Source organism: Limnobacter sp. 130, assembly GCF_902506325.1.
Taxonomy (GTDB): Bacteria; Pseudomonadota; Gammaproteobacteria; order Burkholderiales; family Burkholderiaceae_B; genus Limnobacter.
The window spans coordinates 628,822-685,658 of record NZ_LR732328.1 but is presented as its reverse complement, the minus strand read 5'-3'; the positions used below and the strand labels follow the sequence as shown (position 1 = coordinate 685,658).

57 protein-coding genes (2 of these 57 only partly in view) are annotated in these 56,837 nt (G+C 52.5%); 30 read left to right on the top strand and 27 right to left on the bottom strand.

From position 1 onward, the window contains the following. On the bottom strand, positions 1-95 hold the start of the coding sequence (gene acs, locus FRIGORI9N_RS03330) for an acetate--CoA ligase (protein ID WP_159568467.1). It extends 1,888 nt beyond the left edge of the window; 95 of the gene's 1,983 nt are visible here — the first part of the coding sequence; the start codon lies at positions 93-95; the stop codon falls past the left edge of the window. A 203-nt stretch (positions 96-298) separates the two neighbouring features. Between acs and FRIGORI9N_RS03325 the strand changes: the two genes are divergently transcribed. Together FRIGORI9N_RS03325 and FRIGORI9N_RS03320 are read left to right on the top strand one after the other, a co-directional pair. Further along, positions 299-838: a TIGR00645 family protein gene (locus FRIGORI9N_RS03325; protein WP_159568466.1), complete on the top strand. Its 540-nt coding sequence runs from the start codon at positions 299-301 to the stop codon at positions 836-838. A 34-nt stretch (positions 839-872) separates the two neighbouring features. Continuing rightward, positions 873-2,393 (top strand): fumarate hydratase, encoded by a 1,521-nt coding sequence (locus FRIGORI9N_RS03320; protein ID WP_159568465.1) that lies wholly within the window; start codon positions 873-875, stop codon positions 2,391-2,393. A gap of 98 nt (positions 2,394-2,491) precedes the next feature. Here the strand turns inward: FRIGORI9N_RS03320 and FRIGORI9N_RS03315 are convergent, their stop codons facing one another. Continuing rightward, the gene (locus FRIGORI9N_RS03315) at positions 2,492-4,405 is read right to left on the bottom strand and encodes a propionate--CoA ligase (RefSeq protein WP_159568464.1); all 1,914 of its coding nucleotides are present in this window, start codon (positions 4,403-4,405) and stop codon (positions 2,492-2,494) included. A gap of 176 nt (positions 4,406-4,581) precedes the next feature. Here FRIGORI9N_RS03315 and FRIGORI9N_RS03310 point away from each other — a divergent pair, with 176 nt between their 5' ends. Together FRIGORI9N_RS03310 and FRIGORI9N_RS03305 are read left to right on the top strand one after the other, a co-directional pair. Continuing rightward, complete coding sequence (locus FRIGORI9N_RS03310) at positions 4,582-5,616, top strand: extracellular solute-binding protein (protein WP_159568463.1); 1,035 nt, start codon at positions 4,582-4,584, stop codon at positions 5,614-5,616. A gap of 172 nt (positions 5,617-5,788) precedes the next feature. After that, a complete protein-coding gene (locus FRIGORI9N_RS03305) occupies positions 5,789-6,406 on the top strand; it encodes a TetR/AcrR family transcriptional regulator (protein ID WP_159568462.1) in 618 nt (205 codons plus the stop codon). 247 nt (positions 6,407-6,653) lie between these two features. On the opposite strand, the gene FRIGORI9N_RS03300 is transcribed toward FRIGORI9N_RS03305, so the two are convergent. The 5 genes from FRIGORI9N_RS03300 to FRIGORI9N_RS03280 form a co-directional block, all read right to left on the bottom strand. After that, a complete protein-coding gene (locus FRIGORI9N_RS03300; protein WP_159568461.1) occupies positions 6,654-7,544 on the bottom strand; it encodes a MaoC/PaaZ C-terminal domain-containing protein in 891 nt (296 codons plus the stop codon). Between the two features lie 4 nt (positions 7,545-7,548). Continuing rightward, positions 7,549-8,829, bottom strand: coding sequence for an acetyl-CoA C-acetyltransferase (locus FRIGORI9N_RS03295; RefSeq protein ID WP_159568460.1), 1,281 nt, complete (start codon positions 8,827-8,829; stop codon positions 7,549-7,551). Between the two features lie 43 nt (positions 8,830-8,872). Continuing rightward, the gene (locus FRIGORI9N_RS03290; RefSeq protein WP_159568459.1) at positions 8,873-10,300 is read right to left on the bottom strand and encodes a 3-oxoacyl-ACP reductase; all 1,428 of its coding nucleotides are present in this window, start codon (positions 10,298-10,300) and stop codon (positions 8,873-8,875) included. A 127-nt stretch (positions 10,301-10,427) separates the two neighbouring features. Then, positions 10,428-11,105: a glutathione S-transferase gene (locus FRIGORI9N_RS03285; RefSeq protein WP_159568458.1), complete on the bottom strand. Its 678-nt coding sequence runs from the start codon at positions 11,103-11,105 to the stop codon at positions 10,428-10,430. A 5-nt stretch (positions 11,106-11,110) separates the two neighbouring features. Then, the gene (locus FRIGORI9N_RS03280; protein ID WP_159568457.1) at positions 11,111-12,091 is read right to left on the bottom strand and encodes a rhodanese-related sulfurtransferase; all 981 of its coding nucleotides are present in this window, start codon (positions 12,089-12,091) and stop codon (positions 11,111-11,113) included. Between the two features lie 167 nt (positions 12,092-12,258). On the opposite strand from FRIGORI9N_RS03280, the gene FRIGORI9N_RS03275 reads away from it, so the two are divergent. Continuing rightward, positions 12,259-13,554, top strand: a complete 1,296-nt coding sequence (locus FRIGORI9N_RS03275; protein WP_159568456.1) for a hemolysin family protein — start codon at positions 12,259-12,261, stop codon at positions 13,552-13,554. Between the two features lie 18 nt (positions 13,555-13,572). Here the strand turns inward: FRIGORI9N_RS03275 and ispH are convergent, their stop codons facing one another. Continuing rightward, on the bottom strand, positions 13,573-14,502 hold the full coding sequence (gene ispH, locus FRIGORI9N_RS03270) for a 4-hydroxy-3-methylbut-2-enyl diphosphate reductase (protein ID WP_159568455.1): 930 nt from the start codon (positions 14,500-14,502) through the stop codon (positions 13,573-13,575). Between the two features lie 7 nt (positions 14,503-14,509). Further along, positions 14,510-14,974: a peptidylprolyl isomerase gene (locus tag FRIGORI9N_RS03265; RefSeq protein ID WP_159568454.1), complete on the bottom strand. Its 465-nt coding sequence runs from the start codon at positions 14,972-14,974 to the stop codon at positions 14,510-14,512. A gap of 182 nt (positions 14,975-15,156) precedes the next feature. Between FRIGORI9N_RS03265 and gloA the strand changes: the two genes are divergently transcribed. From gloA to rpmG, 4 genes are all read left to right on the top strand, one after another. Then, positions 15,157-15,696 carry a lactoylglutathione lyase gene (gene gloA, locus FRIGORI9N_RS03260; RefSeq protein WP_159568453.1) on the top strand — a complete coding sequence of 180 codons (540 nt, stop codon included), beginning with the start codon at positions 15,157-15,159 and terminating at the stop codon, positions 15,694-15,696. A 73-nt stretch (positions 15,697-15,769) separates the two neighbouring features. Beyond that, on the top strand, positions 15,770-16,453 hold the full coding sequence (radC, locus tag FRIGORI9N_RS03255) for a DNA repair protein RadC (RefSeq protein ID WP_159568452.1): 684 nt from the start codon (positions 15,770-15,772) through the stop codon (positions 16,451-16,453). Positions 16,454-16,589: 136 nt separating this feature from the next. Next, positions 16,590-16,823, top strand: a complete 234-nt coding sequence (gene rpmB / locus FRIGORI9N_RS03250; protein ID WP_008253404.1) for a 50S ribosomal protein L28 — start codon at positions 16,590-16,592, stop codon at positions 16,821-16,823. A gap of 13 nt (positions 16,824-16,836) precedes the next feature. Continuing rightward, complete coding sequence (rpmG, locus tag FRIGORI9N_RS03245; protein WP_008253405.1) at positions 16,837-17,004, top strand: 50S ribosomal protein L33; 168 nt, start codon at positions 16,837-16,839, stop codon at positions 17,002-17,004. Positions 17,005-17,607: 603 nt separating this feature from the next. Here the strand turns inward: rpmG and FRIGORI9N_RS03240 are convergent. The 3 genes from FRIGORI9N_RS03240 to purN all read right to left on the bottom strand — a co-directional run bounded on the left by FRIGORI9N_RS03240 (position 17,608) and on the right by purN (position 20,939). Further along, positions 17,608-18,801, bottom strand: coding sequence for a fatty acid desaturase (locus tag FRIGORI9N_RS03240; RefSeq protein WP_159568451.1), 1,194 nt, complete (start codon positions 18,799-18,801; stop codon positions 17,608-17,610). A 132-nt stretch (positions 18,802-18,933) separates the two neighbouring features. Continuing rightward, entirely contained in the window at positions 18,934-20,280 is a 1,347-nt protein-coding gene (locus FRIGORI9N_RS03235) for an RsmB/NOP family class I SAM-dependent RNA methyltransferase (protein ID WP_159568450.1), read from the bottom strand. A 17-nt stretch (positions 20,281-20,297) separates the two neighbouring features. Beyond that, the gene (purN, locus tag FRIGORI9N_RS03230; protein WP_159568449.1) at positions 20,298-20,939 is read right to left on the bottom strand and encodes a phosphoribosylglycinamide formyltransferase; all 642 of its coding nucleotides are present in this window, start codon (positions 20,937-20,939) and stop codon (positions 20,298-20,300) included. A gap of 104 nt (positions 20,940-21,043) precedes the next feature. On the opposite strand from purN, the gene FRIGORI9N_RS03225 reads away from it, so the two are divergent. From FRIGORI9N_RS03225 to FRIGORI9N_RS03200, 6 genes are read left to right on the top strand one after another with little or no spacing between them, the layout of a single operon-like run. Beyond that, positions 21,044-22,000, top strand: coding sequence for a bifunctional riboflavin kinase/FAD synthetase (locus tag FRIGORI9N_RS03225; protein WP_159568448.1), 957 nt, complete (start codon positions 21,044-21,046; stop codon positions 21,998-22,000). Between the two features lie 6 nt (positions 22,001-22,006). Beyond that, on the top strand, positions 22,007-24,802 hold the full coding sequence (ileS, locus tag FRIGORI9N_RS03220; RefSeq protein ID WP_159568447.1) for an isoleucine--tRNA ligase: 2,796 nt from the start codon (positions 22,007-22,009) through the stop codon (positions 24,800-24,802). Positions 24,803-24,806: 4 nt separating this feature from the next. After that, positions 24,807-25,349: a signal peptidase II gene (gene lspA, locus FRIGORI9N_RS03215; RefSeq protein ID WP_159569595.1), complete on the top strand. Its 543-nt coding sequence runs from the start codon at positions 24,807-24,809 to the stop codon at positions 25,347-25,349. Between the two features lie 12 nt (positions 25,350-25,361). Then, positions 25,362-26,609, top strand: coding sequence for a bifunctional phosphopantothenoylcysteine decarboxylase/phosphopantothenate--cysteine ligase CoaBC (gene coaBC / locus FRIGORI9N_RS03210; RefSeq protein WP_159568446.1), 1,248 nt, complete (start codon positions 25,362-25,364; stop codon positions 26,607-26,609). A gap of 13 nt (positions 26,610-26,622) precedes the next feature. Continuing rightward, positions 26,623-27,075 carry a dUTP diphosphatase gene (gene dut / locus FRIGORI9N_RS03205; protein WP_371717146.1) on the top strand — a complete coding sequence of 151 codons (453 nt, stop codon included), beginning with the start codon at positions 26,623-26,625 and terminating at the stop codon, positions 27,073-27,075. A 56-nt stretch (positions 27,076-27,131) separates the two neighbouring features. Beyond that, a complete protein-coding gene (locus FRIGORI9N_RS03200) occupies positions 27,132-28,283 on the top strand; it encodes a diguanylate cyclase (protein WP_159568445.1) in 1,152 nt (383 codons plus the stop codon). A 93-nt stretch (positions 28,284-28,376) separates the two neighbouring features. On the opposite strand, the gene clpA is transcribed toward FRIGORI9N_RS03200, so the two are convergent. Together clpA and clpS are read right to left on the bottom strand one after the other, a co-directional pair. Beyond that, positions 28,377-30,701 carry an ATP-dependent Clp protease ATP-binding subunit ClpA gene (clpA, locus tag FRIGORI9N_RS03195; protein ID WP_159568444.1) on the bottom strand — a complete coding sequence of 775 codons (2,325 nt, stop codon included), beginning with the start codon at positions 30,699-30,701 and terminating at the stop codon, positions 28,377-28,379. Continuing rightward, positions 30,698-31,006: an ATP-dependent Clp protease adapter ClpS gene (gene clpS, locus FRIGORI9N_RS03190; RefSeq protein ID WP_159568443.1), complete on the bottom strand. Its 309-nt coding sequence runs from the start codon at positions 31,004-31,006 to the stop codon at positions 30,698-30,700. The genes clpA and clpS overlap by 4 nt, the downstream gene beginning before the upstream one ends. A gap of 363 nt (positions 31,007-31,369) precedes the next feature. On the opposite strand from clpS, the gene FRIGORI9N_RS03185 reads away from it, so the two are divergent. Further along, positions 31,370-31,591 carry a cold-shock protein gene (locus tag FRIGORI9N_RS03185; protein WP_008252332.1) on the top strand — a complete coding sequence of 74 codons (222 nt, stop codon included), beginning with the start codon at positions 31,370-31,372 and terminating at the stop codon, positions 31,589-31,591. An 81-nt stretch (positions 31,592-31,672) separates the two neighbouring features. On the opposite strand, the gene icd is transcribed toward FRIGORI9N_RS03185, so the two are convergent. Further along, the gene (gene icd / locus FRIGORI9N_RS03180; protein ID WP_159568442.1) at positions 31,673-32,920 is read right to left on the bottom strand and encodes an NADP-dependent isocitrate dehydrogenase; all 1,248 of its coding nucleotides are present in this window, start codon (positions 32,918-32,920) and stop codon (positions 31,673-31,675) included. Between the two features lie 161 nt (positions 32,921-33,081). On the opposite strand from icd, the gene FRIGORI9N_RS03175 reads away from it, so the two are divergent. After that, complete coding sequence (locus FRIGORI9N_RS03175) at positions 33,082-33,573, top strand: DUF192 domain-containing protein (protein WP_236550787.1); 492 nt, start codon at positions 33,082-33,084, stop codon at positions 33,571-33,573. A gap of 79 nt (positions 33,574-33,652) precedes the next feature. On the opposite strand, the gene sodB is transcribed toward FRIGORI9N_RS03175, so the two are convergent. Both sodB and xseA read right to left on the bottom strand, forming a co-directional pair. Continuing rightward, entirely contained in the window at positions 33,653-34,234 is a 582-nt protein-coding gene (sodB, locus tag FRIGORI9N_RS03170) for a superoxide dismutase [Fe] (RefSeq protein WP_159568441.1), read from the bottom strand. 77 nt (positions 34,235-34,311) lie between these two features. Beyond that, on the bottom strand, positions 34,312-35,679 hold the full coding sequence (gene xseA, locus FRIGORI9N_RS03165; protein ID WP_159568440.1) for an exodeoxyribonuclease VII large subunit: 1,368 nt from the start codon (positions 35,677-35,679) through the stop codon (positions 34,312-34,314). Positions 35,680-35,979: 300 nt separating this feature from the next. Here xseA and FRIGORI9N_RS03160 point away from each other — a divergent pair, with 300 nt between their 5' ends. The 6 genes from FRIGORI9N_RS03160 to adk all read left to right on the top strand — a co-directional run bounded on the left by FRIGORI9N_RS03160 (position 35,980) and on the right by adk (position 39,852). Beyond that, positions 35,980-36,594: a MotA/TolQ/ExbB proton channel family protein gene (locus FRIGORI9N_RS03160; RefSeq protein WP_159568439.1), complete on the top strand. Its 615-nt coding sequence runs from the start codon at positions 35,980-35,982 to the stop codon at positions 36,592-36,594. Between the two features lie 10 nt (positions 36,595-36,604). Further along, positions 36,605-37,033 (top strand): biopolymer transporter ExbD, encoded by a 429-nt coding sequence (locus tag FRIGORI9N_RS03155; protein WP_236550786.1) that lies wholly within the window; start codon positions 36,605-36,607, stop codon positions 37,031-37,033. Then, positions 37,030-38,100 carry a tetraacyldisaccharide 4'-kinase gene (gene lpxK, locus FRIGORI9N_RS03150; protein ID WP_159568437.1) on the top strand — a complete coding sequence of 357 codons (1,071 nt, stop codon included), beginning with the start codon at positions 37,030-37,032 and terminating at the stop codon, positions 38,098-38,100. Before FRIGORI9N_RS03155 ends, lpxK begins: the two co-directional genes overlap by 4 nt. Then, positions 38,081-38,257 carry a Trm112 family protein gene (locus FRIGORI9N_RS03145; RefSeq protein ID WP_159568436.1) on the top strand — a complete coding sequence of 59 codons (177 nt, stop codon included), beginning with the start codon at positions 38,081-38,083 and terminating at the stop codon, positions 38,255-38,257. The genes lpxK and FRIGORI9N_RS03145 overlap by 20 nt, the downstream gene beginning before the upstream one ends. Before the next feature lie 5 nt (positions 38,258-38,262). After that, positions 38,263-39,024, top strand: a complete 762-nt coding sequence (kdsB, locus tag FRIGORI9N_RS03140) for a 3-deoxy-manno-octulosonate cytidylyltransferase (protein WP_159568435.1) — start codon at positions 38,263-38,265, stop codon at positions 39,022-39,024. A 174-nt stretch (positions 39,025-39,198) separates the two neighbouring features. Beyond that, complete coding sequence (gene adk / locus FRIGORI9N_RS03135; protein ID WP_159568434.1) at positions 39,199-39,852, top strand: adenylate kinase; 654 nt, start codon at positions 39,199-39,201, stop codon at positions 39,850-39,852. Positions 39,853-39,895: 43 nt separating this feature from the next. On the opposite strand, the gene murJ is transcribed toward adk, so the two are convergent. Further along, positions 39,896-41,455, bottom strand: a complete 1,560-nt coding sequence (murJ, locus tag FRIGORI9N_RS03130; RefSeq protein ID WP_159568433.1) for a murein biosynthesis integral membrane protein MurJ — start codon at positions 41,453-41,455, stop codon at positions 39,896-39,898. Positions 41,456-41,530: 75 nt separating this feature from the next. Here murJ and rpsT point away from each other — a divergent pair, with 75 nt between their 5' ends. After that, the gene (gene rpsT / locus FRIGORI9N_RS03125) at positions 41,531-41,797 is read left to right on the top strand and encodes a 30S ribosomal protein S20 (protein ID WP_159568432.1); all 267 of its coding nucleotides are present in this window, start codon (positions 41,531-41,533) and stop codon (positions 41,795-41,797) included. A 127-nt stretch (positions 41,798-41,924) separates the two neighbouring features. Here the strand turns inward: rpsT and FRIGORI9N_RS03120 are convergent, their stop codons facing one another. From FRIGORI9N_RS03120 to xseB, 5 genes are all read right to left on the bottom strand, one after another. Continuing rightward, positions 41,925-42,248: a DUF3579 domain-containing protein gene (locus tag FRIGORI9N_RS03120; protein ID WP_159568431.1), complete on the bottom strand. Its 324-nt coding sequence runs from the start codon at positions 42,246-42,248 to the stop codon at positions 41,925-41,927. A gap of 102 nt (positions 42,249-42,350) precedes the next feature. Next, positions 42,351-43,181 (bottom strand): GTP cyclohydrolase FolE2, encoded by an 831-nt coding sequence (gene folE2, locus FRIGORI9N_RS03115; RefSeq protein ID WP_159568430.1) that lies wholly within the window; start codon positions 43,179-43,181, stop codon positions 42,351-42,353. A 7-nt stretch (positions 43,182-43,188) separates the two neighbouring features. Next, the gene (dxs, locus tag FRIGORI9N_RS03110; RefSeq protein ID WP_159569589.1) at positions 43,189-45,111 is read right to left on the bottom strand and encodes a 1-deoxy-D-xylulose-5-phosphate synthase; all 1,923 of its coding nucleotides are present in this window, start codon (positions 45,109-45,111) and stop codon (positions 43,189-43,191) included. Beyond that, positions 45,105-46,007, bottom strand: a complete 903-nt coding sequence (locus FRIGORI9N_RS03105; protein ID WP_201301398.1) for a polyprenyl synthetase family protein — start codon at positions 46,005-46,007, stop codon at positions 45,105-45,107. Before FRIGORI9N_RS03105 ends, dxs begins: the two co-directional genes overlap by 7 nt. Continuing rightward, on the bottom strand, positions 46,004-46,264 hold the full coding sequence (gene xseB / locus FRIGORI9N_RS03100; RefSeq protein ID WP_159568429.1) for an exodeoxyribonuclease VII small subunit: 261 nt from the start codon (positions 46,262-46,264) through the stop codon (positions 46,004-46,006). Before xseB ends, FRIGORI9N_RS03105 begins: the two co-directional genes overlap by 4 nt. A 192-nt stretch (positions 46,265-46,456) precedes the next feature. Between xseB and FRIGORI9N_RS03095 the strand changes: the two genes are divergently transcribed. From FRIGORI9N_RS03095 to FRIGORI9N_RS03085, 3 genes are all read left to right on the top strand, one after another. After that, positions 46,457-47,584, top strand: a complete 1,128-nt coding sequence (locus FRIGORI9N_RS03095; protein ID WP_159569585.1) for an aromatic ring-hydroxylating dioxygenase subunit alpha — start codon at positions 46,457-46,459, stop codon at positions 47,582-47,584. Positions 47,585-47,689: 105 nt separating this feature from the next. Beyond that, positions 47,690-48,466 (top strand): GntR family transcriptional regulator, encoded by a 777-nt coding sequence (locus tag FRIGORI9N_RS03090; protein ID WP_159568428.1) that lies wholly within the window; start codon positions 47,690-47,692, stop codon positions 48,464-48,466. A 41-nt stretch (positions 48,467-48,507) separates the two neighbouring features. Further along, the gene (locus FRIGORI9N_RS03085) at positions 48,508-49,377 is read left to right on the top strand and encodes a DMT family transporter (protein ID WP_159568427.1); all 870 of its coding nucleotides are present in this window, start codon (positions 48,508-48,510) and stop codon (positions 49,375-49,377) included. Between the two features lie 8 nt (positions 49,378-49,385). On the opposite strand, the gene FRIGORI9N_RS03080 is transcribed toward FRIGORI9N_RS03085, so the two are convergent. Genes FRIGORI9N_RS03080 through polA form a run of 3 tightly spaced genes read right to left on the bottom strand, consistent with a single transcriptional unit; the run spans position 49,386 to position 53,906 of the window. After that, positions 49,386-50,171 carry a ZIP family metal transporter gene (locus FRIGORI9N_RS03080; protein WP_159568426.1) on the bottom strand — a complete coding sequence of 262 codons (786 nt, stop codon included), beginning with the start codon at positions 50,169-50,171 and terminating at the stop codon, positions 49,386-49,388. Between the two features lie 18 nt (positions 50,172-50,189). After that, on the bottom strand, positions 50,190-51,095 hold the full coding sequence (locus tag FRIGORI9N_RS03075; protein ID WP_159568425.1) for a dienelactone hydrolase family protein: 906 nt from the start codon (positions 51,093-51,095) through the stop codon (positions 50,190-50,192). A 27-nt stretch (positions 51,096-51,122) separates the two neighbouring features. Next, complete coding sequence (gene polA, locus FRIGORI9N_RS03070) at positions 51,123-53,906, bottom strand: DNA polymerase I (RefSeq protein WP_159568424.1); 2,784 nt, start codon at positions 53,904-53,906, stop codon at positions 51,123-51,125. On the opposite strand from polA, the gene FRIGORI9N_RS03065 reads away from it, so the two are divergent. From FRIGORI9N_RS03065 to FRIGORI9N_RS03055, 3 genes are all read left to right on the top strand, one after another. Beyond that, positions 53,907-54,644 carry a TIGR00730 family Rossman fold protein gene (locus tag FRIGORI9N_RS03065; RefSeq protein WP_159568423.1) on the top strand — a complete coding sequence of 246 codons (738 nt, stop codon included), beginning with the start codon at positions 53,907-53,909 and terminating at the stop codon, positions 54,642-54,644. It abuts the gene before it with no gap. A gap of 66 nt (positions 54,645-54,710) precedes the next feature. After that, complete coding sequence (locus FRIGORI9N_RS03060; RefSeq protein WP_159568422.1) at positions 54,711-55,673, top strand: homoserine kinase; 963 nt, start codon at positions 54,711-54,713, stop codon at positions 55,671-55,673. An 11-nt stretch (positions 55,674-55,684) separates the two neighbouring features. Next, complete coding sequence (locus FRIGORI9N_RS03055; protein ID WP_159568421.1) at positions 55,685-56,479, top strand: BPSS1780 family membrane protein; 795 nt, start codon at positions 55,685-55,687, stop codon at positions 56,477-56,479. A 5-nt stretch (positions 56,480-56,484) separates the two neighbouring features. Here FRIGORI9N_RS03055 and FRIGORI9N_RS03050 read toward each other — a convergent pair whose 3' ends face one another. Then, a protein-coding gene (locus FRIGORI9N_RS03050) for a UvrD-helicase domain-containing protein (RefSeq protein WP_159568420.1) crosses the window boundary here: on the bottom strand, positions 56,485-56,837 show its end. The gene runs 1,879 nt beyond the window's last position; 353 of the gene's 2,232 nt are visible here — the last part of the coding sequence; the start codon falls outside the window, past its right edge; its stop codon occupies positions 56,485-56,487.

The window sequence follows — 56,837 nt, the reverse complement described above, 5'->3', positions numbered from 1 at the left end:
TAGGCGTCCATACCGCCAATCGTGGCGCTGCGCTGCCAGTCGGCACTGGGCTCAAACACACGCGTTTCGTGTGACACTGATTCGATCGATGACATCCTGTCCTCCAAGAGTTACTTGATTTTCTATTAATTTAGGTTGCATAAACAATAGGCAAAAGCTCTTACTCTCACCTTACACCATGGCGCACCACAGCAATTTGCATTCCAGCTGGGTATCGGCTACATCGGTGTAGCTTGGTTCTGCTATAGTTTGCGCCATCATCCCTTCAACCATTGCTGCACTGCACACTTGTCTCAAAATGGAACAATACAAACCGAAGCCACCTGCCCTTGCCCGCCTTATTTTCATGAGTCGTTGGCTACAACTGCCGCTCTACCTGGGTTTGATCATTGCCCAAGGTGTTTATGTTTATCATTTTTTAATTGAGTTGTGGCATTTGGTAGGCGGTGCAATTGAGCACACCTTGACCGAGGCCGGCATCATGCTGATCGTGCTGGGTTTGATCGACGTGGTCATGATTTCCAACCTGCTGATTATGGTGATTGTGGGTGGATATGAAACGTTTGTCAGTCGAATGCATCTAGAGAACCATCCTGACCAACCCGAGTGGCTGGATCATGTCAATGCCTCAGTATTGAAAGTAAAACTGGCAATGGCCATCATCGGCATTTCGTCCATTCACCTGCTGAAAACGTTTATCAACGCAGAGCAATACGATGAAAAAACCATCATTGCGCAGGCTTCCATCCATGTCATCTTTTTGCTTTCGGCTGTGGCAATTGCGTACTGTGATAAATTGCTGCACCAATCCGTACCCACCAAAAGCCATTTAAAATAAGCCAACGGCACACCATTGAAAGCAGGAGTTGTTTATGAACACCATCAAGCAAGAAGACTTCATCAGCTCAATCGCCGATGCCTTCCAGTACATTTCGTACTACCACCCGCTCGACTACATTCAGGCTTTGGGCAAAGCCTACGAGCGCGAGGAAAGTGAAGCTGCAAAAGACGCGATTGCGCAAATCCTGACCAACAGCCGCATGTGTGCCGAGGGCAAGCGCCCAATTTGCCAGGACACCGGCATTTCGGTGGTGTTTTTAAAAGTGGGCATGAATGTGCGTTGGGAGTCCACGATGAGTGTGACGGACATGGTCAACGAAGGTGTTCGCCGTGCCTACCTGCACCCTGATAACAAGCTGCGCGCCTCGGTACTGCTCGACCCCGCTGGTGCGCGCAAAAACTCCAAAGACAACACCCCTGCTGTCATTCATTACGAAATTGTGCCCGGCGATGGTGTGGAAGTCATTTGCGCAGCCAAGGGCGGCGGTTCCGAAAACAAATCAAAAATGGTCATGTTGAACCCATCCGATTCCATCGTGGACTGGGTATTGAAAACCGTGCCCACCATGGGCGCAGGCTGGTGCCCACCCGGTATTTTGGGCATTGGTATTGGTGGTACGCCCGAGAAGGCAATGTTGCTGGCCAAAGAAAGCCTGATGGCCCCTTGCGATATTCATGAGTTGCTTGAACGTGGCCCCAACAACCGCATCGAAGAACTGCGCCTGGAGCTGTACGACAAAGTAAACTCTCTGGGCATTGGCGCGCAAGGCTTGGGTGGCCTGACTACCGTGCTCGATGTAAAAATTCTGGACTACCCCACTCACGCTGCTTCTTTGCCCATCGCAATGATCCCCAACTGTGCGGCCACACGCCACGTGCATTTCCATTTGCATGGTGACGGCCCAGCCAAACTGGAAGTGCCCAACCTGGCCGATTGGCCGCAGGTCAGCTGGAAAGCCGATACCGAGAAAAGCAAACGTGTGAACCTGGACACGCTGACCCCCGCGGAAGTGGCAAGCTGGAAGCCTGGTCAAACCCTGTTGTTGAACGGCAAAATGTTGACTGGCCGCGATGCAGCCCACAAGCGAATTGCCGACATGCTGCAAAAAGGCGAAAAGCTGCCCGTGGACTTCACCAACCGCGTGATTTACTACGTGGGCCCAGTCGACCCCGTGCGCGACGAGGCTGTGGGCCCTGCAGGCCCCACCACCGCCACCCGCATGGACAAGTTCACCCGCATGATGCTGGAGAAAACGGGCCTGATCGCAATGATCGGCAAGGCCGAGCGTGGCCCTGTTGCCATTGAAGCAATTCGCGACAACAAATCAGCCTACCTGATGGCTGTGGGCGGGGCCGCCTACCTGGTGTCCAAGGCCATTACCAATGCAAAAGTGGTGGGCTTTGAAGACTTGGGCATGGAAGCCATTTACGAGTTTGAGATCAAGGACATGCCAGTCACTGTCGCGGTAGACAGCACCGGTATTTCTGTGCACAACACAGGCCCCAAAGAGTGGCAAGCCAAGATCGGGAAGATTCCGGTCAGCGTGGAATAAGAAACAAGAAAAAGGTCAGTCCACACAGGCTTTACGTCGCGGCCAATGTGGGCTGACAGGTCGGGTTCAAACACACAGAACCCGCTTTCTGAGTCAGTTTATTTCATGGACGCCTTGATCTGGTCCAAAGCAGTGGGGTCTTCAATGGTGGTCATATCGCCCGGATCACGGCCTTCACACACCGCCTGAATGGACCTGCGCAACAGCTTGCCTGATCGGGTTTTTGGCAACACATTCACAAAGTAAACGCGTGCGGGTCGAGCCACAGCACCCAACTGGCCGTCTACCACTTTCATGATTTCCGATTCCAGCGCTTTTGCTTTGGCAGCATCCAGTTCATCGGCCGCCTTCAAAATGGCAAACGCCACTGCAACCTGTCCTTTCACCTGATCGGCCACGCCCACCACAGCCACCTCGGCCACGGCAGGGTGAGAAGAAATACTCTCTTCAATTTCGCGTGTGCCCAAGCGGTGGCCCGCCACGTTGATCACATCGTCGGTGCGTCCAAGGATAAAAAAGTATCCATCTTCATCACGAATACCCCAATCGAATGTGGAATACACCTGCCGGGTTTTGAAGCTCGACCAATAAGTTTTTACAAAGCGTTCGTCATCGCCCCACACGGTTTGCATGCAACCCGGTGGCAAAGGCCCCTCAATGGCAACCACACCTTTTTCATTGGCCTTGCAGGGCTGCGCGGTGTCCTCGTTCAACACATTCACATTAAAACCAAACACTGGCACGCCTGGGCTACCCAGTTTGCCCGGCATTTCCTCAACACCACGCTGAACGGCCAAAATGGGCCAGCCGGTTTCAGTTTGCCAATAGTTGTCCACAATTGGCTTGCCAATTGCACCGGAAATCCAGTCCGACGTGGTTTCATCCAAAGGCTCGCCTGCAAGGAACAATGCTTTTAGCGAACTCAAATCGTATTTGCTCAAGTGAGTAGGGTCTTGTTTTTTCAGTACTCGCACGGCTGTGGGCGCAGAGAACAACACCGACACTTTGTGGTCTTGAACTATCTTCCACCAAATGCCGGCGTCTGGCCGAATGGGCAAACCCTCGTACATCACAGTGGCCATGCCCGCAATCAACGGGCCGTAGATAATGTAGCTGTGCCCCACCACCCAGCCGATGTCGCTGGTTGCAAAGAATGTTTTTCCTTTTTCACCCATGAAAATGTATTTCATGGACGCAGCCAATGCCACGGCATATCCACCCACGTCGCGCTGCACGCCTTTGGGCTTTCCGGTGGTTCCGCTGGTGTACAAAATGTAACTGGTGTCAGTGGCCGCAAGCCATGTAACCGGCACTTTGGCTGTCGCCAGTTCCTTGCGCAGTGTTGCATAATCCTGATCGCGCCCTTCAATCGAGTTAAAGGGCACCAAACCACGGTTCACCATGAGCACATTGCCAGGTTTAAAGCTTGAGCGTTCAATCGCTTCGTCCAGCAAAGGCTTGTAAGCCACCGCCTTACCTGCCCTGGAACCCGCGTCCGCCGACACAATCACCTTTGGCTTTGCATCTTCAATTCTTGAGGCCAGGCTGTGCGACGCAAAACCGCCAAACACCACTGAGTGAATCGCACCGATTCGCGCACAGGCCAACATGACAAATGTGGCTTCGGGAATCATCGGCATGTAAATCAAAACCCGATCACCTTTTTTCACGCCCATTTTTTGAAGCATTGCAGCGGCTATTTGCACCTCTTGGTGCAATTGGCGAAAGGTGTAAACCTTTTCCTGATCAACTTCGGTCGACACATAAATCAAGGCTGGCTTGTCACCCAACTGATCCAAATGTCGATCCACGGCGTTATAGCACAGGTTTGTTTCACCACCCACATACCACGTTGCAAACGGGGGTTTGCTGTCGTCAAGCACCTTCTCGAAAGGCTTTTGCCAATGAATCAAATCAGCCTGTCTGGCCCAAAAACCCTTTGGATTGCGGATAGATTCGTCATATAAATTCTGGTAAGTCCCGTTGGACTGATACTTCACTTGCTCAACCACAGCGCTATCTCCTCATTTCTTGGTGCACCCAATGTAGAAACCCGCGCTTACGACACTCTGACTATCGCTAAAATTATTTTTAAACGAGAACACTTCTTGTTACATAAATAATTACTATTTGCTAGACTAGTGAGGTAAAAAGTAACCCAACCACTCTCAGGAAAGTCCTAATCACCATGAAGAACACTTTCAAAACACTGATCTCAGTTTCAATCGCCAGTTTGATTGGCTTCGGTGCTGTAGCCCAAGCCGACGACAAAGTAATCAACCTCTACTCGGCACGCCATTACTCGACCGATGAAAAAATGTACGAGGACTTCACCAAGCAAACCGGTATCGCCATCAAGCGCCTTGAACTGGGCGACGAAGCGTTGCTTGAACGCATGCGCAGCGAAGGTGCTCGCAGCCCAGCTGACGTGGTACTGCTTGTTGATGCGGCCCGCTTGGCACGCGCTCAACAAGACGGTTTGTTCCAACCAGTGAAGTCAAAAGTGTTGTCCGACCGGATTCCAGCGCAGTTCACCGGTGAGAATGGCTTGTGGTATGCATTCTCAGCCCGCAGCCGCGTGATTGTGTACAACAAGGCGAACGTTGATCCCAAACTGGTCCAGAATTACGAAGACTTGGCCAAGCCAGAAATGAAAGGCAAGGTTTGCACACGTTCTGGCTCACACCCCTACATGCTTTCCCTGATGAGCAGCATGATCAGCCACCTGGGTGAAAAAGGCGCAGAAAGCTGGGCTCAGGGCGTAGTAGACAACATGGCCCGCAGCCCCAAGGGCGGCGATACCGACCAGATCCGTGCTGTAGCCTCCGGCGAATGCGGCGTGGCTTTGAGCAACAGCTACTACTGGGTTCGTTTGTTGAAATCTGACAAAGCCGAAGACAAAGAAGTGGTGTCCAAAGTTGGCTTTATCTGGCCCAACCAAAGCAGCTACGGCGTTCACATGAACGTGTCTGGCGGTGCAGTGGCTAAAAATGCACCCAACCGTGAAGGCGCTGTCAAGTTTCTGGAATACCTTGCCAGCGACTCTGCCCAGAAGTACTTTGCAAATGGTAACAACGAGTGGCCCACAGTTCCCGGCGTGAAGGTAGACAATGCTGCGCTGGAATCACTTGGTGCCTACAAACAAGACGTAACACCCGCAAAAACACTGGCTGCCAACACAGCCCTGTCGCAGCAAATCATGGATCGAGTAGGGTACAAGTAATAAAATTTAGTAACTTACCGATCGCTGATCAGTAAAAAAGCCTCACACTTTTTGTGGGGCTTTTTTTATTCACAAAACTGAAAGAAGCTTGATACACTTCAAAATGTCAATGTAACCGGCAAGTAAATTGGTGAAAAAAGCGAACGATAACAATAAAAACGCAGCGCCTACCTTGGAAACAAAACGCCTGGGCACACGAAAAGTTCCCAAAGAACAGCGCATGGGCCAAATCCTGGATGTTGCTGGCTCGGTGTTTTCTCGCCACGGCTTCCACTCCACCAGCATGGAACAAATTGCTGAAGGCGCAGGTGTCACCAAACCCCTGCTCTACCGCTACTTTGGCTCCAAAGACGCGCTTTACCTGGCCACCATCACACAAGTGGGCAATCACCTCATGTCTGGCCTGTCCATATTGATGGCCAACCCAAATCCCCAAGAGCGACTGAAATTAATCATGTTCAGCTTTTTGACGTTTGTAGAACGCCACCGGGACGGTTGGTCGGTTTTGTACAACGAAGCGCTGACAAGTGTTGGTCCGGTTGGCGAGAAGGTGGCCTTCTTTAGAAACAGCTTCATTGAAGCCGCGGCCAAAACCATTGAAGGACTCAACGACCCCTCGAACGCCAAAAACGACGACAAGGCAGGCATTCAGGCTGTGGCCTTGGCCAACATCATGGTGGGGGCTGTTGAAGCGGGGGCGCGATGGTGGATTCAGCACCCCGAAATTCCGATTCGGGATATGCAGAAAATGATTGAGACCAGCCTGATGCCGGGACTGTCGGAGAGATAGGACAAAGCGAACTTCGCAAACAACGCCGGTGGAATGATTAGTACGGTGAAGCTTTGCAGCAGCGTTGCATCATTACGCCGATTCAAGATCAAGTCGCCCGGTTTGATTCGCAGCGAGGGGCGACCTGCAAGGTCGATGCGAAGACGCTTTTGCGTTTCGCATGAACCGAGCCAGAATCAAAAAGGGGAATTCGACTTGGATCTAGGCGCAATGAGTAACGCGATGCGAAGCCGACACACCGCACCAATCAACTTACAATACTTCCGACCATCAACACTTTCGAATCCCGCTCGGCCAGCACTTCAAACTTCGAAGCACCACTGACAGTGACATGCTTCACCGAAATACCCGATGGTAAAAACACGGGCTGCTTGAACGACAAATCAAACTTGCTTGCACGCGAACCCAAACTGGCTTCGACAATGCTCAATGTTTTTGCAGCAGTCCACATGCCGTGCACAATCGCCTGCTTGAAACCAAACATTTTGGCGGTTTGCGCATACAGGTGAATCGGGTTGTAATCGTTCGACACCTTGGCGTACTTGCGACCCTGGTTTTCAGGCACTTTCACGGCAGCATACTGCGCGCCGATCGCACTTAATGGCTCAACGGGTGCAGGTTTCGTCACCGGCTTGGGCATGCCCTTCACACGGCACAGAATGGTCATCACGCTGCTCCAGTGCACTTCTTCACCCACCAGAAACTCGGTGTGCACATCAAATTCCAAGCCCAGTGAAATGCTGCGGGTTTCACCCACAGTCACCACCACATCGTAAGCAGTGCCATATTCCAGCGGCTTGCTGCATTCAATTGAATTGTGCAGGTGAACCATGCCCAACATCGGCATGGGGTGCTCTGGGCGGCTGAGCAAATACATGTGCAGTGGGGAAGCCACCACCTGCGGTGCAGTCAAGGAAATTTCATCTTCCTTGAAGCCACACACGGCGTTGTATTGGCGTACCCATTCACGGTCAATGAATACTTTCTTCACCCGGGCACCCAGGCGCGCGGCCTGCGTGTCGGGTTTTGGCTTTTTGTTGGACGTGGTGGCAGCCTTCAGCAGCAGCGCCTTGCCATTTGGAAACTCAGACAGCTCGAAAAATTTCGCCGCTGCTTTCAGGGTGTCATTCACGCTCATGATTTCACTTCTCAATAATTGCAGTTACACCGATACCACCGGCTGCGCAGATAGAGATCAAGCCCTTGCCGCTGCCTTTTTCATTCAGCAACTTGGCCAATGTGCCAATGATGCGGCCACCAGTGGCTGCAAATGGGTGGCCAACAGCCAATGAACCACCTTTCACGTTCAGCTTGCTGCGATCAATTGTTCCCAAAGGTGCGTCAAGACCCAGTTTTTCCTTGCAGAACTTGGGGTCTTCCCAAGACTTCAATGTACACAGCACCTGTGCAGCAAACGCTTCGTGAATTTCGTAGAAGTCAAAGTCTTGCAGCTTCACACCGGCTTTCTTCAACATGCGTGGCACAGCGTATGCGGGGGCCATCAACAGGCCTTCCTTGCCCGACACAAAATCAACACCAATGGTCTCGCTGAATGTCAGGTAAGCCAATGGCTGAATGCCACGTGCTTTCGCCCAGTCTTCAGAAGCCAGCAACACAGCAGACGCGCCATCGGTCAGCGGTGTGGAGTTGCCAGCAGTCATGGTGCCCTTGCCGCTCTTGCGGTCAAACGCAGGCTTCAAACCTTGCAGGCGTTCAACTGAAGAATCAGCGCGCAGGTTGTTGTCGCGGGTCAAACCATTGAATGGAACCACCAGGTCATCGAAGAAGCCTTCTTCGTAGGCTTTGGCGGCTTTCAAGTGGCTGCTTACAGCCAACTCGTCCTGCTCTTCACGGGTAATACCCCAAGTTTGCGCCATCACTTCACAGTGCGCACCCATGCTCATTTTTGTACGCGGTTCTGCGTTGGCGGGTGGCAGTGGTGCCAGGTGCTTGGGGCGAATTTTCAACAGTGCGGCCAGTTTGCCTTTGGTGTCGCGGGCGCGGTTGGCTTCCAGCAAAATTTTGCGCAAACCTTCGCTTACGGCGATCGGTGCGTCAGTGGTGGTGTCTACACCACCGGCCATGCCCACTTCAATTTGACCCAAGGCAATTTTGTTGGCCACTACAATGGCGGCTTCCAGGCCAGTACCACAAGCTTGCTGAATGTCGAATGCAGGTGTCATTGGGCTCAAGCCTGAACCCAATACAGACTCACGACACAGGGAAAAATCGCGGCTGTGCTTCACAACAGCACCCGCCACCACATCGCCCAGTTCTTCACCGTGCAACTGGAATTTGTCGACAACGCCACGGAATGCTGCAGTCAGCATGTCCTGGTTGGATTTGCCAATGTAGGCTGTGTTTGAACGTGCAAATGGAATGCGTGAACCGCCGATAATGGCAACGCGACGACCGTGTTTCATAGTTTTCTCCAGATAATTTTTATTTGCAGGTGACGTAAATTAATTACGCGCCCACCAGGTTTTGTCCGCACACACGCAAGGTGGCACCGTTTACACCAGCAGCCAATGGGCTGGCCATGAAAGTCACTGCTTCTGCAATGTCCACTGGCAAGCCGCCTTGCGACAGGCTGGACAAACGACGGGCCACTTCGCGGGTTACCACGGGAATCGCAGCAGTCATTTGAGTTTCAATAAAGCCCGGTGCAATCGCATTGATCGAAATGCCCTTGCCTTCCAGTTGCTTGGCCATTGCATCCACATAGCCAATCACGGCGCTCTTGGTTGCAGCGTAATTGGTTTGGCCTGCGTTACCGGCAATGCCACCAATCGATGAAATACACACAATGCGGGCATTCGCACCAAAAGCATCGTCAGCCAGCAGTTGGTCGTTACAACGAACAATCGCACCCAGGTTTACGTCCAGCACCATGTCCCACAAGTGGGCAGCCATGTTGCGCATCATCTTGTCGCGGGTAATACCGGCGTTGTGCACGATGATGTCAATCTTGCCGCCTTTGTTCGCGGCAACAGCAGCCAACTTTTGGCCGGCGTCTGCATCGGTAATGTCCAACGGGCAAGCAATACCGCCAATGCTGCTCATGGTGGTACCCAGCACGCTTTCATCAGCCGGGCGATCCACACCAATCACGGTTGCACCTTCGCGGGCCAACACTTCAGCAATGGCGGCACCAATGCCGCGTGCAGCACCGGTGACCACAGCCAGTTTGCCAGTCAATGGCTTCTCAGCAAACGCAGCAACCTTCACACCCTTGGGTGCGCCAACCACGGGCAACACCTGACCAGTTACAAATGCTGAATGCGGGCTCAAGAAAAAGCGCAACGCACCTTCAATGCCGTTTTCGGCACCAGTTTTTACCTGAAGCAAATTGGCTGTGGTGCCGTTCTTGCCACTTTCTTTTGCAAGGCTGCGAATAAAGCCTGGCAATGAAGATTGCGCAGTTTCTGCCAATGCGTCTTTGCAATCACCGCGTGGGCGACCAATCACCACGATGCGGCTGTTCGAAGGCACTTTGCGCAGGCGTGGGTTGAAAAAATCGTACAACAAACGCAGATCAGCCACGTTCGCGGCGGCTGTTACGTCGAGCACATACACATTTTCAGGCACGCCGTTGTCGGCCTGGGAAATGGACACATCGACTTTGGCCTTGGCTGCCGCTTGCTTAATGCCATCCAGACCAGCCAAATCAGCCGACACCTTGATGGAAGCACCCATGGCATTCAATGCCTTCACCACCGAAGTAGCCACCGGGCCAAATGCGCTGGCACCCACCAAGGCATTTGCATTGACCAGTGCTTTTTCAGCATAGCCAGCCTTGGCGCGCTTCAACATGGGGGGCACGGGCAAGCCCAGTGCGGCGGCAATTTGTTTACCTGTGGAGGTGTGAACAAATTCAAGAATTTTGTCGGCCATGAGTCTCGTCCTTCTTATAGGGGGAATGTCTTTTTTCAGGGCTTAGCATAGCCCAGCAAGACAATGTTACTGTTGCGTAACTTGCGAGTGTATAGAAAGTTGACCAGAAAATCGTAGAGGGTCGTCTCTAACCCGGAAAGGTTAAAGGTATGTCAGCTGGTTGCCAAGGGCTGTACTTCACCATGGCTGTCTCCAGCAAGTCCGATTGTAGAAAGTCTGCGAGCCACTGCTTCAGCGCCTCGTAACCGGGCACTGCATCAAACCAGGCCTCATCAGCAATGCGAAACTGGCGCACGAAAGGAAGAATTGCGAAGTCAGCAAAGCTGGGTTTGTTGCCAAATAGCCATGGGCCTTGCTGCATCAGCACTTCATTCCATTGCATCAGAATTTTTTCACACGCCGCACGGTGCTCAAGCGGATCACAGGTAGAGGACTCTGTGTGATATCTGTGAGGGTACTTGTAACGGTCCAGGTTGCGCTTGAACTCACCATCCAGCAACGCAATCCACTCATCACACTGTTGCTGCTGTTGAGCATTCAGCACCAACCAGTCGACCGGGAAATTCTGACCCACCGCCCAGCGCATTACATCCAGGCTTTCATCAATCACTGTACCGTCTTGCAACCACAATACGGGCACAGTCCCTTTCGGTGAAATTTCCAGCATGTGGGCGGGTTTTGCACGCAACACCAACTCGCGCACTTCAACTTTCAAACCCGCGGCAACAATCGCCAGCCGTGCACGCATGGCATACGGGCAGCGGCGAAAGGTGTACAGCACAGGCAAACCAAGTTGGTGCTCCACCCTATTTACTCCGCATGCGCTTCTTTGGGTGGCATCTTGCGGCCAATGTGCTTTTCATTGCGCATTTTAGCCAGTTGAATCTGCTTCTGGCGCTCGCCAAAACGCTGCTTCTGATCATCCGTCAATGAATCGTAGCAATGCGGGCAACCCACACCCTGAATGTACTTCTCGCTTTGCTTTTCTTCATCGGTAATTGGCATGCGGCATGCGTGGCAAAGGTCGTAGTGCCCCACCTGCAAACCATGGGTAACCGACACACGCTGGTCAAACACAAAGCACTCGCCTTTCCACAAGCTTTGTTCTTCAGGAATTTCTTCCAGGTATTTCAAAATGCCGCCTTCAAGGTGGTAAACCTCTTCGAAACCCTGCTCCAGCATGTAGGCCGTGGACTTTTCGCAGCGAATGCCACCGGTGCAAAACATCGCAATTTTCTTCGGACGCTTGTCAGCGGGCAGGCTTTTCAAATTCTTCTCCACCCATTCCGGAAATTCTCGAAATGTGGTGGTTGCTGGGTCTACCGCACCTTCAAAGGTACCAATTGCATACTCGTAGTTGTTGCGCGTGTCGATCACCAAGGTATCCGGGTCTTGAATCAAGGCGTTCCAGTCCGAAGGCTTCACGTAGCGCCCCACCAAACGCTTGGGGTCAATGCCGTCTTTGCCCATGGTCACGATTTCACGCTTCAGCTTCACTTTCATGCGTGTAAAGGCCTGCTCGGGCGCAATCGAATACTTGGGCGCCAAGTCCGCAAACCGGGCATCGCTCCACAAATAATTCATCAGCGCCACAAGGCCTGCGCGCGGGGCGCTCACTGTGCCGTTGATGCCCTCTTTGGCCAGCAGCAAGGTGCCCAGCACGTCGTTATCAGTGCACACCGTTTCAAGCGCTGGCTTGATGTCTTCGAAATCGGGCAGGCTGACAAACTTGTACAAAGCTGCAACCACGATTTGGTCGGATTGTGGAATAGAGGATTCGCTCATGGACATGGCAATACTTTCAAAAAAATCATCTGACAAAACAACTTAGCCCGTTATTGTAACCGAGCCCCCGGTTTTACCCAATCAAGCAAAAAGCCAAAGCGACACGGGCTTTGGTAAACTGGCAAACACGGCCGCACAACGCGGCAGCAACACCTACAACAAGAACACACATCATGAATGCCTTCTGGATTTTGGTCCTTTTGATTTTGGTTTCCGGCTTTTTTGCCCTCTCGGAAATGGCGCTGGCCTCTAGCCGCCGGTCCAAGCTGCAAACCATGGCCGACGCAGGCAACCCAAAAGCACGCATTGCCTTGCAAATTATGGACAACCCCAGTCGCCTGCTGGCCGCCACACAAACCGGTATCACTGCAGCCGCATTACTCATGGGTATTTATGGCGAATCCGCCCTAACAGCCACCTTTCAGCATTTCATTGACCAGTACTTCCCGACACTGACCGATTGGGCCGATGCCATTTCTTTCACAGTCACCATCGCCTTGGTCACCGGCTTCTCGATCATTTTTGGTGAAATTGTTCCCAAACGGCTGGCCATTGCCAACCCGGAAAAAGTAGCCGCCTTTTGCGCACCCTTCATGTCAGCGTTTCTGAAAGTACTCAGCCCGGCCATTGCGCTGTTGTCCAAAGGCTCCGATCTGGTACTCAGCTTTATTCCCTTCAAGGCTGCTCCCGCAGTCAGCACCATCGAGGAAATTCAGGCATTTCTGGATGAAGGTGCAAAAACCGGCATGCTGGCCCCGGAAGAACGCCATTTGATGAGCAATGTGCTGCGCCTTGAAGACCGGCGGTTGGCCTCGGTCATGACCCCGGTCAGCGACATTGCCTACATTGATTTGCATGCACCGCGTGAAGACAACCTGCGGTTGTTGCGAGAAGCCCCCCACTCCATGCTGCCGATTTGCAAAGGCAGTTTGCAGCAAGTCATTGGCGTGGCCGAAAGCCACGACATTCTTCAGGCCGCCATGGAAGGCGACATCGACTTTGCAGAAATACCCCTGCAAAACGCCTTGTTCGTACCCGCCTCACTCACACTGGTTGATTTGCTACGCACCTTCCGGCAACAGAAAAACACCTTCGCATTTGTGGTGAGCGAATTCGGCATGACCGAAGGCATTGTGACCATCGACGATGTGTTGTCTAGCGTGGTGGGCGACATGATGCCGATGATGGACACCCCCGAAGAAGCACTGGCAGTGAAGCGCGAAGATGGTTCGTGGCTGCTGGACGGCCTGCTGCCCATCGACGAAATGAAAATCAAACTGGGTATTCGCGACCTGCCCCAAGAAGACTTGGGCAACTTTCACACCGTGGGCGGGTTCGTGTTGGCCTCACTTGGGCGCATACCCAAGAAGACCGAGAAATTCGACTGGAACGACTGGCGATTTGAAGTGGTCGACGTAGACCGCAACAGGGTGGACCAGGTGTTGGCCACCCCGAAAACTCCGGGCTGATTAATCAAACCTTGGGGTTCAAACCCGCGGATTCAAACCTTTCGGCATGGGGAAAGCAATATTTTCTTCCACGCCTTCCAGATTGCGCACTGACAAAGCGCCCCACTCCTTCAGGCGCTTCACCACACCTTGAACCAGGTGCTCGGGCGCAGAAGCACCCGCAGTCAAACCAATGTGCTTTACACCCTCGAACCAGGTTTGCTCAAGGCTGTCTGCGTTTTCAATCAACTTGGCAGGCACACCCAACTTCTCGGCCACTTCACGCAAACGGTTGGAATTCGAGCTGCTGGGGCTACCCACCACCAACACCAACTGCACCTGGCGCGCCATGAACTTCACCGCATCCTGCCGGTTTTGGGTTGCATAACAAATATCGGCTTTTTTGGGCTCCCGAATGTCTGGAAATTTGGCTTTCAGCGCTGCGATTACTTTGGACGCATCGTCCACACTCAATGTGGTTTGGGTCACAAACGCCAGCGGTGTGCCTGCAGCAATGGCAAGCCGGGCGACGTCCTCTTCGGTTTCAACCAGGTAAATACCGTCGTTGACCTGCCCCATGGTGCCTTCCACCTCAGGGTGGCCCTCGTGACCAATCATGATGATTTCACAACCCTGAGCACGCATTTTGCTCACTTCCACATGCACCTTGGTGACCAGCGGGCAAGTGGCATCAAACACCTTCAATCCCAGGCTTTCAGCCTGGCTGCGCACGTCTTGCGACACGCCATGGGCAGAAAACACCACGGTGGAACCTGTGGGGACATCTTCAAGTTCATCGACAAAAATTGCACCCTTGCCACGCAAATCCTCGACCACAGTTTTGTTGTGAACAATTTCATGCTTCACATAAATCGGCGAGCCAAACTGCTGCAGCGCGCGTTCCACAATTTCAATGGCGCGGTCAACACCCGCGCAAAAACCACGTGGTTGGGCCAGGCTAATTTCCATACTCACCTCACAGCACCCCGATCAACTGCACTTCGAATGTCAGCGCCTTGCCGGCCAGGGGGTGGTTAAAGTCAAACAAAATATCGTCTTCACGCTCCTCCACCACCGTGCCTGCAAACTGGCCACCATCGGGGGCAGGAAAATGCACAAATTCGCCCGGCTCAAACTTTGTCCCTTCCTCTGCGTACTTGGACAACAAGGCTTTGCTCACCGGGCGATACAAATCGGGATTGGTGTCGCCATAACCGCTGCCAGCAGGCAAGGTAAATATGTCACGTTGACCTGCCTGCATGCCAAACAGGCAACGCTCCAACCCCTCGGCCAACTGGCCAGCGCCAATGCTCAAGGTCGCGGGTTTGTCCTCAAAAGTGGACACAATTACCTGCTGGCTCTCAGCCAGGCGAATACGGTAATGCAAGGTCACGAATGAAGATTCATTCACCACGGGCTTGGGCTGTACTGCATCAGTCATTTCAACATCCTGAAATCATTTCAAAAACGCCTCTATTCTACGCCTTTGAAAGCGCTCAAGCAGTCATAGACTGGCGCGAATGGTTCGAGTTCGTCCTCACATTGTGGTAATAACATGAAGGTAAAACTTAAATATCCGAATTTAAAAATGCATTGAAGAACGAACAAAGGAGTTTAAACGCCATGGCATTTAACACAGAGAACCACCCTGGGGCGTGTGCAAAAGTACCCGATGCCACCCAAGGTTTCGTTTTGAACCACAGCATGTTGCGTGTGAAAGACCCCGCGGTTTCGCTTGATTTTTACACCCGGGTCTTGGGCATGCGAGTGCTTCGAAAACTCGATTTCCCGGAAATGAAGTTTTCCCTTTATTTTTTAGCCCGAATCGATGAGCAAGACGAAGTGCCCGAAGAAGAAGGCCAGCGAACAGCCTGGACATTCAGCCAGCGAGGCATTCTGGAGTTAACTCACAACTGGGGCACCGAGAACGACCCCGAGTTCAAATATCACGATGGGAATCAGCAACCACAAGGATTTGGACACATTTGTTTTTCGGTCCCCGATCTGGCAGCAGCAGTGCGCTGGTTTGACGAGAACGAGGTCAACTATGTGAAGCGCCCTGATCAAGGCAAGATGAAAAATGTCGCATTCATCAAAGACCCAGATGGCTACTGGATCGAGATCGTGCAACCTTCGTTGCTTCACGCCTTGGGAAAATCCTGAATTAAAATTCAGTCGCACAGTGTGAACTTGCCCTTCCTGAAAGCCACTCAATGGCTTTCAGGTTCAATTCCCGATGAGTATTCAAAGCTGGCCCAAACACGATCGTCCTCGCGAGCGGCTTATCAAACAAGGGGCACAGGCTCTCTCCGACGCGGAACTTCTGGCAATTTTTTTGCGCACCGGCCTGCCAGGTAAAAGCGCCGTCGATCTGGCTCGCGAAATGATCACGCAGTTCGGTGGCTTACAAAACCTGAATCGCGTTTCGCTGGCAGAATGGGTTCAAATTCGCGGCCTTGGCGAAGCCAAATATGCGCAACTTCGTGCCTGCCTTGAAATGGCGAAACGCTGCCTGAATCATGAATTGCGCGAGACACCCAACTCGCTGGGCACACCAGACCAGTTTGAACAATTTGTGCGGGCTCAAATCGGCCTAAGCGACGTTGAAAACTTTTTGGTCATTGCCCTGGACAGCCAACTCAAAGTGCTTGACCACAAAATACTGTCGAGTGGTACTGTCAACAAAACAGCTGTTTTTCCGCGTGAAGTTCTTAAATTCGCCATACAAACCAATGCGCCGCGTCTCATGATCGCCCACAATCACCCCAGCGACTGCTGTACGCCGAGCAACTCGGATGATCGCCTGACACGCGAGCTTTCCGCCGCTTTGGCCCTTGTTGATATAGACTTGGTGGACCATTTGGTTGTCGGTCCCACCTGTGGGTATTCCTACAGACTCAACAATCGTCCACCTTTTTGATTTTTTCCGCAAAAAAGGCTGGGCAAAGCAATCGTAATTGGTTACAATCTTGGACTTCGCCGCAAATCCATGGCTTTTCAATTTATGCCGTGTGGTTTTGCAGATACACTAATTTGCTGAATTTTTTGGGGTCATCATGGCTCGCGTATGTCAAGTAACGGGTAAGCGCCCGATGGTTGGAAACAAAGTTTCCCATGCCAACAACAAAACAAAACGTCGTTTCCTGCCTAACTTGCAGTCACGCAAGTTCTGGGTTGAAAGCGAAAACCGCTGGGTTCGCCTGCGTCTAACTAATAACGCCCTGCGCACTATCGACAAAAACGGCATTGATGCCGTTCTGGCCGATCTTCGTGCACGTGGCGAAATCTAAGCAGGAGTAAATCATGGCTAAAGGTGGTCGCGAAAAAATCAAACTCGAATCTTCCGCTGGTACTGGTCACTTCTATACAACGACCAAGAACAAGCGCACGAAGCCCGAGAAAATTGAAATCATGAAATACGATCCAGTGGTTCGTAAGCATGTGTCATACAAAGAAACCAAGTTGAAGTAACTCAACCTACTTCGCTGTTTCTACAGAAACCCGCTACTGAAATTCAGAGCGGGTTTTTTGTTGCCAACTTCCGCCCCTGCAAGATCGTTTGAGGCATTTGCAAAGTCGCATGCCCTCCTCCGCCTGAAAGTCTGTATTTCCCTTTTTGAAATTCACACTGACTCACCGAGTTCGGCAAAACAGATGGCCGAACCTCGGTGTCGGCCTGCAGCCGAACTTGACGCATGAATTCAAACGGGCAGACTTTCTTTAAGGCGGAATGACGGCAAAGCGAACTTCGCAATTGCTTGCGGCTTCGGCGCAGCGCACATCACCGTTTTTCTCCGGCGCAAGTTGGCATCCTGCGCGGAAGGTTTGGGTGCTGCATCGACTTGCCGGATTTGAAAGGCTTCCCGGTTGATTCGCAGCGCGGGGCGATTGCGCAAGCAATCGATGCGAAGACGCTTTGGCGTTTCGCATGCCCCAAGCCAGAATCATTGAACCGGTAAAGAAGCCTTGCATAGGCAAGATGATGTAGCACCCAAAACGATCACAGCGCTGATGCCAAAACAAAAAAGCCGCTGATTCTCACCAGCGGCTTTCACAAATCAAACAACTTCCAAATTACGCTGCGTAGCGACGAATCCGGATCGACATGTCTTCCAGCCAGCGAATACCGCTTTGCTCAGCACGCTCACACCAGGCTTGCAACTGAACCAACATTTGCTCACGGCTCAAGTTGGTTTTCTCCCAAATCTGGCGAAGCTCTGCGCGCATTTCAACCAAAGTGTTGATCATCTTGGATTGAGCGCACAGCTGGGCCAATTCGGCACGCTGCACATCGCACAGCTTGCTCTCGTCGATCGACAACAGCTTGGTGCCCTTGGACAACACCTTACGCTCTTGTGCATTGGCTGCTTTTTGCTTCAATGCAGCCACTTCCGAACGGAAAGCCTTGCGCATGGAACTGGCATAACGCGCCATCACATCGTAGCGGTGATTCACAACTGCCTGAACAGTGACCAAACTAAGCACCGGCTTGCTTTCAGAAGAAAACTTGGGTGACTCAGCCACTTTTTTCACCTTGGCCAGGCCAAGGAAGCTGAAAATCTTGATGTACATCCAGCCAATGTCGAACTCGTACCACTTGTTGCTCAACTTGGCTGAAGTGGCGTGCGTGTGGTGGTTGTTGTGCAACTCTTCACCACCGATCAGGATACCGAAGGGTGAAATATTGCGGCTTGCGTCAGGGCAATCGAAATTGCGGTAACCCCAATAGTGACCAATGCCGTTGATAACGCCAGCGGCCAGCACAGGGATCCACAACATTTGAATCGCCCAAATACTTACACCAGGAAAACCAAACAGGATAAAACTGAGCACCAAGGTAAAGCCCACGCCTTGCCACGGGAAACGCTCGTACACCTGAAACTCCAAAAAGTCGCTCGGTGTACCGTGGCTGTATTTGGCCAGGGTTTCAGTGTTCTTGGATTCACTACGGTATAGCTCGGCACCGCGCCAGAATACAGTTTTCAAGCCACGGGTTTGCGGGCTGTGGGGGTCATCGGGTGTTTCGCACTTGGCGTGGTGCTTGCGGTGAATGGCCGCCCATGCGCGGGTGCTCATGCCGGTGGTCAACCACAACCAGGCGCGGAAAAAATGCGCCAGAGCTGGGTGCACTTCCAAGGCACGGTGGGCCTGGCAACGATGCAGGTACACGGTTACCGCCACAATGGTGATGTGGGTCACGATCAGGGTGTAAATCACCATTTGGCCAATGCTGGCACCGGTAATACCCGAGGTCAAAAATTCAATCATATTCACTAACTCTCAACAGGTCGTATTTCAAAGGTTACGGCCATCTCAATTTGCTTCTGAAGGAGCCGCATCATATTTTCAGTGTACAAGTGTACTTTTAAAGTCGGAACAGATTTGGAATTTATATTCAGTTCAGGCTTTGGACCGTTGTAACACTGCTGCAAAGAAGCCGTCAGATTCTCCATCCTCTGGCCACAATCGAAGCATGTCGTCAGTCGTGTTCGCCTTGACAGGCCGTTCTCCAGGGTTCAACACTTCAGTCCAGCGGCGAAGCCGGAATTCCGGATGACTTTCCAGGAACGCATTGACAATGTCTTCGTTCTCATCGCGAAGTACACTGCATGTGATGTAAACAAGCCGACCATCGGGCTTTACCAATTTGGCTGCATGCTCGATGATGGATTTTTGCTTCGCGGTCAATTCTGCCAGACTCTGCAAGTTCTGTCTAAACTTAAGATCCGGGTTACGCCGTAAGGTTCCCATGCCGCTGCAAGGCACATCGGTGACCACACGGTCTGCCTTGCCAAAATACTTGTTCAGTCGCGGGTCAGCTTCGTCGTTGATGACCATGGTGTAAAAGTTGCTCAATCCAGAGCGTGCCGCGCGGGGCTTGAACTTCACCAAACGCTTCTCTGAAGTATCCAGCGCAACAATACGGCCAGTATTTTTCATTTGCGCACCAATGGCCAGGGTTTTACCGCCAGCACCTGCGCAAAAATCAACCACCAAATCGCCGCGGCGCGGGGCCACAAGGCGGCTAACCCACTGGCTGCCAGCGTCTTGCACCTCGAAATAACCCTCTTGGAACACTTCCGTTTTGCCCACGATAGGCTTGCCCACAGCGCGCAAACCTTCCGGCAAACCTTCAATCGGGTTCACTTGAATACCCATATTGGTCAATGCCGCCAGCAAATCGGTGGTGCTGGCCTTCACAGTATTCACGCGCAAATCCAGTGGAGCAGCACTCAACACTGCCTGCGAGAACGACTCCGCCCTGTCCTGCCCGAATTGCTCAGCCAGCTTGGTGTAAAACCACTCAGGCAAACAGGTGCGGGCTTCAACACCCAGGTCATCGGCTGAAATATTGATGACTCGGCTTAGCCACTCATTGTCGGCTTGCTTGCCGGCCGACCAGATTTGCTCAGGCGCGCCCGACCACAACAAGGCCAGCTTGGCTTGGCGAACCACAGAAGGACCCTCGCCCGACTGTGCCAAGTGGTTAATTCTGTAGCGATAGCGCAACCAGCAGTACACAGCCTCCGCCACCATGGGGCGATCTCGCCCACCCAGCTCGGGATGGTCTTTGAAAAACCGGGAGATTGCCGCGTCTGCCGGGCCTTCGAACTGGGCCAGCAAATCAATCAACTGGGCCACGGTGCTAACCAGGCCATAACGCGATTGGGCGCCCTGGCGCTCTACCTTGGTTTCGCGCCGTTTAACTGGCTTTCGAAATGGGGTGTTTTTAGTGGAGCCGACCATATACTTGTATTTCCTGATTATTGAATTGCGTGGACCAGGGCTGTGGCCAAAGTGCCATGCAGTTTCCCGTCCACCATTTTAATTTGCCCGCTGGCCAAAGCTGCCAGTGCACGGGGGTAAATTTGATGCTCCAGTGCCAATACGCGAGTCGCCAGGCTTTCTGCCGTGTCTTCGGGCATCACCTGCAACAGTGCTTGGTCCACAATGGGGCCGTGATCGAGTTCAGGTGTGACCAAATGAACTGTGACACCATGGACCCGTACACCTGCGTCCAATGCTTGCTGGTGAGTTTTCAGGCCAGGGAACGCGGGAAGCAACGAAGGATGAATGTTGACCAAGCGCCCCAAATAACGATTCACAAAACCTGCTGTTAACACCCGCATGAACCCTGCCAACACCACCCAGTCCGGCTGATACTGATCGATCAAACCAGCCAATGCTGCATCAAAGACTTCTCGGCTTTCGTATTCGGTGTGATCAAGAACGGCCGTGTCGAGCCCCGCCGATTGCGCCAAAGCCAAGCCAGCCGCGGCTGGGCGGTTGGAAATGACTGCTCGAATTTGGTAGGCCCCGGTCTGTTTGGCGTGATCGATCAGGGCATTCAAGTTTGAACCTCGCCCCGAGATCAAAATGACGACGGAAGGTGTGGAATTTTGCATGGCGCGAGTTTATCACTGTGCGGGCGAAAAAGCCCTATTTTTCACCATTCAGGCCTTATAATGACCGGTTGTTTTGCAACCACTAAAGAGCCGACACACTCGGTATGAAAATCATTCGCCGCCCCCGGCCACACACATTTGCCAAGGGCACTGCGCTCACCATTGGAAACTTCGACGGCGTTCACTCCGGCCATGCCGAGTTGTTCCGCCGTGTGGTGTCCGCCGCACACGCGCAAGGTTTGGTGCCCACCGTGGTGACTTTGCACCCGCACCCGAAAGAATTTTTCAATCCGGCTTTCAAACTTGACCGCATTTCAACACTTCGAGACCGAATCATTGAAATGAAGCGTTGTGGTATTGAACAAGTGTGCATTTTGCCCTTCGACAAACACATGGCCAGCTTAAGCCCCGAGGCCTTTGTTCAGGAAGTGCTGCTGAAGCAATTGAATGCCAAACAGGTTTGGGTCGGCGACGACTTCCGGTTTGGTGCCAAGCGGGCGGGCGATTTCACCATGCTGAAAGGCTTGGGCGACTCCCTGGGCTTCACAGTCAACGACCTTGCCGAAGTTCAAAACAATGGCAGCCGTGTTTCCAGCTCCAATATTCGCGAAGCCCTGAAGGCTGGAGACATCGCAAAAGCCACACACATGCTCGGGCACCCTCTGGTTTACTCCGGGCACATTGTTCACGGCAAAAAACTGGGGCGTACGCTGGGCTTTCCCACCATGAACCTGCGTATTGCAGGGCGGGCCAGTGCCCTTACCGGTATTTTGGCGGTGTGGGTGCATGGTCTGGAAGAACACCCACTGCCCGCCGTAGCCAGCATGGGAGTGCGCCCCACTGTTGAACAATCCGATCAAATTTTGCTGGAAACATTCATTCCAGACTGGCAAGGCAATGCCTACGGCAAGTTGCTGCGCCTCGAGGTGTTGGCGCACATTCGCCCAGAGCAACACTTCGATTCACTCGATACGATGGTTGAGCAAATGCACAAAGACACGACACAAGCCATGACTTTGCTGGCCGCCAACCAACCCCAGATTTCAAATACAGGCTGTTAACCCGACATGGATTACAAGAACACACTGAACCTGCCCGACACCCCCTTCCCCATGCGCGGCAACCTGCCGGCAAGGGAACCGAACTGGGTTGAACAATGGTGCAAGGAAGACCTGTACAAGGTGATTCGCCAGTCCAAGGCTGGCAAGCCAAAGTTTGTACTGCACGATGGCCCACCCTATGCCAACGGCGATATTCACATTGGCCACGCTGTCAATAAAATCCTGAAAGACATCATCGTGAAATGCCGTTGCCTGGCCGGTTACGACGCACGTTACGTACCGGGCTGGGACTGCCACGGTATGCCGATTGAAATTCAAATCGAAAAAACCCACGGCAAAGGCAAGCCCACACTGGAAGTACAAGAGAAAAGCCGCGCCTACGCCACTGAGCAAATTGAACGGCAGAAAAAGGACTTCATTCGCCTGGGCGTCCTGGCCGACTGGGAGAACCCTTACAAAACCATGAATTTTGGCAACGAGGCGGATGAACTTCGCGCCCTGGGCAAGATCATGGAAAAAGGTTACGTGTTCCGCGGCCTGAAACCTGTGAACTGGTGTTTCGATTGCGGCTCTGCCCTGGCTGAAGCCGAGGTGGAATACAAAGACAAACAGGACATCGCAGTCGATGTGGGGTTCGCTTTCAACGCAGAGAACCTCGACAAACTTGCAGCCGCTTTCAATGTGCCACTGGCCACCCTGCAAGCCAAACCTGGGCAGTTAGTGATCTGGACCACAACCCCCTGGACCCTGCCTGCCAACCAGGCGCTGAACATGCACCCGGAATTGGTGTACAGCCTGGTGGATGTGGGTAGCAAGTATTTGTTGCTGGCGCAAGAACGTGTGAAGCCCTGCCTTGAAAGCTATGAACTGGAAGGTTCTGAGATTGCCACCGCTTCAGGTGCCAAGCTTGAAGGCGTTGCTTTTCATCATCCCTTCTACGATCGCCTAAGCCCGGTGTATTTGGCTGACTATGTGAGCACCGATGCAGGTACCGGCATTGTGCATTGCTCGCCCGCCTATGGCGTAGACGACTTCTTGACCAGCAAAGCTTATGGTCTGAAAGACGCCGACATCATCAACCCAGTCATGGGCAATGGTGTGTACGCTGACTCCCTGCCCTTCTTTGGTGGGCTGCACATCTGGAAAGCCAACCCGCTGATCGTCGAGAAAATGATCGAAGTGGGATCGCTCATCAAACAGGTGAAGTTCGGCCACAGCTACATGCATTGCTGGCGTCACAAAACCCCCATCATTTATCGAGCCACTTCGCAATGGTTTGCCGGCATGGACGTGCATTCCAATGATGGCAGCGGCAGCCTGCGGGAAAAAGCACTTGCGGGCGTTGAAGCCACCGAATTTTTCCCGGCCTGGGGCAAAGCTCGCCTGCATGCCATGATTGCCAACCGGCCCGATTGGACCCTCTCGCGTCAACGCCAGTGGGGTGTACCCATGGCTTTTCTGGTGCATCGCGAAACCGGTGAATTACACCCACGCACACCCGAGCTGATCGAGACCATTGCCCAACTCATTGAGAAACAAGGCATTGAAGCCTGGCAACACCTGTCTGTTGAAGACTTGATCGGTGAGCAAGCAAAGGACTACATCAAGAACCCCGACACACTGGATGTGTGGTTCGACTCGGGCACAACGCACGAAACGGTGTTGCGTGGCAGCCATGCCGATGAAAGTCACTTTCCCGCCGACCTGTACCTTGAAGGCTCCGACCAACACCGTGGCTGGTTCCATTCTTCACTGCTGACCAGTTGCATGATCAACGGCGTACCACCTTACAAAGCCCTGCTCACCCACGGTTTTGTGGTCGATGGCCAGGGTCGCAAAATGAGCAAATCGGTGGGCAATGTGATTGCGCCCCAACAGGTGTCCGACAAAATGGGCGCTGAAATTTTGCGCCTGTGGGTGGCCAGCACTGATTACTCTGGCGAACTGACTATTTCAGATGAAATTTTGAAACGGGTGGTTGAAAGCTATCGACGCATTCGCAACACCCTGCGTTTTTTGTTGGCCAATATTTCTGATTTCGACTTCGCCACTGAAGCAGTTCCCACCGAAGAACTGGCCGAAGTGGATCAATACGCACTCACGCTGCTCGCGAAATTGCAAAGCGAATGCGAAGCGCATTACACGAAGTACGAGTTCCACCCCATTGTCAGCAAGCTTCAAATTTTCTGTTCCGAGGATTTGGGCGCGTTTTACCTGGACGTGTTGAAAGACCGCCTGTACACCACTGGCGGGAATTCCAAGGCACGTCGCAGCGCGCAAACCGCGCTGTATCACATTACACATTCGCTACTACGCCTCATGGCGCCTATTCTCAGCTTCACAGCCGAAGAGGCTCGTGAAGTGATGGGTAATGTGGAGCCATCCATTTTCTGCAATGAGTTTTACAAAGTACCCGGCGTGGACAACGCTGATGAACTTGGTACCAAATGGGCCGAATTGCTGGCACTGCGTGCGCGTGTGGTCAAAGAACTGGAAAACCTGCGCACCGATGGCAAAATTGGTTCGTCCCTGCAGGGCACCGCAACGCTTCATTTGCCAGCCAACCTTTACAAAGCTGCAGCAAGCCTGGGCGATGACCTGAAATTCCTGTTCATTGTTTCCAAAATTGAAATTGTTCAAGCCGCTGAGGAGAAAATTGAAGTGGGTATTGCCGAAGGTGAAAAGTGCGAGCGTTGCTGGCATGTGCGACCCGACACGGGTACCGACCCCGAACACCCTGGCATCTGTGGCCGCTGTGTAAGCAACCTGTTTGGTGAAGGCGAGGTGCGCAACCATGTCTAAACCCATGCCAAGAAAACCAGCCAGGGCAACCACTGCTTTGAAACCACCCAAAAAATCCATTCTTCCCTGGATCGGCTTTTCATTGCTGCTTATTTTGATCGATCAAATCAGTAAACTTTGGGTTCAATCACGCCTTGATTTGGGCGCCGTAGTTGAAATCACAAGTTTTTTCAATTTGGTCTACGTGCTTAATCCGGGTGCTGCATTCAGCTTTCTGGCTGACCAGGCGGGCTGGCAAAAGCACTTTCTATCGGCTGTGGCAGTCATCGCGTCCATCGTCATTCTGTTCATGATGCGCTCCTCCAGCCATCGCAAATTCGCGATGTTCTGCCTGGCCTGTATTTTGGGCGGAGCGATCGGCAATTTGATTGACCGTGTTGCACACGGTGCGGTCATCGACTTTCTCGATTTTTATGTCGGCAATTACCACTGGCCTGCGTTCAACGTGGCCGACATTGCAATTACCATAGGTGCAATCGGCTTGATCATTGATGAGCTGTTCTTTAACAAAGAACACAAAGCCGCCAAACCCGAAAAAAGCGAATAAGGTTTTCAGCCCATGCGCCCAATCGAATTGCCACAGCTTCCCGGTTTAAACCAACTGCGTGTGGTGTTGGGCGTGTGTGGCGGCATTGCGGCCTACAAGTCTGCTGAGCTGGTTCGCCTGCTTGTCAAACAAGGCTGCTCAGTTCAAGTGGTCATGACTGAATCGGCAACCCGGTTTATTGCCCCACTCACCTTTCAGGCGCTCTCTGGTAAAACAGTACACGTGTCGCAATGGCCGTTAGAACACAACGATCAACTGAGCGCCGACCGTGGCATGCCGCACATCGACATCAGCCGCAATGCCGATTTCTTGTTGATCGCACCCTGCACTGCCAATTCCATGGCCAAATACGCACACGGCTTTGCCGACAATCTGCTGGATAACCTGGTATTGGCCCGCAACTGCCCAATGGCCATTGCGCCTGCCATGAACGTGGAAATGTGGAACAACCCAGCCACCCAGCGCAATGTAAACCAGTTAAAACGTGATGGCGTGCATGTATTTGGTCCTGCAGCGGGCGAACAAGCCTGCGGCGAGGTGGGTAGCGGCCGCATGCTGGAACCCTTTGAAGTGGTGCTTGAGCTGGCCCGTGCAGTCAACCCCAAACCACTGGCAGGCAAAAAAGTGTTGTTAACTGCTGGACCCACATTCGAAGCCATCGACCCGGTGCGCGGCATCACCAATCGCTCTAGCGGAAAAATGGGATACGCCCTTGCACAGTCTGCCTGGTTCATGGGTGCTGAAGTCAATTTGGTAAGCGGCCCCACCGCCCTGCCCGCACCCTATGGCGTGCGCATGTTGTCTGTTCAATCGGCCAAACAGATGCATGCCGCTGTGTTCAGCCAAATTGAGCAAAGCGACCTGTTTGTTGGTGTAGCGGCAGTGGCCGATTATGGTGTTAAAAATCCAAGCACGCACAAGCAGAAAAAACAGAATGATCAGCCCGCTGGCTTGCACATGGAATTCGAACTGAACCCGGACATACTTGCAGAAGTGGGTGCGTTCGCCGGTACAAGCAAAAAGCCGCTGACAGTGGTCGGCTTTGCCGCCGAGACAGAAAATCTCGATGAATACGCAAGTCGCAAGCTGGACAGCAAAAAAGCGCAATTCATTGTCGGCAATCTGGCGCAACATGCCTTGGGCGCGGATCACACCGAGCTGACTATTTACAGCAAGAAACTCAAGCCTGAACACTTGGGTAGCATGAACAAGCTTGAAGCTGCACAAACCCTATTGACCTTCATTTCCAAATATTCCTGAACCTACACACTCCATGAAAATTCAAGTTGAACTGAAAGTTCTCGACCCACGCATGCAAGATCAACTGCCCGCCTACGGCACACCTGGCAGCGCGGGTATCGACCTGCGTGCCTGCCTGGGCGAAGCACTAACCTTACAACCAGGGCAGGCCGAACTCGTGCCCACAGGGCTTTCCATGTACATTGGCGACCCCAATTACTGCGCCACCATTCTGCCTCGTTCCGGTTTAGGACATAAAAAAGGTTTGGTACTCGGTAACCTCGTGGGTCTGATCGATTCCGACTACCAGGGTCCGCTCATGGTCTCGGCCTGGAACCGCAGCCTGGTGCCAGTGACCATTGAACCCATGGAACGAATTGCCCAACTGGTCATACTGCCAGTTGCACATGCTGACTTCAAAGTGGTCAGCGACTTTACGCCCAGCGAACGCGGAGAAGGTGGATTCGGCAGTACCGGAACACGCTAGGGAACCTACCCACAAAGTTTTGCCACTGAGTGTCATTGTGAATCATTAGGAAAACAATGGACTCAGGGGGCAGCGGACCAAGCGCAACCACAGGCCGCACATGGTGGGTTCATGCAATCAAACACCTGCGCCCCTGTTCAGAAAAAACCATCCGCTATTTTTGGTTGATACTCTGCGCCATTCTGGCCGCAGTTGCCTTGTTCAATTACAGCCAGGCGCATCAAATTCAAGGTGAACTGGCCCAAAGAAGACTTCTTGAAATTTCATTGCAGGATCTGATCGTACAAAGCACTGCCTTGCATCATCTTGGCAATCAGCACACCTATGAAACAAAACTTGGCCTGGAAACACGTGGATATAGTTCGCCCCAGGAATTACTGAATCAACTTGCCGCCAGATTGGCAGTGATCGAGGCCATTAACCCCCACAGCGGCTTGACGGTGTCAGCTTCCAGCCTTCGAGAACACCTGATCGTTATGGACCAGCAACTTGCCCGGCTTGGCCGACCCGACCCCAAACGCATCGAGCTTTGGTTAATTGAGCTTGGGGTATTCAATGCCACCTTGAAAAACGATGCCAAGGTAGCCGACGACAAGGTCAATCAATTACAACGCAACAACTTGATACTGACACTCATCGTATTGCTTCATTCCGTGAGTTTTGTCAGCCTGACACTGTGGCGCCAATCAAAATTGCGCAAGCGTTTCGCAATTGAACTGCTTCACCTCAGCAACCAGGCTCGCACCGATCCACTCACAGGTCTGCTCAATCGCAGGGGCTGGCAAGACCTTAGCAGCGCATACCTGCGAAAAATGCAAAGGGAAAATCAACTGCAAGGCAGCGTGACCATTATCGATATCGATTACTTCAAGCAATACAACGACACCTTTGGTCACGAAGCCGGAGATATACGGCTTCGCGAATTTGCTGAAACATTGAGAAGCAATTTCAGACCTGTCGACCTGATTGCCCGCGTTGGAGGCGAGGAATTCGCAGTGCTGCTACCCAACTGCACTGCCGACGACACACAAAGAATTGTCGATAGAATCCGCTTGAACGGGAATTGCACGGTCGGGTTTTCAGCCGGTATTTGCAATATTGCGCACCTGGACAGCATTGACCGCACAATGGCTGAAGCTGATCAGGCACTGTACCAAGCCAAAAACAAGGGAAGAAATCGCAGTTGCCTGGGGAAGGTGAGCAGTTAGCACCTACAAACACGCAGCCGCAAAAGAAAATGCCTGAGTAGACCCCCACAAGGGCACTCAGGCATGCTGTTGGGTCAGCTGTTTAGGTGTGTGTTAGTCCACCGCCACTTCGGTGCCACTTTCAGACTCTTGGCCCGATGAGCCTTCGTCAAAAGTCAGCGACACTTGGTCGTTTTCTTCATCGTGGTCCACAGTCACCTTGCCACCGTTCACTAACTTGCCAAACAACAGTTCGTCGGCCAAAGCTTTTCGAATGGTGTCCTGGATCAAGCGCTGCATTGGGCGAGCACCCATCAACGGGTCGAAACCCTTTTTGGCCAGGTGTGTGCGCAACTCATCGGTGAATACAGCGTCCACTTTCTTCTGGTGCAATTGTTCTTCAAGCTCCATCAAGAACTTGTCGACCACACGAAGAATAATTTCTTCATCGAGCGCACGGAAGGAAATCACTGAATCAAGACGATTTCGGAATTCCGGGCTGAACATGCGCTTGATGTCTTCCATCTCGTCGCCCTGCACCTTCGATTCCATGAAGCCAATACCGCGCTTGGTCAAAGCCTCCGCCCCCGCATTGGTGGTCATGATAATGATCACGTTACGGAAGTCGGCTTTGCGGCCGTTGTTGTCGGTCAGCGTGCCGTTGTCCATCACCTGAAGCAGAATGTTGAACACGTCCGGGTGGGCCTTTTCGATTTCATCAAGCAGCAACACGCAATGTGGCTTCTTGGTAATGGCCTCGGTCAGCAAACCGCCCTGATCAAAACCAACATAACCGGGAGGCGCACCAATCAGGCGTGATACGGCGTGGCGTTCCATGTATTCCGACATGTCAAAACGCAGCATCTCGATACCAAGGACAAATGCCAACTGCTTGGCCACCTCGGTTTTGCCCACACCTGTGGGGCCGCTGAACAGGAATGAACCAATTGGCTTGTCGGCCTTGCCCAAACCGGCACGCGACATTTTGATCGCGTTGGCCAGCGCATCAATGGCTGGATCCTGACCAAACACAGTGGCTTTCAGGTCGCGATCAAGCGTGGCCAGCTTGTTCCGGTCGTCGGTGTTGACCGACTGAGGCGGAATGCGGGCGATTTTCGACACGATATCCTCAATGTCGCCTTTGGTAATTGTTTTACGTTGTTTGCTTTTCGGCAAAATACGTTGAGCCGCACCGGCTTCATCGATCACGTCAATGGCCTTGTCGGGCAAATGGCGATCGTTGATGAATTTGGCAGACAATTCTGCAGCGGCAGAAATCGCAGCGCTGGAGTACTTCACGCCATGGTGGTCTTCAAAGCGACTTTTCAGGCCACGCAGAATTTCAATGGTTTGCTCCACGGTGGGCTCAGACACATCAATTTTCTGGAAGCGGCGTGACAGCGCGTGGTCTTTCTCGAAAATGCCACGGTACTCGGTGAAGGTGGTCGCACCGATGCACTTCAACTGACCTGACGACAAAGCAGGCTTTAGCAGGTTAGATGCGTCCAGCGTGCCGCCCGAAGCCGAGCCTGCGCCGATCAAAGTGTGAATTTCATCGATGAACAACACCGAATCCGGATTGGCTTTGAGCTGCTTCAATACTGCTTTCAAGCGCTGTTCAAAATCACCGCGGTATTTGGTACCCGCCAGCAGTGCTCCCATGTCCAGCGAATGCACTTGGGCACTGCTCAAGATCTCGGGTACATCACCCTGCACGATTCTCCATGCCAGGCCTTCAGCAATCGCGGTTTTACCCACACCAGCTTCGCCCACCAACAGCGGGTTGTTCTTGCGGCGGCGACACAGCACCTGAATGACGCGCTCAACTTCCTGCTCACGACCAATCAGGGGATCAATTTTTCCTTCCTTGGCCAAGGCATTCAGATTCTGCGTGTACTGATCCAAAGGCGACTGCTTGTCACCCACGGTTTGCGCAGTCTCCGCTTCCTGTTCCGGATTCTCGTTTTGAGCATTTTCGGGCTTCGGTGCGGGTGTCTGTGGTGTTTTGGTAATGCCATGGGAAATGTAATTCACCACATCCAAACGCGTAATGCCTTGCTGGTGCAAGTAGTACACGGCGTGGGAATCCTTTTCACCGAAAATTGCAACCAGTACGTTGGCGCCGGTCACTTCCTTCTTGCCATTCGAGGTGCTTTGAACATGCATGATGGCACGCTGAATAACGCGCTGGAACCCAAGTGTTGGCTGGGTGTCCACTTCATCCTGACCTGTCACCACAGGGGTGTTGTCCTTGATGAAGTTTTGCAGGTTCTTGCGAATTTCCTCAACATCAGCGGAGCAGGAACGAAGCACCTCTGCTGCGGACGGATTGTCCAGCAAGGCCAATAACAGGTGCTCTACTGTGATGAATTCATGCTTTTGCTGACGTGCGTCAACAAATGCCATGTGCAAACTTACTTCCAATTCTTGCGCAATCATGTTTCCTCCATCACGCACTGCAGCGGGTGTTGATGCTGCTTTGCGAAACCGCATACCATTTCGACTTTTGTCGAGGCGATGTCCTTGGGATATACCCCACAGACCCCTTTGCCTTCTCGATGCACTTTCAGCATGATCTGGGTGGCCTGTTCCCTTCCCTTTCCAAAAAACTTCTGCAAAACAATCACGACGAACTCCATGGGGGTGTAGTCATCGTTCAAGAGCACGACTTGATACATCGGGGGCAGCTTCGCTTTTTGCGCCTGCGACTCTACGACTGTTGTTGGACTGTTTTGCGAACTCATAACTTCATTGTAATCACTTCTAAGGGGCACGCAACAAGGATTAGAGAGCAATACACTGCCTTTATTGAAGGCTAGAAAATTTTCCTGAAAATTCAATCAGCAACACGTCAAAAAATATGCAAACCCTCAGTCCAATTTGCAATTTTGGCCCCACCTGGTCAATCACCCAAAAAGCCGGATGTGACTAGATATAGACAGATCCTGTCTATTACAAGGGGTAAACCCTGAAAAAATGTATCTATTGTATGGTTGACCCCAGCGTAAACAGGTCAAAGAATAGGAGTCAAGCTGGCTATGACTGGCGAGTTGTCGGAAAGTTCTTGCGTTCCGATCGAAGTATTGTTTTTTGAAGGAGGTTTCGCGATGGCGACCGGCACCGTAAAATGGTTCAATGATGCAAAGGGTTTTGGTTTTATTACTCCAGATCAAGGGAGTGATGAACTATTTGCCCACTTTTCAGCAATCCAGGCATCTGGATTCCGCACACTTAAAGAAGGTCAGAAAGTGACTTTTGAAGTGGTGGATGGACCAAAAGGTAAGCAGGCTCAGAACATCTCTGTAATGGACGCAACCAGCGCCGCCTGATAAGTAAAATAATCAAACCATCGATTAAGAAAAAAGCCGGCCCCAAGCCGGCTTTTTTCTTGGGGCAAACAGACGAATGCCTTACATGTGGTCGATCATGACCTGACCAAAGCCAGAACAGCTCACTTGCGTGGCGCCTTCCATCAAGCGTGCGAAGTCATATGTCACTTTCTTGGAAGAAATGGACTTCTCCATTGAACTGATGATCAAGTCAGCCGCTTCAACCCAACCCATGTGGCGCAACATCATTTCTGCAGACAAAATTTGCGAACCTGGGTTCACGTAATCTTTGCCCGCGTACTTGGGCGCCGTACCGTGTGTGGCTTCAAACATGGCGATGGAATCGGACAAGTTCGCGCCTGGGGCAATGCCAATACCGCCCACTTGTGCAGCCAACGCATCGGAAATATAGTCGCCATTCAAATTCATGGTGGCGATTACGCTGTATTCAGCAGGGCGCAACAAGATTTGCTGCAAGAAGGCATCCGCGATCACGTCTTTGATTACGATATCGCCGTGAGCTGCCTTGATCTTCATCCATGGGCCACCGTCCAGCAATTCTGCGCCAAACTCATTCTTGGCCAATGCATACGACCAGGCTGCAAATGCGCCTTCGGTGTACTTCATGATGTTGCCCTTGTGAACAATAGTCACAGAAGGCTTTTTGTTGTCGATCGCGTACTGGATTGCCTTGCGGAACAGGCGTTCAGTACCTTCCTTGGAAATGGGTTTAATACCAATACCCGAAGTTTCGGGGAAGCGAATTTTGCTCACGCCCATTTCTTCGCGCAAAAACTTGATCAGTTTTTGGGCCTTCTCAGTTTCGGCTTCGTATTCAATGCCTGCATAGATGTCTTCCGAGTTTTCACGGAAAATAACCATGTCGGTTTTGTGGGGCTCTTTCACCGGGCTGGGCACGCCAGTAAAGTAACGCACAGGGCGCAAGCACACATACAGATCAAGCTGCTGACGCAAGGCAACGTTAATGGAACGAATGCCACCACCTACTGGCGTGGTCAGTGGGCCTTTTACAGACACCACATATTCTTTCAACACTTCCAGGGTTTCTTCAGGCAGCCACACATCGGGGCCATACACCTTGGTGGACTTTTCACCGGCATAAATTTCCATCCAGCTGATCTTGCGCTTGCCACCGTATGCTTTGGCCACAGCGGCGTCGACCACGTCGATCATCACTGGTGTAATGTCAAAGCCAGTGCCATCGCCTTCGATGTATGGAATGATGGGTTGATCGGGTACGCTCAACGAGTAATCACTATTGACCGTGATTTTTTCGCCGACTGATGGGACTTTAATGTGTTGGTACATGGTCTCTCCGCTGCTTCTCTGGTGTGTTAGAGGGAACACTCTAGTGTATCCCTTCACTACGAAAATCACAATTATTTCGCAATATGAAATTGCATTCCTTATTGCGCCAAGCCGTATAATAACGCCATCTTCTTTCAGATCTCTGACAGGAACCAGATTTCATGCACTTTGATCAAATGAACAATCACCGCGCCACATTCAGGCTGACACTGGCGGCGACCGCACTGGGCTTGGCTGCCTGCATAAGCAATGCGGCTGGACCGGTTCAGGCGCAATTGCCAATCGTACAGCTTCATGTGGGCGAACATGTCGTGAAAGCCGAGCTGGCCAACAGCGACCTAACCCGCCAAATTGGTTTGATGAATCGACAAAATCTAGGAAAAAACGCTGGGATGCTTTTTGTGTTCAAACACAGCGAAACCCAGTGCATGTGGATGAAAAACACGTTGATTGATCTCGATGTGGCCTTTGCAGACAGCAACGGAGTCATTCTGAATATTGAGCCAATGAAAGCCGGTACGGCAGATATTCACTGCTCCAGTGGCAGCGCCAGGTTTGCACTGGAAATGAATCAGGGCTGGTTCTTAAAACTCGGTATTGAGGCAGGCGAGCAGTTGCACCTGCCCGAACAAGCCAAGGACACACAACCATAACGAACATAAAAAAACCGACCCTTTGTTGCACATGCTGCACAACTCGAGGGTCGGTCTTCTCAATCTGATTTCGAAAAATTTAGCCTTCGAAATTCTTGGATGCAAATTCCCAGTTCACCAGGTTCCAGAAAGTCTCAACGTACTTGGGGCGGGCATTGCGATAGTCGATGTAGTAAGCGTGTTCCCACAAGTCGCAGGTCAACAGGGGCTTGTCCTGGGTAGTCAACGGTGTGGCAGCGTTGCTGGTGTTCACAATGTCCACAGAACCATCGGCTTTTTTCACCAACCATGTCCAGCTGGAACCAAAATTACCGATTGCACTTTTTGTAAATGCTTCCTTGAATGCATCAAAGCTGCCGAATTTGGCATTGATTGCGTCAGCCAGTTTGCCGCTTGGTGCGCCGCCACCATTGGGTGACAGGCAATGCCAATAAAAAGTGTGGTTCCAGATTTGCGCTGCGTTGTTGAATACGCCGCCGGTCGACTTCTTGACGATGTCTTCCAGGCCAGAGTTTTCAAACTCAGTGCCCTTTACCAGGTTGTTCAGATTTGTAACGTAAGCAGCATGGTGCTTGCCGTAGTGGTATTCCAGTGTTTCTTTGGAAATATGGGGAGCCAGCGCGTCCATCGCGTAGGGCAGTTCGGGCAGTGTGTGTTGCATATCAGTATCCTCTCTCACTTCAATCAATACGAAAACTTCAGCTTGGGGCAAAACCCGGCATTTCAACCCCTCTGATTCTATCTTGATTTTTTGACATCCTTGTTGAACGTTCCGCGCAGCTCTGTTTTCTCGCGAACATTCACCACAATTTCCCCGTCAGCCAGGGTGGCGCGCAAACCATCGCCCGTTTGCACATCCGCCACAGAGCGAATCACCGTATCACGACCTTCTGGCTGCAAAAAAGCATAACCTCGCTCAAGGGTTCTTTGAGGGGAAACAGCCTCGACCACAGAACCCAAACGCTCGATGCTTGAATCAAATGCGGCCATGCGCCGTCGCTGAGCCGCCAAAAGCGCACTTTGCAGAAATTGAGTGCTTCGGCCCACCGAATTTTGCGAGGCCTCCATTTCAAGTGACATCGATTGCCACAAACCGCCAATCGAGTTGGACTGTTGCACCAGTCCACGCTCCACCAGCTTTGGCAAACGGCTACTGGCGTTACTCAAGCGTGACTCAAGAGAATTCAAATAAGCCGTGGGTGTCAGCAAGCCCAGCTCGGCACGATCCACGCGCTGAACCAGCATTTGAGCCCGGTGACGCAAGGCTTTGCGCAAGCCCATATGCAAACCTTGAATCTCGGCCAGCAATTCACGCGTAGGCCGGCTGATCAATTCAGCGGCGGCAGTCGGTGTTGCAGCACGCAAATCTGCGGCAAACTCGGCCAGCGTCACATCGGTTTCATGCCCCACCCCAACCACGATTGGCGTTTTACACGCCGCCACCGCGCGCACAACAGCCTCTACGTTGAAACACCACAGATCCTCCAGGCTACCACCGCCGCGGCAAAGCACAAGCGCCTGGTGACCTGCTTGGTCGGCCTTGCGCAAGGCCTCAATAATTTGCGCTGCCGCCTGCTCGCCCTGTACTGCGGTGTGATAAACGGAATATTCGACATGGGGCGCGCGCCGAGCCAGAGCCTGTTTTACATCGGCAAGCGCTGCGGCTTGCAAAGAGGTAATCACGCCAAGATTGAATACAACAGAAGGAAGTGAACGTTTGCGACCAGAATCGAACAAGCCTTCCTGGGTCAACTTGGTTTTCAGTTGCAAATACTGCTCGTGCAAATTGCCCTGCCCGGCTTTCTTGATCACATCAACGATCAACTGCAGTTCGCCACGTTGCTCGTACATGGCCAGTTGGGCAAGCACCTCGACTTTGTCCCCCACAGCCGGAAAAAAGCCGGCAAGGACATTGCGTTGGCGGAACATGACCGCCTTCAATTGAGCAGATTCGTCTTTCAACGCCAAGTACCAATGCCCGGAAGAAGCACGGGTAAACGCCGCCACTTCGCCTTGAATCCGGATCGAACCAAATTCATTTCGAAGATGATCATTCAAGTGCCGCGCCAGTTGGCTGACCGAGAAAACTGTTTTTAAGTCAATCATTTATAGACCAAACTGGCTAAAAAACCAGAACATTTCCACATGCGATAACAAAAGATTACTTTCTGTGCAACATGCCCGAAATACAAGAGAACAAACATAAGCAACTGATTACAAAAGAAAAAACAAACAAATTACAGTGCACAAAAAGTTCATTTTTCTTAAAAGCAGCTGATAATTCAAAAATTTGAGGGGCTTTTCCCCAAAGTTATCCACAATGAACAAATATTTCGACTTCGGCGCAATTTGTGTAATGTTGGTTTTTTCGCTAGAGTCCGTGTCTTACTGAATAGGAGTCTACTTGTGTGGTCAATCATTTCTGCGGCGGGCTGGCCAATTTGGCCTCTGATTTTTGGTTCGGTGGTCGCCTTGGCAATCATGCTGGAACGCATTTGGGCCTTACGCAAGAAGGACTTGATACCTGAAAATCTGGTGACCGATGTTTGCAAAACCCTCCCCCAGTTCAAAGACCGACAAAATATTGCCCGACTAGAGGCACACAGTGCGTTGGGTGGTTTGATGGCCGCAGGGCTTTCCGCGTTCTACAAGAACGAGAGCATTGAGACCGCGATGCAGGATAAATCAATCGGAATTCAAAACACGCTCGAGAAACACCTGGATGTGTTGTCCATGATTGCCAGCGCCGCCCCTTTGATGGGCTTGCTGGGCACGGTCATTGGCATGATCGAAATTTTTGCTGTTCAAGGTTCCGGGGCTCAAACGCCAGAAGCGATTGCCGCAGGTATTGCCGTGGCCCTCTACAACACCGCTTTCGGCTTGATCGTGGCCATTCCCGCCTTGGTCGCCTATCGACTGTTCCGGATCCGGATCAACAGCCTGCTCGATGACATGGGCGACTCGCTCAAGCCGTTTGAAGATTTGCTCAAACAGCACGCCAACTCGCGCAAACAGGCCTGAGGGGCGGGCATTGAGAATCAAGCGAAAAACAGGCACTGAAGCACCCGACATCAACCTCATTCCACTCATTGATGTGTTGTTGGTGATTGTTATCTTTTTGGTGGTGTCGACTACGTTCATGCAACCGAGCCAACTAGAGGTAGACCTGCCCGGCACCCAAAGTGCGAAGGAAGACACCACGCCGCCGGAGGCACTGCGAATACGAGTAGGTCGAGATGGCAATTACGCACTGGGTGCTCAAAGTGTACTGACCGAAACCCAATTGCGCACCGAGCTCAGCAAGACTTTGGCTGCAAAACCGGCTGGTGAAGAACGCAGGGCAATTGTGGAGGCCGACGCAGCAGCAACGCATCAATCTGTCGTGCTGGTCATGGACATGCTGGCCTCACTGGGCGTTGCAAGGGTATCGATCGCCACTGCCGGCGGCAAAGCCCCATGAACACCGGGAATCGCAAGGCCCAGGTTGAGTCGGGCTTGCTTCAGATTTGGTATGGCGGGCACAAGCCAAGCCTCATCGTCGGTCTGTCCTTAAGTTTGCTCGAATTGATTTACAAAAGCCTGCGCTGGGTGAGCAGACAAAACAAAAAATCGGTCGCTGCCAAAAAAGCCTGCAGACCTCCTGTGTTGGTTATTGGCAATCTGATTGCGGGTGGCGCTGGCAAAACCCCGATCGTGATGGCAGTGTGCCAACACTTTTTGGCGAATGGTCAGCAGGTCGGAATCGTCAGCCGTGGGTACGGTCGTTCAGCACAAACCCCCATGCTGATTGACCCCGCGCAGACACTGCCTGCAGCAAGTGAGGTAGGAGACGAGCCTCTCTTTTTAAGCCATGAAACCGGTTGCCCGGTGGCCGTGTGCGCCGATCGAAGCCAGGCGGTCAACCTTCTGTTGCGACACTTCCCCGATTTGAGTTTGATCGTGTCAGACGATGGTTTGCAACATCACCGCCTTGCCCGCCAACTTGAATGGGTTGTGTTTGATTCCCGCGCGCATGGCAATGGTCGCCTTCTGCCTGCTGGCCCTTTGCGAGAGCCACTCGCCAGACTCGACTCTGTGGATGCGGTGCTGTGCTCTAACATTGCACCGCAAGTGCTGAGCAAGGCACTGAACAGGCCGGTTCAAAACAATTGGCACGCCATACAGGTTCAACTGACAGGATTCAGTCAACTGAGCTCTGGCCTTTTCTTGACAATCGACCAAGCCAAGGAACACTGGAAAGGGTTGAAATTAGTGGCATTTACCGGAATGGGCAACCCGGAAAAATTGTTCGCTGCGCTTCGGTCTGTCGGCCTTAACCTGGATGCCCGCCATGGACTTCCGGATCATTTCAACTATCCTGAAGACTTTTGCGCACAGTTCATTCAACAGGTGCTGATCACAAGCGGCAAAGATGCCGTAAAATTGGACCATTCGAACCCAAAGGTGTGGGTGGCCGAGATAAGCGTCACACTGCCCCCCGCCCTGACACAAGCCCTAGAGGATTGCATTGGACCCACAATTGATTGATATCCTGGTTTGCCCCATCTGCAAAGGGCCACTTGTAAAACGGCCAAGCGACGGCTACCTGGTGTGCAAAGCTGACAAACTCGCATTTCCTGTGCGAGACGGAATCCCCATCATGCTGGTGGATCAGGCTGAACCCGTTTCAACTTCCAACCCTTAAGCCCCATGTTCAAAGCCGTCATTCCGGCCCGTCATGCATCCACCCGCCTGCCCGGCAAACCGCTACTCGACATTGCGGGCAAACCCATGGTGGTGCGCGTGGCTGAACAGGCCTTGAAGTCTGGAGCCGACGAAGTGCTGGTGGCCACGGATCACCCTGACATTGAAACGGTGTGCAAAGCGCATGGCCTGCAGGTTGTCATGACGCGTGGTGACTGGCCAACCGGTACGGACAGAATTGCAGAAGTAGCCCAGATCAAAGGCTGGGCCGACGACACGGTGGTAGTGAACGTGCAGGGTGACGAACCCCTGATTGACCCCGCCCTGATTGACCTGGTGGCCAAAGCCTTGCTGGACGACGCGCAAGACATTGCGACGTGTGGGCACACCATCGACAACTGGGAAGAATTCAAGAACCCCAATGTGGTGAAGATCGCCATGCGGGAAGACGGTGAAGCGCTTTACTTTTCCCGGGCCCCGATTCCTTACCCGCGAGATGCGTATGCCTTGGAATCCTGGCCAACAGGTGCGCCTGCAGGGCAGCTGGGCATTCGCCACATTGGCTTGTACGCCTACCGCGCCCGTTTTCTCAAGGTGTATCAAACACTGCCCCCCGCCCGAATCGAAGTGCTTGAATCACTTGAACAACTGCGGGCGCTGGCCAATGGCTTTCGTATAAAAGTGTGTATGATTCAGGATGCCCCGCTTCCCGGGGTAGACACCGTGCAAGACCTGGAAAAAGTCAGGACATTGTTCGGGTCTCGTTAAGGCTGAACGACCATGAAGAAATATTCGAGTCCGCCTGTGGGTAAGTTTTCTGCAAGTTGAACCACCCATAATCGCGAAGGCTTCGAATAAGAATAACCGGCCAAAAAACATTGCCTGTTGTAAACAACGCGTCTTGTACAACAGGCCAGCAGATTTAAAACTCTTGAGGCGACTATGCGTTTAATTCTATTGGGAGCGCCCGGTGCTGGTAAAGGCACGCAGGCGACATTCATCAAAGAAAAATTTGGCATTCCCCAAATTTCCACCGGCGACATGCTGCGCGCTGCAGTCAAAGCAGGTACCCCCTTGGGCATTGAGGCTAAAAAAGTCATGGACAGTGGCGGCCTGGTTTCAGACGAAATCATCATTAACCTGGTGAAAGAACGCTTGAAAGAATCCGACTGTGCCAATGGTTACTTGTTTGACGGCTTTCCCCGCACCATTCCACAAGCTGAGGCCATGAAAGAGGCCGGCGTAAAAATTGATTTCGTGCTGGAAATTGATGTTCCCCACGACGCAATCATTGATCGAATGAGCGGCCGCCGTACTCACCCTGCATCAGGCCGGACTTATCACGTTAAATTCAATCCCCCCAAACAGGAAGGCATTGATGACGTGACAGGCGAGCCTTTGGTTCAGCGTGACGACGACAAGGAAGAAACCGTCAAGAAGCGCCTTGAAGTGTATGAAAAGCAGACACGCCCCTTGGTGGACTACTATGGTCAATGGGCAGCCACAGGCGATGCCAATGCGCCCCAATACCGAAAAATTGCTGGTGTTGGCAGCGTTGAAGAAATCAAAGGCCGCGCCTTTGACGCATTGAAGTAATTCAAACCTGCTTGCAGCGCCCTGTTCGGGGTGCCGCAAGCAATCAAACTGCAGGCTTGCGAACCAAGCGCTTCGGATTCAAACCCAAAGCGGCCAATACAGCAAAATACACTGCACCACACACCCCGATTACTCCCAGCACAATACCAACCCGCAACAGCGGCGTTGAGGCCATTGCAAGCCAGTCAAATTGCTGATTCATGAACCACAGCGCGACACCCATGACCACGGCAGCCGCCAACACTTTGACAAAATAAACGGCCCAACCCGTTGATGGCGTGTACAAGCCACGCCTGCGCAGCCCCCAATACAGCACCCCAGCATTCAACAAAGCCCCTCCGCTGATGCTGAGCGGCAAACCCGCATGCCCCAGCAAAGGCACGGTGACAAGGTTCATGAGCTGGGTAGCCAGCACCACCGCAATGCCAATTTTTACCGGGGTGCGAATATCCTGCTTGGCATAAAAACCAGGGGCAAGAATTTTCACCAATACCAAACCTGCCAAGCCCAAGCTATAAGCGACAACGGCCTGGCTGGTCATGGCCACATCATTGGCATCAAAACGGCCATAGTGAAACAGCAAGGCCACCAAGGCATCCGAGAACAGCCCCATGCCCACAGCGGCAGGCAGCACCAGTACAACGGTCAGGCGTAGCCCCCAGTCCATCAGGCGGGAATACTCCTCGTGACTGCGGGTGGCGGCTGCAGAAAGCGAAGGCAACAGCACGGTGCCCAAGGCAACCCCCAACAAGGCGGTGGGAAATTCCATCAAGCGGTCGCCATAAGAAATCCAGGACACACTGCCCTTGTCCAGATGCGATGCAATATTGGTATTGATGATCAAGCTGATTTGCGCCACAGACACCGCCAGGGTTGCAGGCACCATGTTCTTCAATACTCGACGAACCCGATCGTCCTGCCAGGCGGCTTTTATGGATCCAAATCCGGCAAACGGGTTGATCAAACACCCCGTGCGGGCCAATCCATACCAAAGCACAGCCACCTGCAATACACCACCCACCATGACGGCAATGGCAAATGCCTTGACCGCTTGATCAAAATAAGGGGCAAGTAGCAAGGCGCCCGCAATAAAGCTGACATTGAGCAACACCGGCGCAAAAGCAGGCAATGCAAATGATCGGAAGGTATTCAACAAGCCCGAGGCCAAGGCCACCATTGAAATTAAAAGGATGTACGGAAACATCCATTGGGTAAGCAGCACAGTCAGCTCAAACTGTTCGCTGCCTTGCTCCAAACCACTGGCCATGCCCATGACCACCCAGCTGCCGCCGAGAACACCCAACACAACAATCAACAACAAACAGAGAAACAGCAAGGAACTGACACGCCGCGCCAAATCGACTGCAGCCGCTTTGCCCTCGGTGGCGTTTGTTTGGGACAAAATCGGAATAAAGGCCTGCGAAAAAGCACCCTCGGCGAACAATCTGCGCAAAAGATTTGGAATTCTGAAAGCAATGAAAAAAGCGTCGGACTCCGCCCCAGCCCCCAAGAGGCGCGCGGTGATTGTCTCTCGGATCAGACCTGTTATCCGGGAGAGCATCGTCATGGCGCTGACTGCAGCGGCCGATTTCAATAAATTCATATAGTGATTGTGAAAGGGCTAGTATTTTGTTAAAATTGCGGGTTTTCGAATTCTACACCCTGGAACACAAGCAATATGGCCAATTCAGCACAGGCGCGCAAGCGCGCAAAACAAGCCGCCAAAGCAAATGCGCACAATTCTGCCATTCGCTCAGCGATGAGAACCGCGATTAAAAAAGTACGCGCTGCCGTTGATGCAGGCGACAAAGCCGCTGCACAAGCAGTGTATCGCGAAACAACCAGCATTCTGGATCGCGTGGCAGACAAAGACCTGGTCCACAAGAACAAGGCTTCGCGTAACAAGTCCCGCTTGTCTGCGCTCGTAAAAGGCATGGCCGCTTAAATTAGCGACCGGGAAAGCTGGTTCAGCTTTCCACCTGACGAAAAGTCCGTTTCACATGAAAAAGCCCCTTAATTTTGAAAAGGGGCTTTTTGTGTTTTCCGAAAATAAAGAAAGTGCCTTGCGCGCATTACTCCGGGTCGGGCAATAAGCAGGCGTCAAGCAGTTGCAAATCGTTGTCGCGTGCAAAATTCAATACGAAAGTCATCGCCATGGGCTCGATTTCGCGCAAGCGCTCGTCGATCACCACACATTTAATGTTGTTCATCAAGATAGGCTTGGCGTAAGGGCTGTAGGCCAAATGCTGCTGGCTCTGCTGACGCCCAGGCGGGCGGTAGCAAGACAACACGCCGCACAGGCGCTCTGCCCAGTCCGATGGGCGGAAAGGCCGCCCGCCTGACGTTAGTCCGAGAATAAAGAATTCCTTGGGCTTGACCTTGGGTGGTTCAGCCATAACCGAATAGCTCCTGAGGTGTACTCGCACCCCGACATTTATTTTGTGCGTATTGTCGGGGTTGATTCTTACAGCGTGCTGAAGAATCGATGAGAACTGGCTTTAAGCTCGATCTATACGAGCATACGCCGAGTGGTTGTGAATTGACTCGAAGTTTTCCGCTTCCACTGTGTACTGCCCCACCTGCGTGAATTTGTTCATGGCAATGGCAACATCGCGAACCAGATCTTCCACGAACTTGGGGTTGTCGTAAGCACGCTCTGTTACATACTTTTCGTCAGGGCGCTTGAGCAAACCATACAACTCACAAGAGGCCTGCTGCTCGATTGCCGAGATGAACTGAGCAATGTCCACATCGTCTTTCAACTGGACACGGGCTGTAACGTGCGAACGCTGGTTGTGCGCGCCGTACTCGGAGATTTTCTTGGAGCAGGGGCACAGGCTGGTCACAGGTACAACCACGGTAAGGTAAATGTCTTGACCTTGCTCGTTGGCAGAACCCTCCAGGGTCAACTGGTAATCCATCAAACTGGAAACACCGCTGATGGGCGCGACCTTGGACAGGAAGTAAGGCAACTCCATTTTGATGCGACCTGAAGGTGCACCCAGGCGCTGCAACATGTCAACCAACATGGCGCGGAAACCGCTCACGGTGAGCACAGCACCCTGCTGCTCTTCAAGCAAGGCGATGAAACGCGACATGTGCGTGCCTTTTTGATCGGCGGGCAGAAACACGGTCATTTCGAACTCGGCCACGGATGGCATGGGCTTTTGGCCCTGTAGTTCAATCAGAACTGGATATTTGACAGAACGAATACCCACCGATTGGATTGCAATGTGGCGGGTATCGATGGTGCTTTGGACATCGGGAATAGCCTGGTCGTTTGGATTGGTGGCCACGGCATTCTCCAAGCCTTTGTCACGTGTATTCATAACTTCCTCATGTGTTCGCGGAACGCCCTGCTACATGGCGTACCACATTGGTGTGGCGATCAAAGAGCTCGCCATAGTGCTGCTTGATGGACGTTTCTATGCCTTGGGCGTCCAGTCCAAGATTCTTGAGCAGGAGCGCAGGGTCTCCGTGGTCGATGAATTCATCGGGCAAGCCGAGCTGCAAAACTGCGTTGTTAAAGCCTTGGGCGTGCAAGTGTTCAGTTACCGCCGAACCAGCGCCACCCATGATACAGCCCTCTTCCACAGTCACAAAGCTGTAGCGCTGCTCTGCAAACCGTTGTAACAATTCTGCATCAATCGGCTTGACCCAGCGCATGTCCACCACGGTGGCACCCAGCGCACGACCAGCCTCAAGGCTTGGTTCACACATGGAGCCAAATGCCAAAATTACAAGTTTATTCTCAGACTCATCGGGCGAATAACGCACAATTGCCCTGCCAATTTCAAGCGAATCCAGCGATTCATCGGCCACAACGCCCGGCCCCATACCACGCGGATAACGCACAGAGGCACAACCAGGATAGTGATAAGCCGTGGTCAGCAACTTGCGACACTCGTCTTCGTTGGACGGTGCAGCAATGATCATATTCGGGATACACCGCAGATAGGCAACATCGTAATTGCCGGCGTGGGTTGCACCGTCGGCCCCAACCAAACCTGCTCGGTCCAGGGCAAAAGTGACATCCAGATTCTGCAAGGCCACATCGTGAATCAGCTGGTCGTAGGCACGTTGCAAGAAAGTGGAGTAAATGGCCACTACGGGTTTCATGCCCTCGCAGGCCAAACCTGCCGCAAAGGTAACCGCGTGTTGTTCTGCAATGCCCACGTCAAAATACCGTGAGGGAAAGCGTCGCTCGAATTCAACCATGCCCGAACCTTCGCGCATGGCGGGGGTAATGCCCACCAGTTTGCGATCCGATTGCGCCATGTCGCACAGCCACTTGCCAAAAATTTGGGTGTAAGTGGGTGGCTTGGGCGTGGTTGACTTTTGAATGCCAATGCTTGGATCGAACTTGCCGGGGCCGTGGTACAGCACAGGGTCTTGCTCGGCCAGCTTGTAACCTGCTCCCTTTTTGGTGATCACATGCAGAAAAATCGGGCCTTTCATGGCACGCAGGTTTTGCAACGTAGGCACCAAGGCATCCAGATCGTGGCCGTCGATCGGGCCGTAATAGTTAAAACCAAATTCTTCGAACAGCGTGGCCGGGCTCATCATGCCTTTCACATGCTCTTCGAGCCGGTGCGCAAGTTCGTACAAGGGTGGGGCTACGCCCAAAATGCCCTTGCCGACTTCCTTCACATTGTTCAGCATGCGGCCAGACAACAACTTGGCCAGGTATTTGTTCAGCGCACCCACAGGCGGTGAAATCGACATGTCGTTGTCGTTCAAAATGACCAGTAAATCGATGTCGGGGGTAACACCCGCGTTATTCAGGGCCTCGAAAGCCATGCCGGCTGTCATGGAACCGTCGCCGATCACCGCAATGTGCTTGCGGTTTACGCCCAAATTGCGGGAGGCCACGGCCATACCCAAGGCGGCAGAAATGGAGGTGCTGGAGTGTGCAGTACCAAAGGCATCGTATTCGGATTCCGAACGCTTGGGAAAACCGGATATACCGCCGTACTGACGCAAACCGGGCATGGCCTCACGGCGCCCAGTCAAAATTTTGTGCGGATAAGTTTGATGGCCCACGTCCCAAACGACGCGATCGTTCGGTGTGTTGAACACATAGTGCAAGGCCACAGTCAATTCGACTGTACCCAGGTTGGATGACAAATGCCCGCCGGTTTTGGCCACTTGCTCCACAATGTAATTGCGCAACTCATCGGCCAACTTGGGCAGCTGGTTTTCAGACAATCGCCGCAAGTCTGCGGGGCAATCAATTTTTTTCAGCAGATCGGTCATGATTTCCGGTTTGTAATCAATTCTACAAGGGATTCCAGCGGGGCTCTGCGTTGCGGCGCAATGGCGTCACAGGCGCTCAGTGCTTGCTCGCGAAGCCGAGTCAACAGCGCTTTGGCTTCGCCCAACCCCATTAAACTCACCATAGTGGGTTTGTTGTTCAGTGCGTCTTTGCCCGACGTTTTACCGAGCACTTCGCTGGTGGATTCCACGTCTAATATGTCGTCTATTACCTGATATGCCAAGCCCAAACAATGGGCGTAGGCCTCTAATCCTTCCTTTTCAACGTTTAAAATGTCGGGGTTGCTGACATAACCCATGCGAACCGAGGCTTTAATCAAATCGCCAGTTTTTCGCGCATGCATGTTTTCAAGTGCAGACAAGTCCATGGGTTTGCCCACATGCGCAAGGTCAATGGCCTGCCCTGCAGCCATGCCCTGAACACCGGAAGCACCGGCCAAGGCCGCAATTTGTTGCATACGAACCTGCACACTGCCTTGGCCTGATTCTGCAAGCCACTGAAAAGCAGTGGTTTGCAATGCGTCACCAGCCAACAAAGCAAATGCTTCGCCAAATTTAACGTGACAAGTCGGCTTGCCACGGCGCAACACGTCATTGTCCATGCAAGGCAAGTCGTCGTGAACCAGCGAATAGGCGTGCATGGCCTCGATGGCACAGGCCGCATCGCTTAGTTCGCCTACAGGCGTGCCCACAGCGTGGCCAGCAGAAAATACCAGCATGGCCCGCAGGCGTTTGCCGCCATCCAGCAAAGCATATTCAATGGCCTCGTTAAGCACGGTTGAAGGGCCTTTGCGCTGCTTAAGCTTCTCACACAATATGTCCTCAAAACCCGCGCGGGTTTCATCAAACCAATTCAGCTCAATAGGTTGAGGGAAGCTCACTGATCACCTTCGTCGACTGGTTTGTTCAAGGCTTGTTCAATCTCGGTCACCTCTTTGCGAACCTGGCTCAATCGGTCGCGACAATACTTCACGAGATAAGCACCGCGCTTGTAATCGGTCAACAATTGATCCAGTCCAAGATTCTGGGAATCCATGGTATCGACCAGTGCCTCCAGTTCGGCTGCCGCTTCTTCGAAGGAGGCTGGTACCGCTTGGGCGGATTCAGCGGATGCTGTTTTTGATTTGCTTGGGCTCATTGTGCTGCTGTGCGTAGTGCAAAGTCTTCCATTTTACTGCGAGTTTGCTCAAAGGCGAAAAGTCTTTGGCCGGAATGCGGACTAAAGGGTACAATCCCACTTTCTCTTTTTGTTCAACAGGTTAATTTGCATCAGTGTCGATCAGGGACACTGTTGGAGGAGGTCCCCGGGATCATGTCCGATTTGAGTGATTTGTCCAATGTGTCACATGCCGTGACGCAGTCAAGTTTGCAGCCTCATGTTTCAACGTATTTTGATGAACATGTTTTGAAGGATGAAATCCAACTACTCTATCGAGACGGACCGGGTTACGTCGGTCACACCCATTGGGTGGCCGAGCACGGCGACTGGAGGTCACTTCCGTGGGAGGGAGACGGTCGCATTCTGGTGAACAACGGCTCTGAAATTGAGCTTTTGTCCAATGTATGTCGACACCGTCAAGCCATTATGCTGAAAGGTCACGGCAACTCCAGCAATATCGTTTGTCCGCTTCACCGCTGGACCTACGATTTGAAGGGCGAGTTGCTGGGAGCCCCCCATTTTGCACAGCAACCTTGCACCAGGCTACAGTCCTACCCGCTTCAAAACTGGCGTGGCCTGCTGTTTAATTCTGGTCGCAATGTGCTGGACGAGCTGAAAAATGTGCCGTTCCTCGAAGAACTCGATTTTTCGAATTTTCAGCTTGATTCGGTAAAAAGCAATGTGTTGCCCTACAACTGGAAAACCTTCATTGAGGTTTATCTGGAGGACTACCACGTGGAGCCGTTTCACCCGGGGCTGGGTCAATTTGTGAGCTGCTCCGATTTGCAGTGGTACTACGGCGAGAACTGGAGTGTGCAATCGGTGGGCGTCAAGGCCGGGCTTCGTCGCCCGGGCACGCCGGTTTATCGCCAGTGGCACGATGCGGTCAAAAAATTCAGCAACGGCGTAGAACCCAAATACGGCGCAATCTGGTTTTGCATGTACCCCAATATCATGGTGGAGTGGTACCCACATGTGTTGGTGGTTTCCACGCTGCACCCGAAGGGGCCACAGGAAACATTGAACGTGGTTGAGTTTTATTACCCCGAGGAAATTCGCCTGTTTGAGCGGGAATTCGTCGAGGCTGAGCAAGCCGCCTACATGGAAACTGCAGTTGAGGATGACGAAATTGCCGAGCGAATGGACGAAGGCCGCCGCGTGCTGATGGAACGTGGAGAACACGACGCTGGCCCCTACCAAAGCCCAATGGAAGACGGCATGGCGCACTTCCACGCTTGGTATGGTGCCCAAATGAACCCGGCTCACCACCAATCCGGAAAGTTGAAAAAAATACTCTGAAAAGCTACAACACGCATCGTCCAAATCAATATCGCGATTTCTATTTTTGTTTAATATTTTTCTGGTACATTGATTAGACAAAAATAAAACTCTGGATATATTCAAATGATGCGTGGCGCCAATTCTTTGGACGGGCCCGTCGTACGTAGTGGCGGCCCCGCCTACCAACAAATCAGTGAAGTGCTGACCCATGAAATTTTCAGGCAAACCTGGAAGGTTGGCGAACCACTGCCCAATGAAAAAAAACTCTCAGACCGCTTTCAAGTGTCAATCGGCACAATTCGCCGCGCAATTGAAGCCCTGGAGACGTCTGGGTTAGTGACAAAAATGCAGGGACTGGGCACATTTGTTACCAACAAAGCCTTGCCTTCCCCGGTATACGATCGGGCAGACCCATTCAAGCTGAATGACCACTGGGCCACCGAATATGCGGGCACCGAGGTAAAAACCGAGTTGATCAGCCTGGAAAGCATTCAAGCCAATACCGAGGAATCTCGCGCCCTTGGCGTCACATTGGGTGATCCGATCTGGTTGATTGAAGTTCGGCACATGCTGCACACTCAATTGATTGCCTATGAACAATTGTGCCTTTCAAAGAAAGTCTTTCCAAAACTGAGTATTGAGATGCTTCAAAAATCGGCGGGTAATCTTTACCGGCTGGCCTCGGAAGTCTTTCAAATGCGAATTGGCCAAATGACTGACGAAGTGTCGGTCAAATCCATGGAACCGCGAATCGCCAGCCTGTTCAATAAAATTCCGGATGCACCAAGCCTGCGTGTATTTCGCATTACCCATTCCATGGACAACACACCGATTGAAAAACGCGAGGTATGGCTTGACCCCAGCTTTGCGCATTACAAAGCAACCCCGGAATTATCCTGACGCTCGACGCAAGCCGAACAGTCGCGCTACAATCTGCCCCCATGCAAGCACTCTGGATGTTAATGGCCTGCCTGTGCTTCGGCACCATGGGCCTCATGGTCAAATTGGCAGGCTCCCATGTCTCGTTGGGTGAAATTGTGCTGTTTCGCGGTGCAGTACCGGTTATTGGCATCACGGTTTGGGCTGTCATTCAGGGACTTAGCCTGAAAAGCCCGGTTGCCATGTTGCACCTAAAACGAAATATCGCAGGAATTATTGCAATGTGGTGCGGTTTCTATGCCACCACGCAATTGCCGCTGGCTACGGCCACTACGCTGATGTACACCTCCCCCCTGTTTATCGCGCTGATTCTGTGGCTTTGGTTTGGTCAATCGAGAAACTGGCTTGAACAACTGGCCATTGCCATTGGGTTCGGTGGGGTTATTGCCGTACTTCAACCCGTGATTGCAAGTGACCAGCTTTCAACAGCACTGATTGGCTTGGGTGCCGGAGCTGTGTCAGCGATCGCATACCTGCAGCTAAAAAGCCTGGGCCAAGCAAAAGAAGCAGAGTGGCGAACAGTGCTGTACTTCGCGGGCACCGCAACAGTTACCTCGCTGGTGTATCTATTGGGTTTCGGCGAATTTACAGTCTTCAAGACGGCGGGCTACGAATGGCCGCTGCTGTGGCTATTGGCTTTGGGGTTTTTTGGCGGTGCTGGCAACCTGGCGCTGACCCGGTCGTTTGGCAGCGGCTCAACCTGGCTTTCAGCCGCGCTGCAATACTGCACCATTCTGGTGTCTACGTTTTATGGCATCACGGTATTGGGTGACATTCCAACAAACACCACGTGGATTGGCGTGCTATTGATTATCACTTGTGGTGGCATTTCTTCCTATGCCACCCACAGGCGCAAACTGAATAATTATTGAATTTGCTTTTAGTGATGGTGGTGCAGTATTTCGGCCAACAAGGCGATCAAGGCCACACCGCCACCAATGCACAACAATTGCACGAAACTCTCTTTGATTTTGACGCGTTGCTGCATTTGTGGAATGAGGTCGGCCACGGCAACATAGATAAAACTGGCGGCGGCAAACACCAAGGCATATGGCAACAACGTTTGCAGTTCGGTAAACAGGGTGTAACCCAAACCCGCGCCCAGTACTGCGGCCAAACCAGCCACCGACATCAGTTGCAAGGCTTTTTTGCGTGCAATTCCCGCATTCACCAGCACCAGATAATCCCCGGTTTGCTGGGGGATTTCGTGTAAAACCACGCTCAGCGTGGTCACCAAACCCAATTCGAAATCGACCAGAAAGGCACTGGCCACCAGCAGGCCATCGGCAAAGTTGTGAATTGAATCACCCACAACAATCAACAAGCCACCTCGCCTTGCCTCGCGCTTGTCGAAACCGTGATGATGGTCATGCCCATCATGCTCATGGTGGTGACTGTGGCGAAAGATGGCGAACTTTTCCAGCACAAAGAAAAACAACAAACCGGCCAACAACAAAGCAAATAGCTTGTGATGGTCCATGCCTTTGTCCAGCGCTTCAGGCAGCAAATGCAACAGCGATGCGCCAAGCAACACACCAGCGGACACACTGACCATGGGCTCAAGCGAACGTGCAATGTGGCGGGCTGTTAAAAGCGCAGATGCAAATATGGCCAAGGCCGTGCCCAAGGCAGCGGCCAGGAGAACAAGCGGTAAACTGGATTGCACGATTGATTCGGTCCGAGATTAGATCAGGTTCTTGCCCCGCAAGAACTCAAGCGCCTGATTGTACGCCTGTTTCGCCGCGGTGGAATTGTAGGTGGGGCGATAATCAGCGTGGAAACCATGCTGTGCCTTGTCAAACACCGTGATACTGCTGGCTTGTGCATTTGAATTGCCCTGGGCGGCAGCCAAGGCCTTTCGCATCTGCTCCACCGTGTCCAGCGGAATGGAGCTGTCTTCGGATCCATACAAACCCAACACCGGGGCCTTCAATTGAGTAGCCACATCCACAGGGTGTGTAGGCGTTAATTCAGTTTTTGCGCCCACCAGGCGACCATACCAGGCCACACCTGCTTTAACTGCAGGCTGGTGAGCGGCATACAACCAGGTAATTCGTCCACCCCAACAAAATCCGGTCACGGCGAGTTTCTCGGCGTCAGCGCCTTCGGTGGCCGCATGTTCGACACATTTGTCCAAATCAGCCATCACCTGTTTGTCATTCATTTTTGAAATGACATTTTCCAAAATGGCGGCCACCGTGGCGTACTGCCCTGGCTCGGAATGTCGAAAGAATATTTCGGGTGCCAAGGCATAAAAGCCGGCCTGGGCAAAACGACGGCATACATCTTCCAGATAGGCATGAACACCAAAGATTTCAGGCACCACCAGAATAACGGGCGCGTTCTTTTTGCCTTTTGGATAAGCCCGGTAGGCGAACATGTCATCGTCGCCCACATCCACAAACACCCGGCCTTCTTCAAGGCCGTCGCTTGGCGTGGTAATGGCTTGGGCCAACACAGGCGACGCGGCTGCGGCAAAACCACCCACGGTAAACCCTTTGAGAAGGGTGCGACGGTCGATGGTCAGTTTGCCACCGCCAGTCAAAGCCTCAAGGTGTTCCTGATGTTCGGTTTTTTTGCTGTCGCTCATGTGCCTGCTCCTCATTTCTTCTGAAATTTAATGCGCCTCTTCCCAGTTGTTGCCAACGCCACAACCCACTTCCAGCGGTACGCGCAATTTCGCAACTTGCGTCATGATTTCAGGTACACGCTTCTGGATCAATTCGAGTTCACCCTTGGGTACTTCAAAAATAACCTCATCGTGCACCTGCATGATCATTTTGGTTTGCAGCTTTTCAGTTTTTAGCCACGATGACAATTCGACCATGGCCATTTTGATGAGATCCGCCGAGGTACCCTGCATGGGCGCATTGATCGCAGCCCGTTCAGCACCCGCACGGCGAGGACCATTGGGGCTTTTGATCTCGGGCAGCCACAAGCGGCGACCGAACACGGTTTGCACAAAGCCGTCTTCCTTGGCTTGGGCACGTACATTGTCCATGAATTTCGCCACGCCGGGATAACGCGAAAAATAGCGGTCAATGTAAAGCTTTGCGGCCTCGCGGGTAATGCCCAGGTTGCCGGCCAAGCCAAATGCACTCATGCCGTAGATCAGACCGAAGTTAATCACCTTGGCGGTTCGGCGGTGATCCGAAGTCACCTCATTCAAACCCACACCAAAAATTTCAGACGCAGTGGCACTGTGAATGTCCAACCCTTCATTGAAGGCGTGGACCAAGGCTTCATCGCCTGAAATATGGGCCATGATGCGCAACTCAATTTGAGAATAATCAGCAGACACCAAAACACAACCCGGCGCGGCAATGAATGCCTCTCGAACCCGGCGCCCTTCAGCTGTGCGCACTGGAATATTCTGCAAATTGGGATCGTTACTGGCCAAACGGCCTGTAACAGCCACCGCCTGCGCGTAATTGGTGTGCACGCGCCCTGTGCGCGCATTCACCATGCGGGGCAGTTTGTCGGTGTAGGTGCTTTTCAATTTGGCCAGTGAGCGGTGTTCCAGCAATTTGGCTGGCAGCGGATAATCTTCTGCCAGCTTGCTGAGCACTTCTTCATCCGTGGATGGCGCGCCGCTGGCCGTTTTTTTCACCACAGGCAAACCAAGTTTTTCGAACAACAACTCGCCAATTTGTTTGGGCGAATTCAGATTAAAACTGCCACCTGCAAGCTCAAAGGCCTGCTCTTCAATCAGCTTCAACTTGTCTGCAATCTCGGCACTTTGAGCCTCGAGTTTGTCAGAATCAATCAACACACCATTGCGTTCAACCTCGAACAGCACTTGCCCAAAGGGCAACTCTACATTGCGGTACAGCTTGACGAGATCGGGTACTTTGTCCAGCTCGGCTTTCAAGGTGTGAGCAAGGCGCAAAGTAACCTCGGCGTCTTCTGCTGCGTATTTGGTGGCTGTATCAATGGGTACCTGATCAAAGGTAATTTGACTGGCCCCCTTGCCGGCCACTTCCTCGTATTTGATGGTGTTGTAGTTCAACCAGCGCAGGGCCAAGGCGTCCATGCCGTGCGGCTTGTGAGCCTCCAGAATGTAGCTGGCCAGCATGGTGTCTTCAAACAGGCCCTTCACCCACACATCGTGATTGGCCATGACATGCAAATCGTATTTTGCATTCTGGGCAATTTTGGGCGAATCGGAATCTTCGAACCAGGGCTTCAGAAATGCCAACACATCGGCCAGCGGCAGTTGCGGCTCAGCCGTCAAATCCTGATGCGTTAAGGGGATGTAATAACCCACGCCAGGCTTCATGGCAAATGACAAGCCCACAATTCGGGCATTCATGGGCTCTAGCGAATCAGTTTCTGTGTCAAAGGCCACGGGTGTTTTGCTGGCGGCGGCAGCTTTTAATTCTGCAAGTAACGAATCAAGTTGTGCTTGCGTTTGCACGCAAACCGTTTCAATGGACTCCACAGCCTGCGTGGGCGCATCAAACAAACTCATGGAGCTGCCATCGGGCGGACCATCCACTTTCGGTTTTGTTGCCACTTCGTCTTCGGCCACTCCGCCCAAGGCACGAAACCAGGTTTTGAACTCAAAGCGTTGAAACAATTGTTTCAAAGCGTCGGTATTTTCCGGGTGCGCCTTCAACTGCTCTTCAATGTGCCTGCGAAGCTCGAACTCGCAATCCATTTTGATGGTGACCAATGTTTTGCCGGTGGGCAACCAGTCCAGCGCTTTTTGCAGGTTCTCACCCACCTTGCCACCAATTTTGTCCGCATTGGCCACAATCGCGTCAAGGGTTTTGTATTCAGCCAGCCACTTGGCTGCGGTTTTCGGCCCCACCTTTTCTACGCCTGGCACGTTGTCCACGGTGTCACCTACCAGGGTCAGGTAATCCACAATTTGCTCGGGGTACACGCCAAACTTCTCGAATACGGCGTCCCGAGTCATCACCGCATTTTTCATGGTGTCGACCAAGCGAACCTTGTCGTTCACCAACTGGGCCATGTCTTTGTCGCCTGTGGACACAATCACTTCATCAAATCCTTGGTCCATGGCCACCTGGGCCAAGGTGCCAATGACATCATCAGCCTCAATGCCTGGCTCCATCACAATAGGCCAACCCATGGCGCGCGTCACTTCATGGATGTGGGGGATCTGCGCAGCCAAATCCTCTGGCATGCTGGCCCGGTTCGCCTTGTATTCCGGGTAAATGTCGTCGCGAAAGGTTTTGCCCGGCGCATCGAACACACAGGCGATACAATTGGAGGTGATATCGTCGGTGTTGTAGTCTGCACGCAGGCGTCGAAGCATATTAACCATGCCGTAAATGGCCCCGGTGGGCTCACCAGCGCGGTTGCGCAGGTCAGGCATGGCATGAAAGGCACGGTACAGGTAGCTCGAACCATCAACCAGGAGTAATCGCTTCATATGACAACCAAAAATAAGAATATTCCAACATTGCGCCACCTCCCCTCCAAAGAACAATCCACCGCAGTGAAGGCCCGTGAGTCATGGCATGTGTTGGGAATTATGGCAGAGTTCATTGAGGCGACTGAGAAGCTGTCGGCAATTCGCCCCTCGGTCTCCATTTTTGGTAGTGCCAGAACACCTACGGATCACCCTTACTACGCACTTACCGAGAATATTGCCCGTGCATTGTCTGATTCAGGCTTCGCGGTGATTAGCGGCGGTGGCCCCGGCATCATGGAAGCAGCCAACAAAGGTGCCCACGCAGGCGAATCTCCCAGCGTCGGGTTGAATATTGAGCTGCCCTTTGAACAAAGCGGTAACGCCTATCAAGACATCTCGCTCACGTTTCGCCACTTTTTTGCCCGCAAAGTTGCTTTTGCGAAGTACGCCAGCGCCTATGTAGTCATGCCCGGTGGTTTTGGAACGCTCGACGAGATGTTTGAAGCACTAACTTTGATTCAAACCAACAAGGGGCGACGCATTCCGATCATTTTGGTGGGTTCGAAGTTTTGGGCAGGCCTGATTGACTGGGTTAAAAGCCATTTGTTGGGTGAAGGCATGATCAGCCCCGGCGATATGGATCTGTTTGAAGTGGTTGAAACACCCGAAGAGGTTTTGGGATGTATTTTCCGTTTCTACGAAAAACGCACCTTCAACCCATCAGAGAGTGAAACAGAGAAGCTGCTGGACTTATAAAGCAGGGCCAAACACGGGTAAAATCCGGGGTGCTTTGTCGGTGTTGTGACCTTCTCGGGATATTGAATGGCTGTTTTTACGCGTATTACACAAGATGAACTGCAGCAGTGGCTAAAAGACCGCAAGTGCGGTGAACTGCTTTCATTCGAAGGAATTGAGTCGGGCATCGAGAACACCAATTACTTCGTGAACTCCAGCACGGGCAGGTTTGTGCTCACGCTGTTTGAGAAGTTGCGCGCAGAAGACCTGCCGTTTTACCTGGGTTTGATGGAACACCTGGCAAAAAAAGGTTTGGCTGTTCCTGGACCGATCGCAAACGCCAAAGGCGAGCTGTTCAATACGCTGCACGGCAAGCCCGCCACGCTGGTGACTTGCCTTAGCGGAAAATCGGTGGATCACCCCAACGCCGAGCAGTGCCACGCAATTGGCAAGTTCAGTGCCCAAGCCCACTTGGCCGTAGCCGACTTCGCAGGAAACACCCCCAACCCGCGTGGCTTGGCGTGGATCGAAAATGCAATGAATGAACTGGACGACCATTTGCCCGATGCCGTGTGTAAACTGCTGCACGACGAAGTGAGTCACCAAAAAACCGTGGCGGCAGGAAATGCCTACAAAACCCTGCCAAAAGGCGCGGTGCACGCTGATTTGTTCCGCGACAACGCCTTGATGCAGGGCGGCACACTGGGTGGTGTCATCGACTTTTATTTTGCAGGGGTGGACACCTATCTCTTTGACTTGGCAGTAACTGCCAACGATTGGTGTATCAACCTGGACAGCGGTGAATTCAAGGATAACCTTCTGGATGCCTTGCTGAACGGTTACCAGGAAGTTCGCCCATTGACCATTCACGAGTGTGAACTGTGGCAAGACATGCTCCGCGCCGCGGCGCTACGCTTCTGGGCCTCTCGCCTTTACGACTTTTACATGCCCCGAGAAGCCGAGGTTTTGAATGTGAAAGACCCGCAACATTTTGAGCGAGTATTGTTGGCGCGTCGCCAAGGTATTCCATTTGCAGTGCAACCGAACTAAGGACTTTTCAATTGGCCAATTATGTACACACGTGCCCACCCAGCGCTGGTTGGGAGTGGCTGATGCAGGGCGTACAGCTTTTTCGCAAAAAGCCGGGCGAGATGTTTTTGTTCGGCAACACCTACCTGTTTATCATTCTGTTTGTGGGGCTGTTGATTCCATTTCTGGGTGCAGCCGTTGTGGCCATCGCATCGCCCGCCATGGGGTTCGGCATTATGCTGGCAGGACGCATGGGGCAGAAAGGATTGCGGGTCAGCCCGATTGTTCTTTTCAGCGGCTTCAGTCAGGAACACAGAAAACACCTGCAGTCGCTGATCGTGCTCGGTGCGATCTACACCGCATGCTTTGCGGTGATCAAGCTGCTGGCGCACCTGTTGCTAGGCGCACAACCCAATGTGTCCATTGAAGACCTTCAAAAAGCAGACCCGGCAGCAAGTGCTGCCTTTATGGAATACATGGTGCTGTACATGGTCTTTGTGGGCATCACCAGCATCCCGGTGTTGTTGGCATTTTGGTTTGCGCCAGTGCTGGTGGTGTGGCACAACATGAAACCTGTGCAGGCCCTGTTCTCAAGCTGGGTTGCGGTGTGGCGCAACAAGGCCAGCTTTTTCATCTATGGCATGGGTTGGCTGGTTCTGGGCTTGGGTTTCTCATCGGTGTTTGTGGTCATTTTTACCATGCTCGGTTTGCCTGCAGTGTTTGTAAGCGCACTGAACATGATGTGTGTGGCCTTGGTGATGGCAGTGTCGCTGTGCACGTTTTACCCCACTTACCAGGCAGTTTTTGAACAAGACCCGCAGGTGTAACCTTTTCAACTTCGCTCAAGCTTCGCCAAACTGAGCATCAACCACTTCATGCCCTGGCGACCAAAGTTGATTTGAATTCTTTGGTCGTCACCCTCGCCTTCATAGGCCACCACAACACCACTACCAAACTTGGCATGCGCAACGCCTGTACCAATGTCATACGGACGTTTGGGCGCTTTGTTGCTGTATCCAACATTCAGGGTTTTGTTCTGCCCCCACACTTTGGAATCGAGCGCATCCCAACCCTGGCTGGCAATGTGTGCGCGCTTGGGGGTGAGCCACTTCAGTACTTCTTCGGGCAACTCATCCAGAAAACGCGAACGCAGGTGGTAACGAATTTGGCCATGCAGCATGCGCT

Bases quoted from the DNA above. Each gene is read 5' to 3' on its own strand.
- FRIGORI9N_RS03325 (WP_159568466.1), top strand. From the start codon at position 299: ATGGAACAATACAAACCGAAGCCACCTGCCCTTGCCCGCCTTATTTTC.
- FRIGORI9N_RS03320 (WP_159568465.1), top strand. From the start codon at position 873: ATGAACACCATCAAGCAAGAAGACTTCATCAGCTCAATCGCCGATGCC.
- FRIGORI9N_RS03310 (WP_159568463.1), top strand. From the start codon at position 4,582: ATGAAGAACACTTTCAAAACACTGATCTCAGTTTCAATCGCCAGTTTG.
- FRIGORI9N_RS03300 (WP_159568461.1), bottom strand. From the start codon at position 7,544: ATGAGCGTGAATGACACCCTGAAAGCAGCGGCGAAATTTTTCGAGCTG.
- FRIGORI9N_RS03295 (WP_159568460.1), bottom strand. From the start codon at position 8,829: ATGAAACACGGTCGTCGCGTTGCCATTATCGGCGGTTCACGCATTCCA.
- FRIGORI9N_RS03290 (WP_159568459.1), bottom strand. From the start codon at position 10,300: ATGGCCGACAAAATTCTTGAATTTGTTCACACCTCCACAGGTAAACAA.
- FRIGORI9N_RS03280 (WP_159568457.1), bottom strand. From the start codon at position 12,091: ATGTCCATGAGCGAATCCTCTATTCCACAATCCGACCAAATCGTGGTT.
- FRIGORI9N_RS03275 (WP_159568456.1), top strand. From the start codon at position 12,259: ATGAATGCCTTCTGGATTTTGGTCCTTTTGATTTTGGTTTCCGGCTTT.
- ispH (WP_159568455.1), bottom strand. From the start codon at position 14,502: ATGGAAATTAGCCTGGCCCAACCACGTGGTTTTTGCGCGGGTGTTGAC.
- FRIGORI9N_RS03265 (WP_159568454.1), bottom strand. From the start codon at position 14,974: ATGACTGATGCAGTACAGCCCAAGCCCGTGGTGAATGAATCTTCATTC.
- gloA (WP_159568453.1), top strand. From the start codon at position 15,157: ATGGCATTTAACACAGAGAACCACCCTGGGGCGTGTGCAAAAGTACCC.
- radC (WP_159568452.1), top strand. From the start codon at position 15,770: ATGAGTATTCAAAGCTGGCCCAAACACGATCGTCCTCGCGAGCGGCTT.
- rpmB (WP_008253404.1), top strand. From the start codon at position 16,590: ATGGCTCGCGTATGTCAAGTAACGGGTAAGCGCCCGATGGTTGGAAAC.
- rpmG (WP_008253405.1), top strand. From the start codon at position 16,837: ATGGCTAAAGGTGGTCGCGAAAAAATCAAACTCGAATCTTCCGCTGGT.
- FRIGORI9N_RS03240 (WP_159568451.1), bottom strand. From the start codon at position 18,801: ATGATTGAATTTTTGACCTCGGGTATTACCGGTGCCAGCATTGGCCAA.
- FRIGORI9N_RS03235 (WP_159568450.1), bottom strand. From the start codon at position 20,280: ATGGTCGGCTCCACTAAAAACACCCCATTTCGAAAGCCAGTTAAACGG.
- purN (WP_159568449.1), bottom strand. From the start codon at position 20,939: ATGCAAAATTCCACACCTTCCGTCGTCATTTTGATCTCGGGGCGAGGT.
- FRIGORI9N_RS03225 (WP_159568448.1), top strand. From the start codon at position 21,044: ATGAAAATCATTCGCCGCCCCCGGCCACACACATTTGCCAAGGGCACT.
- ileS (WP_159568447.1), top strand. From the start codon at position 22,007: ATGGATTACAAGAACACACTGAACCTGCCCGACACCCCCTTCCCCATG.
- lspA (WP_159569595.1), top strand. From the start codon at position 24,807: ATGCCAAGAAAACCAGCCAGGGCAACCACTGCTTTGAAACCACCCAAA.
- coaBC (WP_159568446.1), top strand. From the start codon at position 25,362: ATGCGCCCAATCGAATTGCCACAGCTTCCCGGTTTAAACCAACTGCGT.
- dut (WP_371717146.1), top strand. From the start codon at position 26,623: ATGAAAATTCAAGTTGAACTGAAAGTTCTCGACCCACGCATGCAAGAT.
- FRIGORI9N_RS03200 (WP_159568445.1), top strand. From the start codon at position 27,132: ATGGACTCAGGGGGCAGCGGACCAAGCGCAACCACAGGCCGCACATGG.
- clpA (WP_159568444.1), bottom strand. From the start codon at position 30,701: ATGATTGCGCAAGAATTGGAAGTAAGTTTGCACATGGCATTTGTTGAC.
- clpS (WP_159568443.1), bottom strand. From the start codon at position 31,006: ATGAGTTCGCAAAACAGTCCAACAACAGTCGTAGAGTCGCAGGCGCAA.
- FRIGORI9N_RS03185 (WP_008252332.1), top strand. From the start codon at position 31,370: ATGGCGACCGGCACCGTAAAATGGTTCAATGATGCAAAGGGTTTTGGT.
- icd (WP_159568442.1), bottom strand. From the start codon at position 32,920: ATGTACCAACACATTAAAGTCCCATCAGTCGGCGAAAAAATCACGGTC.
- FRIGORI9N_RS03175 (WP_236550787.1), top strand. From the start codon at position 33,082: ATGCACTTTGATCAAATGAACAATCACCGCGCCACATTCAGGCTGACA.
- sodB (WP_159568441.1), bottom strand. From the start codon at position 34,234: ATGCAACACACACTGCCCGAACTGCCCTACGCGATGGACGCGCTGGCT.
- xseA (WP_159568440.1), bottom strand. From the start codon at position 35,679: ATGATTGACTTAAAAACAGTTTTCTCGGTCAGCCAACTGGCGCGGCAC.
- lpxK (WP_159568437.1), top strand. From the start codon at position 37,030: ATGAACACCGGGAATCGCAAGGCCCAGGTTGAGTCGGGCTTGCTTCAG.
- kdsB (WP_159568435.1), top strand. From the start codon at position 38,263: ATGTTCAAAGCCGTCATTCCGGCCCGTCATGCATCCACCCGCCTGCCC.
- adk (WP_159568434.1), top strand. From the start codon at position 39,199: ATGCGTTTAATTCTATTGGGAGCGCCCGGTGCTGGTAAAGGCACGCAG.
- murJ (WP_159568433.1), bottom strand. From the start codon at position 41,455: ATGAATTTATTGAAATCGGCCGCTGCAGTCAGCGCCATGACGATGCTC.
- rpsT (WP_159568432.1), top strand. From the start codon at position 41,531: ATGGCCAATTCAGCACAGGCGCGCAAGCGCGCAAAACAAGCCGCCAAA.
- FRIGORI9N_RS03120 (WP_159568431.1), bottom strand. From the start codon at position 42,248: ATGGCTGAACCACCCAAGGTCAAGCCCAAGGAATTCTTTATTCTCGGA.
- folE2 (WP_159568430.1), bottom strand. From the start codon at position 43,181: ATGAATACACGTGACAAAGGCTTGGAGAATGCCGTGGCCACCAATCCA.
- xseB (WP_159568429.1), bottom strand. From the start codon at position 46,264: ATGAGCCCAAGCAAATCAAAAACAGCATCCGCTGAATCCGCCCAAGCG.
- FRIGORI9N_RS03090 (WP_159568428.1), top strand. From the start codon at position 47,690: ATGATGCGTGGCGCCAATTCTTTGGACGGGCCCGTCGTACGTAGTGGC.
- FRIGORI9N_RS03085 (WP_159568427.1), top strand. From the start codon at position 48,508: ATGCAAGCACTCTGGATGTTAATGGCCTGCCTGTGCTTCGGCACCATG.
- FRIGORI9N_RS03075 (WP_159568425.1), bottom strand. From the start codon at position 51,095: ATGAGCGACAGCAAAAAAACCGAACATCAGGAACACCTTGAGGCTTTG.
- polA (WP_159568424.1), bottom strand. From the start codon at position 53,906: ATGAAGCGATTACTCCTGGTTGATGGTTCGAGCTACCTGTACCGTGCC.
- FRIGORI9N_RS03065 (WP_159568423.1), top strand. From the start codon at position 53,907: ATGACAACCAAAAATAAGAATATTCCAACATTGCGCCACCTCCCCTCC.
- FRIGORI9N_RS03060 (WP_159568422.1), top strand. From the start codon at position 54,711: ATGGCTGTTTTTACGCGTATTACACAAGATGAACTGCAGCAGTGGCTA.